This window comes from Halorubrum sp. Atlit-28R, assembly GCF_003665955.1.
GTDB lineage: Archaea > Halobacteriota > Halobacteria > Halobacteriales > Haloferacaceae > Halorubrum > Halorubrum tropicale.
This window is the reverse complement of record NZ_QPLS01000005.1, coordinates 1-54,385: the sequence shown is the minus strand read 5'-3', so window position 1 is coordinate 54,385 and position 54,385 is coordinate 1. Positions and strand designations below refer to the sequence as shown.

The following is a 54,385-nucleotide window of genomic DNA, read 5'->3' as shown; positions in this document are numbered from 1 at the left end:
TGCCGAGGCCGCCGATCTGCGCGCCGGCGGCGTCGGACATGTAGTCGCCGTTGAGGTTCATCGTCGCGATGACCCCGTACTCCTCGGTGCGGGTCAGGAGCTGCTGGAGCATGTTGTCCGCGATGCGGTCCTTGACGACGAGGGTGCCCTCGGGCTGCTCGCCGTCGTGGTCCTCCCACAGCTCGTCCTCGGTGATCACGTCGTCGCCGTACTCCTCCTCGGCGACCTCGTAGCCCCAGTCGCGGAAGGCGCCCTCGGTGAACTTCATGATGTTCCCCTTGTGGACGAGGGTGACCGAGTCGCGGTCGTTGGCGAGCGCGTAGTCGATGGCCTCGCGGACGAGGCGCTTCGAGCCGAACTCGGAGATGGGCTTGACGCCGATGCCGACCGGGCCGTCGTGGATGACGTCCGCGATGTCCATGTCGTCTTCGAGGAAGTCGCGTACCTCCTCGACCTCGTCGGTGCCGGCCTCCCACTCGACGCCGGCGTACACGTCCTCGGTGTTCTCGCGGAACGTGACCATGTCCATCTTCTCGGGGCTCTTGACGGGCGACGGGACGCCTTCGAGGTGATAGGTGGGACGGACGTTCGCGTACAGGTCGAGCGTCTGGCGAAGCGCGACGTTCAGCGAGCGGAACCCGGCGCCGACGGGGGTCGTCAGCGGGCCCTTGATCGCGACGCGGTGGTCGCGGATGGCCGAGACGGTGTCCTCGGGGAGGTTCTCGTCGTACTTCTCGCGGGCGCTGGCGCCGGCGTAGACGCGCATCCAGGCGATGGAGCGGCCCGTCGCCTCGGCGGCGGCGTCGAGCACCTGCTGTGCGGCCGGCCCGACGTCGGTGCCGATCCCGTCACCGTGAATGATCGGGATGATCGGGTTCGAGGGAACGTTCAGCTCGCCGGTCTCCTCGTCGGCGAGCGTGATGGCTTCGCCGTCGTCGGGGACGTCGACCTTGTCGTAGCTCATGAACGTTCGAGGATTTTTGTGCCCCCCTAAAGTGCCTGCCGTTTTCGGCGTGAGCGTCGCGCTCGCAGCGTTTGCCGGTTTTCGCCCACGGCGCCGCGCGCGGCGTTCTGCCGGCGCCCCGCGGCCGTTCGGGGGTCAGACCGGCTCGACCTCGACGTCGAACAGCGACCGCCACCGGTAGCGGCGACCGCCCCATACGAAGGTCCGCCGGGCGAACGCGTACGCCATCAGCGGCGGCGCGATCAGCACGCCGGGCGCCGCGAGCAGGAACGTCGCGCGAGCGATTCCGAAGCGGGCGTACGCGGCCCCCGCGAGCGCGGTGACGACCCCTACCCCAATGAACGGCGCAAACAGGCAGAGCGCGGCCATCGCGACGCCGAAAGCCGCGTTGAACGCGGTCGCCCTCGGCGCGTGGTAGCGGGTGATCGTCAGGAAGCGGACGAACCGCTCCAGCGAGCCCCGGAGCGACCCGCCGGCGCGGACGTACCGCGTTCGGTCGACCGCCGACACGTCGAGGTGCGCCGTGAGCGTCCCGTCGTCGCTGACGGTCCGCCGGAGGTCTCGGAGGAACGCCGCCTCGCCGTCGCGGAGGTCGTCGCGCTCGAAGATCACCGCGCCGCCCCACGCGACGCTGGCCGCGAACACCGCGAGCGTTCCGCCGATGACGTACGCGGGCTCGAACAGCCGACCGAGCGGGTCATCGCCGACGAACACCGGCACCTCCGTGGTCGGTCCGCGCCGCTCGTAGTCGGCGTCGAGCGTCGCCAGCCAGTCCGGCGGGTGCCGGAAGTCGTCGTCGGTCCACGCGATCCGGTCGTTCGCCGCCGCCTCCATCCCGGCCGCGATGGCGTTCGCCTTCCCGGAGCAGCCCTCCGGCTCGCCGGCGACGAGGACCCGGACGCGGTCCGGGAGGTCGCCGCGGCGCGACGCGACGGGGTCGTCCGGCGAGTCGCAGATCACGAGGAGCTCGTCGGCGGCGCGGTCGCCCCCGCGCGCGCCCCCGTCCCCGCCGGCGAACGCCGCCGGGCCGCGGAGCTGGTCCGCCACCTCGTCGCACGCCTCGGTCCAGCGGACGGTCGGGAGCAGGACCGACACCGGCGTCGGACGCTCCGGCCCCGCGGTCGGGTCCGAATCGGTCACGTCGGTCGCTTCGGGCGGCGGGGAGTAAACGCCGGCGGTCACGGGGTCGGGCGCGAGCGCGTCCCGCGCCCGTCAGCCTCGGCCTCCCGGTCCGCGGTGCGCGTGCGAACGCCCGAGCGGGCCGCCGCCTTCCGGGCGCTTATGTGGCCGCCGCGGGTGCCCCCGGTATGCGAGTCATCGTTCACGGCGGCGCCGGCGGCGCCCCGGACGACCCGGAGCCCAGACAGGCGGTCCTCGACGAGGCGGCCGCGCGCGGCGCCGCAGGCGCGACGCCGCTCGACGCGGTCGAGTCGGCGGTCGGCGTCCTCGAATCGGACCCGCGGTTCAACGCGGGCGTCGGCGGCGCGGTCCAGTCGGACGGCGTCGTCCGCACCGACGCCGGCGTGATGACCGCGGACCGCGAGGTCGGCGCGGCCTGCTCGATGCCGGGCGTCGAACACGCCGCGAGCGTCGCCCGCGTCGTCCACTCCGAGACGCCGCACGGCTTCGTCTCGGGCGAGCACGCCGTCGACCTCGCGGCCGACTTCGGGATCGAGACCGATGCCGACCTGCTCACCGACGAGACGCGCGAGCGGTACGAGGCCGAGGACCCGCCGCGGGGGTCGCCGCGCGACCACCTCGACTGGCTCGACTCGCGGTTCGGGTCGGGCGACGACCAAGCGGGCGGGGCGGGAGACGGCGAGGGCGGCCGCGGGAAGGCGGCGGGGAGAGGCGGCGAGGAAGCGGGGCCATCCGAGTCGGGCCGCGCCCCCGATCACGACACCGTCGGCGCCGTCGCGACCGACGGCGAGCGCGTCGCCGCGGTCACCTCGACCGGCGGGCGGTCGTTCGCGCTCGCGGGGCGCGTCGGCGACGTGCCGCAGGTCGGCTCGGGCTTCTTCTGTACCGAGGCCGGCGGCGCGAGCGCGACCGGCGCCGGCGAGGACATCGCGCGCGTCACGCTCTCGCGGCGCGCGGTCGACCTCCTCGACGAGGGGCTCGGCGCGCAGGCGGCCGCCGACCGAGCGATCGAGGAGTTCGAGGCGATCACCGGGTCGGGCGCGGGCGTCATCGTCCTCGACCCGGACGCGGGGGGCGCGGACGCCGCCGGGAGCGCGTACAACACCGAGGGGATGCAGACGAGCGTCGCGCTCGGCGAGTGAGGCGGGCGAGTCGGTCGCCGCCCGGCGCGGCTCACCGGCTCGGCCCGCCGGCGCCTACCCGCGGAAGAGGTTCAGTACCTCGTCGACGACGGATGGCTCGACGGCGACGAGGTACGACTCCCCCGCGTGAAGCACCGTCTCCGGACCCGCGAGGGTGTCGCCGGCGGCGTCGGAGACGATCAGGCTCCCGCGGGGCAGCGCCACCTCGTCGAGCGAGCGCCCGGCGACGGGCGCGCCGTCGGCGACGTGGACCTCCAGGATGTCGAGCGTCCCGGTGACGTCTTCGAGCGTGCTCACGTCGGGTTCGATCGCGTTCACCGCGGCGCGCGCGCCGGCGCGCTCCGGGAATATCACCTCGTCGACGAACCGGTCGAACTCCGCGCCCGGCTCGCTCTCGGTGCGGACGACCGTCTGCGTGTCGGGGGCGAGTTCGCGGGTCAGCAGGCAGACCGCCAGGTTCGTCCCGGTCTGACTCGTCAGCGCGGCGACCACGTCGGCGCGCTCTAACCCCGCCTGTTCGAGGACGCCCGGGCGCGTGGCGTCGCCCTCGATCACCGTGGCGACGTAGTCGTCCGAGAGCGCCTCCGCCCGCTCTGGGTCCCGCTCGACGACGGTCACGTCGTGGCCCCTGTCGTCGAGGATGTGGGCGACCCGGTTCCCGACGCGGCCGCCGCCGGCGATCACGATCCGGAAGTTCCCGTCCATGGGTCAGCCGTCGCCGGCCTCCGCATTAGAACTGTCCGTGCTCGCCGGCGCCGCGCCCTCGCCGCGGCCGCGCAGGGCGTAGTACGCGGCGACGCCCGCGAGGATCCAGCCGACGCTCAGCGCCAGCGCGAGGGGGTCGGTCCGGACGAGGTACACCACGAGGACGCCGGTGAGCAGGAGGTTCAACGCGATCCCGAGCACCGCCGGGATGGGGTAGTACGGCATCTCGTACGGGCGGCGCATGTTCGGGCGGTCGCGGCGGAGCTTGATCACGGCCGCGTTGACGACGATGAACGAGAGCAGGAAGAAGAGGCTGGAGACGTTGCCGGCGCTCTCGGTCGGCAGGACGACGGACCCGAGCATCACGACCGCGCTGAGGAGGATCGCGAAGAACGGGGTTCCGTACCGGTGGTGGATGCGACCGATCCGCGGGAGCAGCTGCCCCTCCCGCCCCATCGAGAAGGCGACCCGCGAGGAGGCGATGACGACCGCGTTCAGCGCCGTCAGCGTCGAGAAGACCGCGCCGAAGACGATGAGCGCGCCGCCGTTCCGGATGATCGGGAGCCCCTTCGGCATGAACGAGGTGGCGGCCTGCGCGATCCCCGCCTCGCCGGCGTCGGCGAGCCCCTGTGCGCCGAGGGTGCCGATGGCGACGACGACCACCAGCGCGTAGACGACCACGGTCGCCCCGAGGCTGTAGAAGATCGCTCGCGGGATGTTCTCGCGCGGGTTCTCGACCTCCTCGGTGACGGTCGTGATGAGGTCGTACCCCTCGAAGGCGATGAACGTCAGGCCCATCGCCGGGAGGATCGAGAACGCGGAGTTCCCGGCGGGGAACAGCGGGTCGAACTGCTGGAAGGTGAAGCTCGTCTCCCCGCCGCCGCCGGCCGAGAGGAACCCGAAGACGACGAAGACCACGAGGATAGCGACCTTGACGGCCGTGAACAGCGTCTCCGCGCTGCCGCTCGCGGCCGTCGAGAGGGCGTTGACGGTCACGAGGAGCGCGACCGCGACGAGCGCGAGCCCGACCGCGGCCGGAACCGACACCGGGAGGAGCGGCACGGCGACCGCGCCGACCTGTCCCGGGGCGGCCGCGAACCCGTAGACGTGGAGCAGCTCCAGGAAGTTCGGCGCGAACCCGAGCGCGTAGAGTCCGCCCGCGATCATGTACGCGAACCAGAGCATCCACCCCATCAGGAACGAGGGGAGGTCGTCGAACGTCTCGCGGACGAAGGCGTACCCCCCGCCGGACTTCGGGATCGAGGCGGCGAGCTCGGCGTACGAGAGCCCCGTGAACGCCGTGACGATCCCGTTGAACACGAAGACGAGGATCGCCGCGGGCCCGGCGATCTCGGCCGCGAGCCCGGTCAACACGAATATCCCGGCGCCGATCATCGCCCCCATCCCGATCATCGTCGCGTCCAGCAGCCCGAGTTCGGCGGCTGGCGCGCGCTCACCGGCACTCATCGTCGTGTCCCACCGTCCCCACGCGAATAGTTGTTTGGCCGTCGGGGCCGCCGCGAGGCGAGGATACAAATCCGGGCGTCGCCTTGCGCCGGTATGGTAACCTTCCTCGCCGGGGGAACGGGCACGCCGAAGCTCCTCGACGGCGCGGCCCGGGTGTGGGAGTCCGCCGAGACGGCGGTCGTCGCCAACACCGGCGACGACGTCGAGCTGGGCGGCCACCTCGTCTGCCCGGACGTCGACACCGTGCTGTTCGCGGGCGGCGGCGTCCTCGACCGCGAGACGTGGTGGGGGATCGGCGGCGACACGACCGCGACCCACGCGGAGCTCGGCCGGCTCGCCGAGGCGGCCGGACTCGAAGCGGGCCCACGGTACCTCGACGCCGACGCGCAGACCGCGGGCCGGGAGATCGCCCGGTGGCGGCGGTTCTCGGCGGTCGCCGAGTTCATGGAGATCGGCGACCGCGACCGCGCGGTCCACCTCACGCGGACGGGCCTGCTCGACGAGGGGCACACGCTCACGGCCGCGGTCCGGACGCTCGCGGACGCCTTCGGCCTCGACGTCGACCTCCTCCCGATGTCCGACGATCCGGTCGCGACGCTGGTCCACACCGAGGCCGGCGAGACGCTCCACTTCCAGGAGTACTGGGTCGCGCGGCGCGGCGAGCCAGCGGTCGCCGACGTGGAGTTCCGGGGGGCGGACGACGCCGAGCCGACCGACGCCGTGCTGGCGGCGCTCGACGACCCGGTCGTGATCGGCCCCTCGAACCCGGTGACGAGCATCGGGCCGATGCTGGCGCTGCCCGGGTTCGAGCGCGCGCTCCGGGAGACGCCCGTCGTCGCCGTCTCGCCGTTCGTCGGCGACGAGGTGTTCTCCGGGCCCGCGGCGGACCTGATGGCCGGCGTCGGCCGCGACCCCTCGACCGCGGGCGTGGCCGCTGCGTACCCGTTCGCGGACGCGTTCGTCCTCGACGACGCGGATCCGACCGAACTCGACCGGCATGTCGAGCGCACCGACACCGAAATCGACGACGCGGACGACGCCGAGCGCGTCGCCCGCGCCTGCGAGCGCGCGCTGGCGGCGGTCGACGACGACGCGGCGGACGCGTCGCCGCCGCGGGAGGGCGCCGAGTGACCCGGAGCGGGAGCGAGCGGGAGGCGTCCCGCGAGGGCGACGACGGCGACGCGCCCGTCGGCAAGAGCGAGGGCCCGTTCCTCGTCGCCGCGAGCCTCAGCGGCGCCGCCGACGCCGCGTGGGCCCGGGCCGCGGCCGAGCACGTCGACGCCGCGCTCCTCGGCGGGGTCGCGCTCGACCCGGCCAGCCGGGCGGCCGCCCGCGACCTCGTCGCGCGCGGCCGCTCCGAGTTCCTCCCCGCCGACCCGGTCGCGTTCGTCGCCGACCAGCTCGACGCGGTCGCCGACGCGCCGGTCCGCCCCGGGATCAACGTCCGGAGCGCGTCGCCGGGACCGGTCCGAGAGGTCGCGCGCGTCTGCGCCGACCGCGGCGCCATTTGCGAGGTCAACGCCCACTGCCGGCAGCCGGAGCTGCGCGCGGTCGGCTGCGGCGAGTCGCTGCTCCGCGAGCCGGACCGCCTCGCGCGGTACGTCGCCGCCGCGGCCGAGACGGGCGCGACGACGAGCGTGAAGGTCCGCGCCGAGGTGCCGGGCGTCGGCCTCGTCGCGGTCGCGGAGCGGGTCGCGGCCGCGGGCGCGGACTGGCTCCACGTCGACGCGATGGACTCGGAGGCGGTGATCGCCGACCTCGCGGCCGCGGTCGACGCGGCGGCGGCGCGCGGCGACGGGAGCGCGCTCGCCGACCTGACGCTCGTCGCCAACAACGGCGTCCGCGGCCGGGAGACGGTGGCCGAGTACGCGGGACACGGCGCCGACGCGGTGAGCGTCGGGCGCCCGACGGAGGACCCGCCGGTCCTCGCGCGCGTGGCGGACGCCGTCGAGGCGTGGCGGAGCGGGGGGCCCCCGCGCGAGGCCCGCGGGCCTGAGCCCGGGCCGGAGGCGTCGCCGTGACCGACCCCGTCGACGACGCGACGCTCGCGCTCCTCGTCGAGGTGGCCGGCACGCCGAAGCCCGGGAACGTCGACCGGCGCCGCAACCTCGACGACCTGCGGTTCGAGGCGTTCCTCGGCGGCGCCGTCGGCGCGCGTCCGGGGCTCGAACGGGCCGCGAGGGGGACCGCCGGGGGCGCGGGCCCCGCGGTCGGCAACGCCTTCGAGCGCGCCGTCCGGGGGATGGCCGACCGCGCCGGGACGAACACCCAGTTCGGCTGTCTGCTGCTCCTGGTCCCGCTGGTTCGGGCGGCCGCCGACCCGGACCGGGACCTCTCGCCCGCCGGCCTCGACGCGCTCTGTCGGGCGACGACGGTCGAGGACGCGGTCGCCTTCTACCGCGCGTTCGAGGCCGTCGACGTCGCGGTCGACGACCCGCCGCCGGGCGCGGACGACCTCGACGTGCGCCGCGGGAGCGACGCGGAACCCGCGATCCGCGACCGCGGCGCGACCCTGCGGGACGTGCTGGCGCTCTCGGCCGACCCGACGGGCGGCGCCGGCGACGGCGATGGGGCCGCCGACCGCGTCCCCGACCGCAACGCCGCCGAGTGGGCCGAGGGGTTCCCCCGGACGTTCCGCGCGGCCGAGTGGATCCTGAGCGACGAGGGGCCGCTCGCGGACCGGGCGGCGCGGGCGTTCCTGGGGCTGCTCGCCGCCGAGCCGGACACGCTCGTCGCGTCGACGCAGGGGGCGGCGACGGCGCGCGAGGCGAGCGGGCGGGCGGCGGCGCTACTCGGCGTCGACTCGGCGGGGCCGGGAGGCGTCGGCGGCGTCGACGCGGTCCCGACCGACGCCGTCCACGGCGCCGACCTCGACGCCGCGGAGTCGCTGGCGGACGAGTTCGTCGCGGCGGGGATCAACCCCGGGACGACCGCCGACCTCACGTGCGCGGCGCTGTTCGTCGCGCTCCGGCGCGGCGCGGAGGTGGCGCCGTGAGCGACGCCGGTCGGCGGGGTCGGGACGGCGTCGCCCCCGACGGCTGGCCGGTCACGCTCCGCGGCGTCACCGAGTCCGTGGTGACGACGCTGGGCCCGAACGACCGGTGGAACGTCGCGGCCCTGGGGCTCCACGCGCCGGACGAACCAGAGGATTCGGTCACCGCGCGCACCTACGGGCGCACCCGCACGTGGCGGAACTTCAGTGAGCGCGGCGGCGGCGTGGTCCAGTTCACGGTCGACCCGCGGACGTTCGTCGACGCGGCGCTCACGGTCCGCGAGGCCAACGACCCGGTCCTCCCGAGCGCCGACGCGTGGGTCGAAGTCGAGGCCGAGGCGGTCGCGGCCGAGAGCGAGGGCGACACGACGATACGGACCTGGGAGCTGGCGCCGGTCGAGTCGGCGGTCGTGAGCGAGCGCGTGCCGACGGTGAACCGCGGGTTCGGCGCGGTCGTCGACGCCACGGTGGCCGCCTCGCGGCTCGACGTGCCGGCGTTCGACACCGACGAACTGCTCGACAGGCTCCGGTACTTCGCCGACGTGGTCGAGCGCTGCGGCGGTCCCGCCGAGCGCGAGGCGTTCGCGCGGATCGACGAGGCGACCGGGTGGCGCGAGCGCGCGGGCGACGAGTGACCCGGAGGGGGCGCGACGAGACGAACCCCGCCGCGACTCCGGCTCGCGGCCGCTCGCGGCGGAACGAACCCTTTTAGTTCGCCCCTCCGGTACCGCTCGGTATGGCCATCAAACCCAAGTACATCAAACAGCTCGGGAACGCCCTCCTGGAGCGGTATCCCGACTCGTTCAACACGGACTTCGAGACGAACAAGGAGAGCGTCACGGCGCTGACGACCGTCGAGTCGAAGGGCGTCCGCAACCGGATCGCCGGCTACGTCACCCAGAAGAAGTCGCAGGCCGCGCAGAACGCGTAAGCGTTCGGTTCGAGTCGTCGCTGGTTCTCCCGACGGGATCGACTCACCAGTCCCATCGCCGGTTTTATTTTCGCCCCCTCGGCAGGGCGACGCCGATGGAGCGACTCACCACCCTCCTGCTCGCGACGAGTGTCCAGTTCACGCTGTTCGCGCTGTTCTTCAAACTGCCGCCGACGAACAGCTCCCTCTCGGTGTGGTTCGGGATCCTCGCCGGACTCTGCCTGCTCGCCGGCTGGGTGTACGCGGTCGCGGTTCCGAAACCGAGCGAGTGACGTAGTTGAGTCCGAACCGCCAGAGGGCAGGGGCACCGTTTGTAACGGGCGCGCTCGGAGAGCGAGTCGGACGCACCGCGTCGCGCCGCCCCACATTTTAAGCCCGGAGCCGCGGCCATCCCGCCTCGATGGACGCGCTCGTGCGGCCGGTGGTCGACCCGACGTTCGCGGCGGGCGCGCTCGCGTTCCTGCTCGGCGGCGTCGCGCTCGGGACCGCGAGCGGGCTGGTTCCGGGGCTTCACGCCAACAACTTCGCGCTGCTCCTGGCCGGCTTCGCCCCGTCGGTGCCGGCCGATCCGCTGTTCGTCGGCGTCGCGATGCTCGGCGCGGGCGTCGTCCACTCGTTCCTCGACATCGTCCCCGCGCTCGCGCTCGGCGTGCCCGACGCCGCGACGGCGGTGGCGGCGCTGCCGGGCCACCGGCTGGTGATCGCGGGGCGCGGCCGGGAGGCGGTCCGGCTCTCCGCGCTCGGCTCCGGGCTGGCGGTCGCGCTCGCGGTGCCGCTGGCGGTCCCGGTCACGTGGCTGATGGTGCGGTGGTACCCGGCGCTGCGCGCGCACCTGCCGCTGCTGCTCGGGGGCGTCGTCGCGCTGCTCGTCCTCACCGAGTCGTCGCGGCGGGCGGCGGTCGGCGGGCTCGTCGCCTTCCTCGCGAGCGCCGCGCTCGGGTTCGCGACGCTCGACGCCGACCCCGCCGCGCCGCTGTCGACCGGCGGGGTCCTCGCGCCGCTTTTCGCCGGACTCTTCGGCGTCCCGGTCCTCGTGGAGGCGCTCGGCGGCGAGGGGGTCCCGCCGCAGGCGGACCCGCGGATCGCGATGCGAGCGCGCGACCTCGGCACGAGCGCGGGGGCGGGGTCGCTCGCCGGCGCGGTGGTGGGGTACGTCCCGGGCGTGTCGGCCGCCATCGCCGCCGTGGCCGCGATGCCCGCGGTGCCGCGCGCGTCGGCGGACCGCGGGTTCGTCGTGGCGACGAGCGGCGCGAACACAGCGAACACCGTCTTCGCGCTGTTCGCGCTGGTAGCGCTCGGGACGCCGCGCACGGGCGTGACCGTCGCCATCGATCGGGCCGGCGTGCCGTTCGCGCTGCCGATGCTGCTCGTCGCCGCCGCGACCGCCGCGTGCTTCGGGTTCGCGCTCGTCGTGCTCGTCGGCGACCCGTACCTCCGGATCGTCGGCAACGCCGACTACACCCGGCTCTCGATCGGCGTGTTGGGACTCCTCGCCGTCGTCTCGTACGCGTTCGCCGGGGCGTACGGCGTCGGCGTTCTCCTCATCGCCGGCGCGCTCGGACTTGTCCCGCCGCGGGTCGGCGCCCGGCGTGTCCACCTGATGGGCGTCCTCATCGGCCCGCTGATCGTCGGGTGACGGCCGGGTTCGGTCCCCGCGACCCGCCGCCCCCGCGCTCCGTCGAGCGGGACGGTACCGGTCCGCACGGTCCGTTCCGGCGAAAAGAACAACGGTTAAAAGTCGCCGTCGGTAGGTACGTGTATGAGCCAGAGCGACTCTCAATCGACTCCGCAGTGCGTCTCCTGTGGAATTCAGGTGTCCGGCATGAACGCCGCGCAGTTCTCCTGTCCGGACTGCGGCGCCACCATCTACCGGTGCGCCAAGTGCCGGAAGCAGAGCAACCTCTACGAGTGCCACGACTGCGGGTTCCGGGGGCCGTAAGATGGGCGACGTCGCCGCCAAGATCAAGGTCATGCCGAACAGCCCCGAAGTCGACCTCGACGACCTCCAGGACCGGCTGGAGGAGGAGCTCCCCGAGGGCGCGAAGATCCGCGGCTTCGAGCGCGACGACGTCGCGTTCGGGCTGGTCGCGCTCCTCCCGACCGTCATCGTCCCCGACGGCGCGGGCGGCACCGAGGCCGTCGAAGAGGCGTTCTCGCAGGTCGAGGACGTCGAGTCCGTCACGGTCGAGAACGTCGGTCGCCTGTAAGGCGCCGACCCGTCCGCCGCGATCGCCGACACCGGCGCTCGCGGTTCGATTCTGCGGCTCCGCTCGTCTCGGAGAGCGGCCGCTCCGCGGTTCGCGACCGGCGTGTCGGCACCCGCCGCCGCGGTCGGCCTATCGGCCCGACTCGTAGAACTCCTCGCGATACACCCGCCCGAAGGCGTTGCGTCGGAGGGTGCTGGCGGCCGCGTCCGGCTCCTCCTGGTACGTCGCCGCGATCACCGCGTCCGCGAAGGGGATCGGGTGCCAGACGACGTTGTCGACGTTGTCGGAGCCGATCTGCGTCACGGCCGCGTCGTCGAACTCGCTGTCCGCGAGCCACGCGTCGAACTCGTCGCGGTCGCCGACGTGGACAGCGAGCAGCTCGGCGAACGTCGCGTCGCGGGCGGTCCGGATCACCTCGGGCGTGACGCGCTCGTCGTACTCGTCGGCGTCGAACGACATCGCCTTGGTCGCCTCGCGGACGACGACCTGCGCGACGGGGCCGGCCTCCTCGTACCGTTCGAGCGCCTCGGCGCGCGTCTCGGGGGCGAACGTGCCTCTGGTCTCCATACGCGCGGTTGGCCGGGGGCGGGGAAGGGCGTTCCGCTACGCGTCGGTTTCGTCGTCGGTCGAGGGGTGGTCGTCCTCGTCGGCGTCGGCCGCGGCCTTCCGAGTCATCTCGCGCGCCTCGCGCAGCGCCTCGGCGACCTCGGGGTCGTCGACCTGCTCGGGGGCGGGCGCGCCGGCGTCCGCGGGAGCGCCGTGTTCGTGGCCGGCGTGATCGTGGCCGGACGCGCTCCCGCCCGATCCCATCCCGACGTCCGGGCGTCCGCGGGGGACCGTGTCCTCGAACACCTCGTCGTACTCGGCGTCCTCGGCGTGCGGGGTCACCTCGGCGGCGAGTTCGGCCGGTTTCCGGTCGCTCCAGTCGTCGACGCGCTCGTCGAGCCACGACTCGTGGTCGCCGCCGTGGAGCATCGCCGTGAACGCGAGGTGGTGCGCGAGGTGTTCGCCGTCGCGCTGCGGCGTGTCGCAGACGGGGCACGCGTATCCCATTACACGTCCGCGTTACCGCGTGAGGCGTAAATCGGCGTCGAAGGACGCCGACGGCGCCCGTTCGCGACCCGGGTGTCGGGTCGCGTGGTGAGCGACGAGGCCGCGACCGCCGCGGCCCCGAACCGGACGGAGTCGGACGGTCGCCGTCGGCTCGCCCGCGGGCGTCTCTCGCACCTATAACAGCAACTTTATCACTCGCACGGGGCGAAATCCGCATAAGACTACTCCGTTAGGAGGTCCAACAGTGACTGAAGCCAACACACAACCGGAGGTGAACATCGGTCTCGTCGGTCACGTCGACCACGGGAAGACGACGCTGGTACAGGCGTTGTCCGGCTCGTGGACCGACCAGCACAGCGAGGAGATGAAACGCGGTATCTCGATCCGGCTGGGGTACGCGGACGCGACGTTCCGACGCTGCCCCGGTGTCGACGAGCCCGAGTGTTACACCGTCGACGAGGAGTGCGAGGACGGCTCCGAGAGCGAGCCGATCCGGACGGTGTCGTTCGTCGACGCCCCGGGCCACGAGACGCTGATGGCGACGATGCTCTCCGGCGCCTCGATCATGGACGGGGCGGTCCTCGTCGTGAGCGCGACGGAGGACGTCCCGCAGGCCCAGACGGAAGAGCACCTGATGGCGCTCGATCTCATCGGGATCGAGAACATCGTCATCGCGCAGAACAAGGTCGACCTGGTCGGCCGCGACCGCGCCGTCGACAACTACGAGCAGATCCGGGAGTTCGTCGAGGGAACCGTCGCGGAGGACGCGCCGATCGTCCCCGTCTCGGCCCAGCAGGAGGTCAACCTCGACCTCCTGATCGACGCCATCGAGTCCGAGATCCCGACGCCGGAGCGTGACCCCGCCGAGCACGCCCGGATGTACGCGGCCCGCTCGTTCGACATCAACCGACCGGGCGCGAGCGCCGGGGACCTCAAGGGCGGCGTCGTCGGCGGCTCGCTCGTCAGCGGCGAGCTGTCCGTCGGCGACGGCCTGGAGATCCGCCCGGGACGCGAGGTCGACGAGGAGGGCCAGACCGAGTGGCGACCGCTGGAGACGACCGTCCGGTCGCTTCAGGCCGGCAACCGCGACGTCGAGACCGCCCGGCCCGGCGGTCTCCTCGGCGTCGGCACCGGGCTCGACCCGAGCCTCACGAAGGGCGACGCCCTCGCCGGGCAGGTCGCCGGCGAGCCGGGGACGCTCCCGCCGACCCGCGAGGAGTTCGAGATGACGGTCGACCTCCTCGACCGCGTCGTCGGCAAGGAGGACGACGAGAGCGGTGAGAGCGACATCGAGGAGATCAGCACCGGCGAGCCGCTGATGCTCACGGTCGGCACGGCGACGACGGTCGGCGCCGTGACGAGCGCGCGCGACGGCGAGTGCGAGGTGAGCCTCAAGCGGCCCGTCTGCGCCGAGGAGGGCGCCCAGATCGCGATCAACCGGCGCGTCGGCGCGCGCTGGCGGCTCATCGGCGTCGGGACGCTGGCGTAGCGTGGCCGACGACGCCCGCGCGGACCGTCCGGAGACCCCGGCCGCGGGCGACGCCCGAACCGAGGCCCTCGGCGGCGCGCCCGTCGTCGCGCTCGACACGAGCGCGCTGATGGCGCCGGTCGAGGCCGACCTCCGGCTGTTCGAGGAGCTGGACCGGATCCTCGGCGGCTACGAGGCCGTGGTGCCGACGGCGGTGCTCGCGGAGCTCGACGGCCTCCAGGGCGGCAACGGCGCGGAGGCGACCGCCGCGAGCGTCGGGGCGGACCTCGCGGAGCGGGCGGAGGCGGTGGAGACTGACGAATCGTACGCCGACGACGCGCTCGTCGCCCTGGCCGCGGCCGGCCGGGTCGACGCCGTCGTCACGGTCGACGGGCCCCTCGCGAACCGGGTGCTGGCCGCGGACGCACCAGTAATCGGTTTAAGGGGTCGGAACACACTGGCGATAACGGAACCCTAGCGGCCGCGGACAACCAACAACATGTACAAACGAGTTCGACTCAAGGACACGGTCGAGGTCCCGCCGAAGCACCTGGCGGACGTCACCGACGAGCGGGTGAAGGCCCTGCTCCAGGACAAGCTGGAAGGACGGATGGATGAGGACGTCGGCAGCGTCGTGAGCGTCATCGAGGTTCACGACATCGGCGAGGGCGCGGTGTTACACAACCGCCCCGGCGTCTACTACGAGGCGGAGTTCGACGCGCTCACCTACGACCCCGACATGCAGGAGGTCGCCGACGGCACCGTCGTGGAGACGGTCGAGTTCGGCGCCTTCGTCGGGATCGGCCCGGTGGACGGGCTGCTCCACGTCTCGCAGATCACCGACGAGTACCTCACGTTCGACGGCGCGAACCAGCAGCTCGCCTCGTCGGACTCCGACAAGACGCTCGGCGTCGACGACGCCGTCCGCGTCCGCGTCGTGACGAAGAGCATCGACGAGCGCAACCCCCGCGACTCGAAGATCGGGCTCACCGCGAAACAGCCCGGCCTCGGCAAACACGAGTGGCTGGAGGGCCGGCGGAAACACCGCGAACAGACCGGTGAGGAGGCCGACTGATGGCCGAGGACCGCCTGGCGTGCCGAGAGTGCCACCACGTCAACGACCCGGACGCCCAGACCTGCGCGCTCTGCGGGTCCTCGTCGCTGACGGAGGACTGGGCGGGCTACGTCATCGTCACCGACCCCGCGGACAGCCAGATCGCGGAGGAGATGAACGTCTCCGACGCGGGCGCGTACGCGCTGAAGGTCCGGTAACCACCCGATCCGAGGCCGAAGGCCGATGAGCGACGCATCCGACCCGCTTCTCACGCTGCCCGAATCGCTGCGCGACGCGTTCAAGGAGCCGCTGGGGCCGGTGACGACGGACGCAGACGCCCTGATCGAGGCCGCCGACGAGACCCGCGAGCGACACGCGTCGCCAGCCGAGGGTCCCCCGCGGCTGATCGCGGTCGGCGACGTGGTCACCTATCACCTCCGCGAGGCGGGCCGCGTCCCGGACGCCGCGCTTGTCGACGGGAAGACGGAGCGGGAGGCCGTCCGCGAGGAGATAGCGGCCGCGCTCGCGGCCACGGACGAGCGGCGCGTGTCCGTCGAGAACCCGGCCGCGACGCTGTCGGCGGCGCTACTCGACGCGCTCGCAGAGGCGCTCGCGGCGGAGGAACCGGTGACGATCGAGGTGACCGGCGAGGAGGACCTGGCGGCGCTGCCGGCGATGCTCGCGGCGCCGCTCGGGTCGACCGTCGTCTACGGCCAGCCTGGCGAGGGGATGGTCCGCGTCGCGGTCACGCCCGAGGCGCGGCGGCGGGCCCGGGGGCTGTTCGAGGGCCTGAGCGGCGACGTCGCGACCGCGTACGAGATTCTCGGCGTCGACCCGGACGAGGCCCGCGAGTTCGACGCAGAGTGAGTCTGCGCCGTTCGATCTCGGCGTCACTCGGAGTCGACGGCGACGGTGGCCGCGAGGACGGCGAGACCGACCGCCAGCGCGACGGCGGTCACCAGTCGCGGCGTGACCGGGACCGTCGAGAGCCGGAGGTACGGCTCGACGCCGTTGCGTCGGAGCCCGGCGAGCGCCTCGACGCCCCAGTGACCGCTCGCCAGCAGCGAGAGGCCCACGCCGACACCGAGCCCGCCGGTGACGAACCCGACCCCGGTGAGTGCGTCCTCGAACGCGAGGAACGACCAGACCGCGTCGTCCGTGGGTTCGGGACCGCGAGCGAGGCGCCGCTGGAGCGCGACCAGGCCGAGGCCGGCCCCGCCGGCGGCGATGGTACCGGCCAGCGCGACGGCCGCGACGCCGAGGGAGGTCGCGGCTGGCGGACCCGCGAAGTTCGCCTCCCGAACGGCCGCGGGGAGGGTCGCGACGAGGGGGGCGGCGAGCGAGCCGAGGAGCGCCAGCGCGCCGCAGATCCGGGCCTTTCGAAGGGGCGGCATCGGGACGATGATGTTGGCCGATCTGGTGAGTTCGTACTCGGAGCGCTCGGTCGGGTCGAATCCGTCGTCGTTGGGCATTCGAGTGGTAACGATATCCACGGCCCGCAGGACTGAAACCTTGACGCCGAACGGGGCGCTCGGTCGACGGTCGGCGGGGAGTTCGGCGGCGACACCCCCGCTTCGAAATCCTTTTACAGCTTTCGAGGGGATATACGCCCAACTGAACCATGGACGTCGATATCATCTCCGAGGAGGAGAACCCGATGCTGCACCGCACGGACATCCGTTTCGAGACGACCCACGAGGAGGCCACCCCCTCGCGGCTGTCGGTCCGCGACTCGCTGGCCGCCAAGCTCGACAAGGGCTCCGAGGAGGTCGTCGTCCACGAACTCGACACCAAGTTCGGCATGCGCAAGACGATCGGCTACGCGAAGGTGTACGACTCCGCGGCCGACGCCCTGGAGGTCGAACAGGACCACATGCTCGAGCGCAACAAGATCGGCGGCGACGAGGCGGACGCCGAGGAAGCGTAACCCCGCCGGATGCGCGTTCTCGGCATCGAGGGTACCGCGTGGTGCGCGAGCGCCGCGCTGTACGACGCCGAGACCGACTCAGTTCTCATCGAGTCCGACCCCTACGAGCCCGACAGCGGCGGCATTCACCCGCGCGAGGCCGCCGAACACATGTCGGAGGCGATCCCCGAGGTCGTCGACCGGGTGTTGACCGCGGCCGAGGCGGAGTACGGTCCTGACGCGGTCGACGCCGTCGCCTTCTCTCGCGGGCCCGGGCTCGGCCCCTGCCTCCGGATCGTCGGGACCGCCGCGCGGTCGCTCGCCGGGACGCTCGGCGTGCCCCTCGTCGGCGCCAACCACATGGTGGCGCACCTGGAGATCGGTCGGCACCGCTCCGGGTTCGACAACCCCGTCTGTCTGAACGCCTCGGGCGCGAACGCGCACCTGCTCGGCTACCACGACGGGCGGTACCGGGTGCTCGGCGAGACGATGGACGCCGGCGTCGGCAACGCGATCGACAAGTTCACGCGCCACGTCGGCTGGAGCCATCCCGGCGGTCCGAAGGTGGAGGCGGCGGCCGCCGAGTTCGCGGCGGGCGCGGCGGGTGCGGGCGACGGAGAAGGGTCCGCGGGCGGCGAAGCGGCCGCCTCGGCCGCCGACCTCCTCGACCTGCCGTACGTCGTCAAGGGGATGGACTTCTCGTTTTCCGGGATCAGCTCGGCCGCCAACGACGCCGCCGACGGCGGGGTCTCGGTCGAGGAGATCTGCTTTTCGCTCCAGGAGCACGTGTTCGCGATGCTCACCGAGGTCTCCGAGCGCGCGCTGTCGCTGACCGGCGCCGACGAGCTCGTGCTGGGCGGCGGGGTCGCCCAGAACGACCGCCTCCGCGAGATGCTGGCCGCGATGTGCGAGGCGCGCGGCGCCGACTTCCACGCGCCCGAGCCCCGCTTCCTCCGCGACAACGCGGGGATGATCGCCGTGTTGGGCGCGAAGATGGCGGCCGCGGGTGACGCGATTCCCGTCCCGGAGTCCGCGGTCGACCCGAACTTCCGACCGGACCAGGTGCCGGTGACGTGGCGGGAGGGGGAGTCGGTCGCGCGGGGAGCCGCGGGCGGCGCGTCGGCCGAGACGGCGCGCGACCCGGACGCGGACCGCCGCGGCGCGGAGGCGACCGTCGCGGTCACCGGCGCGGGCGACGATCGTCGGGTCGTCAAGCGGCGGGTCGAGAAGTCGTACCGGCACCCCGACCTCGACCGAACGCTCAGGCGCGACCGGACCGTCGCGGAGGCGCGGCTGACGAGCGAGGCCCGCCGCGCGGGCGTCCCGACGCCGCTCGTGTACGACGTCGACCTCGCGGACGCGACGCTGACGCTCCAGTACGTCGGCGAGCGCGACCTCGCGACCGCCCTCGACGAGCGCTCGACAGAGGCGGTCGGGCGCCACCTCGCCCGGCTTCACGGCGCGGGGATCGTTCACGGCGACCCGACGACGCGGAACGTGCGCGTGTCGCCCGACGAGGCGGAGAGCGCGGCCGCGGACGACGAGCCCGCCCCGGCGCCGGCGACGTACCTCATCGACTTCGGGCTCGGCTTCCACACCGGCCACGTCGAGGACCACGCGATGGACCTCCACGTGTTCGAGGGGTCGATCCGGGCGACCGCGACCGATCCCGATCCGCTGATAGCGGCGTTCGAGGCGGGGTACGAGGCGGTCGGCGAGGGCGAGGTCCTCGACCGGCTCCGGGACGTGGCGGACCGCGGCCGTTACCGCTGAGCGTCGGGGCGCCGCCGCGGCGCCGCCGGCCGATGGCGCCACGATTTATAGTGCCAGCGGACAGACGGACTGGTATGGGAGACAAACCGTCGTCGGGAGAGATTCTCGGGATTCCGTACAACTTCGAGCGTCCGAGCCTCGGACGCCTGCTGTCGTCGTACTGGCAACCGGAGAAGGGGATGCTCGTCGAGAAGCCGTTCGGCATCGGTTACACCCTGAACCTCGCCAACTGGCGGTCGTGGATCGTCCTCGCGGTCGCCGGCGGGCTCTACTACCAGCAGCAGCAGTCGGCCGGCGTCGACGCGTCCGGCGGGTCCGACGAGGACGCCGCGGACGACGGCGACGGACCGGTCGAAGTGATCGTCGACGACGACTGAGGCCGACCGCCGTCCCCGCCCGTGCGGCGTGGTACCGCGATCGGTGATTTTCACCGTTGATTCCGCATCGGTTTCATTTAAATATCAGAAGGACAGTGATACGGTAATGAAAGTCCAGTTCGAGTGCTCGTGTTCGGAGGAGATCTCCGAGTTCACCCGCGGCGAGGCCAGCCGCGGCGTCCACGTCGAGTGCGGGAACTGCGGCGCCGTCTACGCCGTGACGATCACCGAACTGGAGTAGGGGGCGTCGCCGCGGACTCGAACCGGAGCCGGACCGTGGTCCCGTCGTCCGTCGCGTCGAACCGGACGGTGCCGCCCTGCGTCTCGCACATCCACTTGACGAGCCACAGCCCGATGCTGCTCGCGTGCGAGAGCGGCGTCTCCTCTTCGGCCTGTAACACCGCCCGCTCTTCGGGAGGGATCCCCGGGCCGTTGTCGGTGACCTCCAGACAGGTTGTCGTTCCGTTCTCGCGGATCGTGGCCGCGACGCGGCGCGTGGCCCCGTCGTTGTGGGTGACCGCGTTCTCGAACACCTCGCGGATCGGGAACGCGACCGAGTCGTCGGCGCGGATCCACGCCTCGGAGGGCGTCTCGACGGTGACGGCGGCGCCGTCGGCGTCGACGACCTCGACCGCCTCGTGGACCGCGTCGACGAGGTCGACGCGACCGTCCGGCGGCTCGGCGGACGCGTCCTCGACCACGCGGAGCTTCTCGCTGATGTCGACGACGTCGTCGGTCGTCTGTCGGATCGTCTCTAGGCACTCCCGGCTCCGCTCGTCGTCGATCCGGTCGGCGAGCAGGTCGGTGTACCCTTGGATCACGTTGAGGTCGTTGCGCACGTTGTGTCGGAACACGCGGCTCAGCACCTGTAGCTGCTGGTTGGAGGTTTCGAGGTCCCGGCGGGCGGTCTCCGCCCGGCGGCGGTGGTGCGTGACCGCGCCGTACAGGAGGCCGCCGGACCCGACGACGAGCAACAGGTCGCCGACGAGGTGCGCCGGCGTCCAGTCGGCGACGGATCCGACCGCGGACGCGGTCGCGAGGTCGACCGCGACCGCGAACGCCGCCGCGACGCAGAGGTACGCCGCCGTGAGCGCCGTCGCCGACCGCCCGTAGAGTAGTTCCGGATTATATTTCATTTATATTTAATTTTACTCTCAGTGAATTTTCCTCGCACGAGAGAACTCAACGGCCGGCGTCTTAAGCTTTGACGGCCCGGTAATCCCGTCACCAGGAGGCGCAGTCGGCACAGACGTAGGCGTCCGCTTCGCGCCACCGGCGTTCGACCCGCTCGCCGCACCGGTCGCACGCCGCGCCGTCGGCGTGCCACGTCGACGTGGCGACGGCGGGGTCGGCGTCGGTCGAGTCGGGCGCGTCGTCGGCGTCGGACGTGTCAGCGGAATCTGACACGTCGCCGGCGTCGGCGTCCGTATCGGCGAAGTCGTCGAGCGAGCGGTCCTCGGCCATCTACGCCTCCCGTCGGAGTCGGTCGACGACGTAGTCGCGCTCCAGTTCGCCGAGGAACTCGCCGAGCCGCGGCCCCTGCGTGTCGTCGAAGAAGAGGCGGTAGCCCGCCGCGAAGAACTCGCTGACCTCGACGCCGTGGTCGCGTGCGGTCTCGTACATCGCCCCCTGGATCGCCTCGCCGTCGTGGCCGGCGGCGACGAAGTCGGCGAGGTCGTCGAGCGCGGCCGCCACGTCCTCGTCGAACTCGACCGCGGGGAGGTCTGTCTGGAGCCGGTAGTCGTACTCGTTTCCGGTCCGTTCGGCCCAGTTCCGCGCCTGCTCCACGCGGGCAAGCGCGGCGTCGACCGCGTCGTCGTCGGCGTCGTCCGGGATGTGCCCCTCGTCGCGGGCGAGGCGCTCGCGGAAGTCCGGGTCGTCGACCATCCCGAGGACGGCCGCGAAGGTGTAGGGGAGCCGGATCGGTCGCTCCGCCGGCGGCTCGTCGGGTCGCCCGACGACGAACGGGTAGGCGCGCTCGGCGAAGGCGGTGAGGTCCTCGTCGTCCACCTCGCCGAAGTAGGCGCGCTCGAACCGGTCGAAGCGGTCGACCAGCTGGTCGAGCCGCTCGACGTCGAGGTCGCGGGCCTTCTTCGGGTGGAGCGCGAAGAAGAACCGGAGCACCTCGGGCTCGATCAGGTCGAGCAGCTCCTGGACCGTGACGACGTTCCCCTCCGAGGAGGAGAACGCCTCGCCGTTGAGCGTGAACCACTCGTACACCATCGGGACGGGCGGCTCCTCGCCGAAGACGTTCCGCGCGACGTCGACGCCGGAGGGCCACGACCCCTCCGCGTGGTCCTTTCCGAACGGCTCGAAGTCGGCGCCGAGGACGCCCCACTGGGCGGGCCACTCCAGCCGCCACGGGAGCTTCCCCTCGCGGAACGTCGCGGTGCCCTCGTGGCCGCACCCCTCGATGGTGTTGCCCCCGGCGTCCATGTCGGTACAGGCGTACTCGACGGTCTCCGCTTCGAGGTCGATTCCCGTCACCGTCTCCGTGACCTTCCCGCACGCCTCGCAGACGGGGTTGAACGGGACGTACTCGTCGTCGACCTTGTCCTGGTACGGCGAGAGCACCTCGCGGACGCGCTCGACGTCGCCGAGGACCGTCCGGACCGCGTCGTCGAACGTCCCGTCGGCGTACAGGTCGGTGTTCGACAGCATCTCGACGGGGACGTTCAGCCGGTCGGCGTCGGCCTTCAGCAGGCCCGCGAAGTGGGCCGCGTACGACTCGGCCTCCCCGAACGGGTCGGGGATCGAGGTGTACGGCTTCCCGAGGTTGCGGCCGAGCGCGCCCGCGTCGACCTCGCCGAGCCCGACGATGTCGCCGTCCGCGTTCGCCAGCTTGCGCGGCACCTTCCGCAGCGGGTCCTTGTCGTCGGACGTGAACACCTGCCGGACCTCGTGGCCGCGGTCGCGCAGCACCTCGGCGACGAAGTAGCCGCGCATGATCTCGTTGAAGTTGCCGAGGTGCGCGACGCCCGACGGCGAGACGCCGCCCTTGATCACGATGGGCTCGTCGGGGTCGCGCGCCTCGACCTCGTCCGCGACCACGTCGGCCCAGAACGCGTGGAAGGCCTCGCCGTCCCCCTCCGCCGCGCCGTCCCCCTCGTCGAGCGCGGCCCGCTCCGAGAGGATGTGCGGGGAGTCGTCGGGCGCGGCGCGTTCGGCGTCCGCCGCTCCGTCCGCTGCGTCGTCCCCGCTCATCGCTCCTCCGTCCAGGAGCTCGGTTCCTCGCCGCCGACGGGGACCACGTCGGTCCCGGTGTGGTCGCCGTACAGCGCGGCGTCGACGACGGCGCTCGGGTCGGTGCCGTCGAGCACGATCGACCGGATGCCGGCCCGGTCGATCAGCTTCGCGGCGAGCAGGTCGACGGGCGCGGAGGCGCCGGCGTCCCGGCTCATCGGGAGGACGACCTCCACGAGCTCCGCGGGCGACAGCTCCGCGAACTGGGCCGCGTCGGGGTCGGCGTTGGGGTCGGCGTCGTACACGCCGTCGGCGCTCGTGGCGTACACGAGCAGGTCGGCGTCGACCGACTCGGCGAAGCCGGCGGCGACCGCGTCGGTGGTCTGTCCCGGGGTGACGCCGCCCATCACCGCGACCTCGTCGCGGCGGAGGGCCGCGCCCGCCTCCTCGTAGTCGGTCGCGGGCGCGAGGCTCGCGCGGTCGCCGAGCGCGGCGATCAGCAGCCGGGCGTTGAGCCGGGTCGTCCCGATCCCGAGCCGGTCGAGCTCGACCTCGTTGGCCCCGATCTCGCGGGCCGTCTCGATGTACTCGCGGGCGACGCCGCCTCCGCCGACGACGACCCCGACCTCGCAGCCGTCGGCCACCAGCCGTTCGATCGCCTCGGCGTACGCGGCGACGCGCTCGGGGTCGAGGTCCGGCGCGAGCACGCTCCCGCCGACAGAAACGACGACTCTCATTGGCGACGAGTATCCCTGTCGCGGTCTTAAGGATTGCCAAGCCCGGACGCGTCGGAGGCGCCCCGCGGTCGCGGCTCCGGGCCGCCCGGGAAACGCCTAAGCCGGTCGCGGCCCGCTCTCGGGTATGCGACCGATATCGATCGTCGGCGACGGCGCCCCGGCGCTGGCGCGGCGGCTCGCGGCGCGGCTCGACGGACGGGTGGCCCTCGTGGAGCGCGACGACCCCGACGGAGACCGGCCGCACGAACCGGGCCCGAGCGACCGGACGGCCGACGGCGGAGCGGTCGAGGGCGAGGTCGTCGACCCCGCCGGGCGCCCCGACGCCGACACCGAGATCGCGCTCGACGCGGACGGGAACTGGAGCGGCCGGGGGCGCGTCGAGGGGTTCGACGACCTGCTCGACGGGCTCGCCCCCGACCACGACTACCTCGTGGCGGTCGGCGAGTCGCGGCTGCGCGTGCCCGCGGTCCTGCTCGGCGCCGACGCCGACCCCGAGGGCGTGCCGGGGACGGTCCTCGCGACCGCGGCGACGACCGAGGGCGTCGACCTCGACGGGCTCGTGGCCGCCCTCGACGAGGCCGAGCCGTGGATCACCCGCGAGACGCTGGTGGACCGCGTCGAGGCGTCCGCGGACGCCGAGCTATCGGGCGCGATCGCCACGTTCACCGGCCGCGTGCGGGCCCGCGACGCCCCGGGCGACGACCGGACGACGCACCTCGCGTTCGAGAAGTACGAGGGGGTCGCCGCGGAGCGGATGGACGCCATCGCGGCGGAGCTCGCGGAGCGGGACGGGGTCTTCGACGTGCGGATGCACCACCGAACCGGAGTGATCGAGGCGGGCGAGGACATCGTGTTCGTCGTCGTCCTCGCCGGGCACCGCCGGGAGGCGTTCCGGACGGTCGAGGACGGGATCGACCGCCTGAAAGACGAGGTGCCGATATTCAAGAAGGAGGCGACGGAGGCGGAGACGTTCTGGGTCCACCGGCGGGACTGAACGGCCCGCGAAGGGAGTTCGAGTCGGCGCGCCGAGGAGGTCCGGGCCCGGATCGCGGCCGCGGACGGCCCGATCGAGGGGCGCGCAGAGGCCGCACGGAGGGCGCGCGAGGGTCGCGTCCGTGCTCCGAGGCGGCGTTAATCGGCCCATTTTGCCGCTTATTCGTCCGACGAACGCGGAGGCAGAGGAGAATCGCTTACCGAGCGGCCGGCGGCCGAAACGCCCTCAAAATCGATTATAAAATTTCTGCGGCGTTCTGGAACCGTTGTAAAGAGTCCGTCAGACACGTTTTACCTCGGGGCGAGCGGTGAAACGCCCTGAAACCCCCTGAACGTCGCCCAACGGTGTCACCTTTATAACACCCTCCGGCGGCAAGCGTGGGATGTACCATGAGCGCGACAGCGAACCCCTCCACGAACGCGAGCGCAGACGACGACCGCAGCAAGGAAGAGCGGCTGAAACAGTACCTGCTCGACCGCGCCCAGGACGGCGAGATGTACTTCAAGGGGAAGTTCATCTCCGAGGACGTCGACCTCTCCCCGAAGGAGATCGGCGCCCTGATGGTGAAGCTCCGCGACTCCGCGACGGAGCTCACCGTCGAGAAGTGGTCGTACACGGGCGCGACGACCTGGCGCGTCGAGCCCGCCTGACGCCCCCGGTCCGCCGACCGACGCTCGCAGCACCGTCCCCGACGCACACCGCCGCACCGGATCCCGCGGCTCGGTCCCCGACTCGCGCTTTCTGACCCCGCACGCGTCCGCCGCCCCGGCGAGCGGACGACCGGCCCCGCTTCCGACTCGTTCGCCGACGCGGGGTTTATACTCGCAGACCAGTTACGACGTGACGATGCCAGAACACGAGGACGCGGCGGCGACCGGCGACGGCGCCCCGCGTCCGGAGCCCCTCCGGACGTTCTTTCGGATCGACGAGGTCCGCCGCGAGGACGGCCGCGTGCGGTACCGCGGCGAGTCGTACGTCCCGGAGCGGACGCTGTTGCGGAAGCTGACTCCCCACTTCCGGGAGGCGGGCTACGAGGTCGACGTGGAGGCCGTCGACGACGGGCACGTCGTCGTGGCGACCCCGTTCGACCGCGGCCGCGACGGGATACCCTGGGTGAACGTCGCCATGTTCGCGGCCACCGTGCTGTCGACGCTGTTCGTCGGCGCCTACGGCTGGTACTACGTCCCGCTCGCCGAGATACAGTCGAACCCCCTCACCCTGCTCCAGGCGTGGCCGTTCACCGCCGCCGTCCTCGGCGTCCTGATGACCCACGAGCTCGGCCACTACGCCGCCGGCCGATACCACGGCGTCCCCGTCTCGCTTCCGTACGTGATCCCCTTCATCTTCCCCTTCGGGACCCTCGGCGCGGTGATCCGGATCCGCGGGCGGATGCCCTCGCGGAAGGTCCTCTTCGACATCGGCGCCGCCGGACCGATCGCGGGGCTGGTCGCGACGGTCGCCGTGACCGCCGTCGGGCTCTCGCTCGACCCGATCGGGGTGCCGGCGGAGCTCGCGAACTCCTCGGGGCCGGTGATCCGATTCAACAACCCGCCGCTTCTGGACCTCATCGCCGGCGTCCTCGGCCAGCCGACGAGCTACGGCGACCCGCGGCTGAGCGCCCACCCGGTCGTGATCGGCGGCTGGGTCGGGATGTTCTTCACGCTCCTGAACCTCCTCCCGGTGGGCCAGCTCGACGGCGGCCACATGGTCCGAGCGATGCTCGGGCCGCGACAGGAGACGGTGGCGGCGCTCGTCCCCGGCGCGCTGTTCGCCGTCGCCGCCTACCTCCACTTCTGGCGTGGCCTCGGACTGAACGAGTCGGTCGGGCTCTGGGCGTTCTGGGGAGTGTTCGCGGCCGTGATCGCGTTCAACGGTCCGGCAAACCCGGCCGACGAGGACGGCGTGGGACTGCCGCGGCTCGCGGTCGGCCTCGCCACGTTCGCCGTCGGCGCGCTCTGTTTCCTCCTCGTCCCGATCCAGGTCGTCGGGGCGTGACGCCGCGATGAGCCGGCCCCTCTCGTCGCTGCGCGCCCGGGTCGAGCGGCGCGGCTTCCGGACGCTGTACCGCCTCGCGGACCTCACCTACGCGCTCGGCGTCGCGACGCCGAAGCGTACGGTCGCGGGGCGGTACTGGAGCTACGAGCCGACGAACCCCCACGGCGACGACCCCGGGCTCGACGCGCTCGACCGACTGCCCGACGACGCGGTGGTCCTCGACGTGGGCGCGCACGTCGGCGAACACGCCGTCCCGCTGGCGCTGGGCACCGACCGCCGGGTGGTCGCGTTCGAACCGAACGGCGAGAGCGCGGACCGGCTGGCGCGGAACGCCGACCGGAACGGGCTGGGCGGCGGAGGCGGGGCCGGCGGCGTGATCGACCTCAGACGCGCCGGCCTCGGCGACGCGAACGCGACGCTCACCTTCTACCGCTCGACGTACTCGAAGTGCTCCGCGTTCGACCGCGAGTCGGCGACCAGGTGGGGCGCGAGCGTCGCGGGCACGGAGTCGGTCCCCGTCCGCCGGCTCGACGACCTCGTCGACGGCGTCGGCGGCGAGGGGACGGACGGGGTCGGCACCGTCCCCCCGCCGGACGCGATCAAGGTCGACGTCGAGGGGCACGAGGCCGCGGTCCTCCGGGGCGCGACGGCGACGCTCGCGACCCACCGCCCGCTGCTCGTCGTGGAGGTCCACGAGGCCGCCGAGGCGGCGGCCGAGGACGCGAAGGGGGGTTCGGAGGAGACCGCGGCCGGGTCCGGCTCCGCCGCCCTCCGCGAGTGGCTGGCGGCGCGGGACTACGCGGTCGAGGAAGCGGAAGACGTGTGGATCTGTCGGCCGGAAGAGGCCTGAAGCGGCCCGTTTCCGGGAGGGAGCGGGTCAGTCGTCGCGCCGCTGCTTCATCCCTTGACGGGTGAACTGCGGGGTGGCACGGAGCCCGCGCTGCTTGCGGAACGAGCGGTACAGGGCGATCGCGAGCGGCGCCGCCAGCGCGAGGACGACGGCGGCGAGCCGCCAGTTCTCGGCGAACGAGTAGAGGATCGTCGCGGAGAGGACGCCGACGGCGAGCAGCACGGAGTAGGCGATCCGCATCGCCAGTTTCTCTAACACCTTCGTGTCGTCCTCCAACACGACGTTAACAGTCAGGTCGTCGCGGTTGGCGCGGGCGAGGAACTCGTCGGCCTTCGGGGGCACCGTGAACAGCGCCTCGGTGGTGCGCTGGACCTGCCGCCCGGCGTCCTCGGCGAGGTCGCGGGCGGTCTGCTCGTAGTACCCCTCCTCGCGGAGGTAGTCGGTCGCCGTCGAGATGAAGTCGAACTCGGGGTCGAGCGTGACGCAGACGCCCTCGACGACGGTGGCGACCCGGAGGACCAAAGCGAGGTTCGGCGGGAGCCGCAGCGGGAACTCGTAGATGGTCGACTCCACCTGCTCGATGATCTGGTTCACCTGGTACTGCTCGATGTCCTCGCCGCTGGCGTCCGCGATGGCCAACTCCATCACGTTGCCCATCACCTCGCGGTCGGCCTCCGGCGAGAGCGTCCCCATCGAGATGAGCGTGTCGAGGATGGCGTCGATGTCCTGTCGCGCGACCGCGACGTAGAAGTCGACGATCTTCTCTTGGATGAACGGGTCGACCCGGCCGGCCATCCCGAAGTCGTAGAAGATCACGGCGCCGTCGTCCGCGACCGCGAGGTTCCCAGGGTGCGGGTCGGCGTGGAACACCCCGTCCTCGATGATCATCTGGAGGTACACCTCCTGAAGCGTCTCCGCGACCTCCGTCCGGTCGTGTCCCGCCTCGTCGAGCGCGTCGATGTCGCTGATCTTCGTGCCCGGGACGTACTCCATCGTGAGCACGCGCGGGCCGGAGACCGGCTCGTACGTCTCCGGGATCCGGATCCGGTCCTCGTCGGCGAAGTTGCTCCGGATCTCTTCGAGCATCGTCCGCTCGCGGGCGTAGTCCATCTCCTCGCGGATCGTCTTGGCGAACTCGTCGGCGAGGTTCTCCAAGGAGAACGCCCGGCCAGCGCCGGTGAACCGCTTGATCAGGGGGATCGACCAGCGGATCGTTCGGAGGTCGGCCTCGACGAGGGACTCGATACCCGGTCGGCGGACCTTCACGGCGACGTCGTCGCCGTCGTAGGTGGCGGTGTACACCTGTCCGAGGCTGGCGCCGCTTATCGGGTCGCGGTCGAACTCGTCGAAGACGTCGTCGACCGGGCCGAATTCGTCTTCGAGGACGACCTTCGACTCCTCCCACGGCGCGGGCGGCACGTCGTCCTGGAGCCCCTCCAGCACCTCGATGTACGCCGGCGGGAGGATGTCCGGCCGCGTCGAGAGGATCTGGCCGAGCTTGATGAACGTCGGGCCGAGGGTGAGCAGGATGTCGAGCAGCACCGCGGCGCGCTCGCGCTGGATCTCGGCGTCGACCTCGCGGCTCCCGCCGAACAGGAAGTACCGGCGGCGGTCACGCCAGTAGGCGATGATGAGCGGCGAGAACTGCCGCAGAACGACGACGAACCGCCAGTAGGCGCGAAGGTTGACCAGCGTGACCACCCGTCAGGCGTCGCCCTCGTCGTCGGCGTCGTCGACGGGGATGGTCCGGGAGACGTCCCGCTCCCGCTTGGGGACCGATATTTCGAGGACGCCGCGGTCGATCTCGGCGTCGGCGCCGGCGCCGTCGGCGTCGGTCGGGAGGGGGAGTTCCGCGTCGAGGAACAGCGGGCGGTCCTCGCGGACGTACTCGAACCCGTCGGGGACGGTCTTCTCGCGCCGGCCCTCGATCTCGATGCGCCCGTCCTCGACGAGCACCTCTGTCGTCTCGGCGGCCGCGCCTGGGAGGTCGACGACGAGGACGTACCCGTCGTCCGACTCGAGTAGGTCCGCAAACACCGCGTCCGGGAGGTCCCGGAGCGCGTCGCGTAGCGCTGACATGAACGCGGGTAGGGTCGCCGCGGCGAAAAAGCTGTGGAAAACCGGGAGTCCCCGGACCGGATCGGGCAGACTGCTCGGATCGCGTGCGGCGACCGCGGACCGCTCCGGCGCGATCGACCGCGTCGAGTCACTCGGTGTCGCCGATGTCGAGGTCGAACTTCCCGAGGTCCTCGCCGTGGGACTCGCCGGGGAGGATGTCGCCGAGCCCCGCGCCGAACGCGGCGGCGGCCCAGACGACGGCGATCCGCCCGGCCCGTTCGAGCGCGGTCGGGTCGCCCTCGTGGAGCCGGCCCCAGAACAGCAGCATGCTGGCCGACGTGGCCAGCGAGACGACGAGGACGCCGGCGTACCGGCGGGGGACGAGTCCGAAGATCGGGTGCCGGATCGTGATCTGCCGGAAGTCGGCGAAGTAGAGGAGGCCGGCGACCGCGACGAGGATGAACCCCACGTGACCGATCAGGAGGACCGGGACGCCCGCGACGGTCGTCGCCGCGAACCAGGCCGCGATCTCGAAGACGCCGCCCTCGACGAGCAGGGGGAGCGCGAAGAGCACCGCGCCGACGAACGACTCGGCGAGGTCGCGGGAGGTGTACTTGGTGATCCGCCCGGCGAGCGCGCCGGTCCCGGGCATCCGCTCGACGAGCGAGATGGTCTGCCTGACCTTCTCGCGCTCGTGGTCCTCGTCGACGGTGTCGCTCAGGGCGTCGAGCTTCGCGAGCAGGTCCTCGATGTCGGGCTCGGCGGGGGCGCCCGCGGCGTCCGCCCGGTCCCCGGATCCGTCCGCGCGACCCGTGTCCGGCTCCCGTTCGTCGCTGTCGACCATGTGGCCCCGCGACGCGCGGGCGACCTAAAAGGGTGCCTCCGAGCCTCGGGCGTGGAGGGTGCCTCCGAGCTACGGACGGCGCGCGGTGACCGGTGACTGCGGTCCGCACGGCCGCGGCAACTACAGTCGGCCGAGGAACTCCGCGAGCGCGTCGTTGAACGCCGTCGGCCGTTCGAGCATCGCGAGGTGGGCGGCGTCGGGAATCTCGGTCCGCTCCCCCTCGGGGATCTCCGCCGCGAGGTACTCGTGGTACGCCGGCGGGGTGAGCCCGTCGTGCGCGCCGACGACCGCGAGCGCCGGGACCGCGACCTCGCCGAGCCGGTCCCGAACGTCGAACCGGTGGCACGTCAGGAAGTCGCGTTCGGTGACGGCGCGCCCGCAGGCGCGCATGGCCGCCTCGGAGAGCTCGACGTACTCCGCGGGCGCGTCGTGGAAGAGCCGGTCCGGCTCGTGGAGCAGCGAGACCGCCCGCTCGAAGTCGTCGGCGAGCGCGTCGCGGAGCGGTTCGGCCACCGCGAGCTTCGCGCCCGTGCCGGCGAGCACGAGGCCGTCGAGCGCGAGGTCCCGCTCTAAGGCGACCCACAGCGCGACCGCGCCCCCGAGCGAGTTCCCGCAGAGGACCGTCGCGTCCGTCGCCTCGGCGACCGCGACGACGTCGTCCGCGTACGCCTCGAGCGCCTCGCGGCCGGCGGACGCCGTCGCGTCGCCGCTGTCGCCGTGGCCGGAGAGGTCGACCGCGACCGCGGGGAAGCGGTCCGCGAGCCGCGCTTGCGACTTCCAGACGTCCTTCGTGCCGCCGCTGCCGTGGACGAGACAGACCGTCGGTCCGTCGCCGCCGCGGTCGAACCGGCGGTACGCAGTCTCGCGGCCGTCGTGGGTGACCCGTTCCATGTCCGGGCGGTTCGGCGCCGAGCGGTATAAACGCCGGAGGGATCCGGCCCGCGGACCGGCGATCCGCACCGGCCCCGAATCCGATCGCTCGACGGCGCCCGATCGCCGGGTGATCCAGTCCGAACCGCTACACTACCGATGCGATCGAAAACACTCACGTCATGCGATTTTGAGCGACAAGTTTATATGTCTTTGCGACTAACTCGTAGTTAGGATGAATCACATACAGACCCGATCGACCGGCGAGGGCGCGCTGCTGCGCCGGTACGAGTACGACGACCGGTGGATCGTCGCCGCCGACCTCGGGGCCGACGACGATTCGGTCACCGTCGACACCGTCGGCGAGACGGCGATCGTCGTCGTGGAGGGACCGGACGGTCCGGTCGAATCGGAGTTCGAGCTGCCGGGGACGGCCGTCGACGCGGCCGTGAACAACGGCGTGCTCACCGTGGAGGGCGAGCGATGAAGCTGACCGTCAAGCCGCTGAAACAGAAGGACGCCGGTCGCCGCCTCGCGGCGATCGACCGCGTCGCGGCCGAGGAGCTCGGGCTCTCCGGCGGGGACATCGTCCGCGTCGAGGGCGGCGACGGGGCCGCGATCGCCCGCGTCTGGCCCGGCTACCCCGAGGACGACGGCACCGGCGTGATCCGCATCGACGGCCGCCTCCGCCAGGAGGCCGACGTGGGGATCGACGACCGCGTCACCGTCGAGGACGTCGACGTCTCGCGGGCGGACGCGGTGACGATCGCCTTCCCGAGCCAGCTGCGGGTGCGGGGACAGATCGCCCCGTTCATCCGCGACAAGCTCTCCGGACAGCCCGTCACCGAGGGACAGACGATCCGGACCTCCCTCGGCTTCGGGCTGATGGGCGGCCAGTCGCAGGCGGTCCCGATGAAGATCGCCGAGACGAGCCCCGGCGGCACGGTCGTCATCACCGACGAGACCGACATCTCGATCTCGGAGATATCCGCCGAGGAGATCGCCGACCGCGGCGACACCGCCGGCGGCACCGGCGAGGGCCCCGACGTCACCTACGAGGACATCGGCGGGCTCGACGACGAGCTCGAACAGGTCCGCGAGATGATCGAGCTGCCCATGCGGCACCCGGAGCTGTTCAAGCGCCTCGGCATCGACCCGCCGAAGGGCGTCCTGCTCCACGGCCCGCCGGGCACTGGGAAGACGCTGATCGCGAAGGCGGTCGCCAACGAGATCGACGCGGACTTCCACACGATCTCCGGCCCGGAGATCATGTCGAAGTACTACGGCGAGAGCGAAGAGCAGCTCCGCGAGGTGTTCGAGGAGGCGTCCGAGGAGTCGCCGGCGATCATCTTCATGGACGAGCTGGACTCCATCGCGCCCAAGCGCGAGGAGGCCGGCGGCGACGTGGAGCGCCGCGTCGTGGCCCAGCTGCTGTCGCTGATGGACGGGCTCGAGGAGCGCGGCGAGGTCGTCGTCATCGGGGCGACGAACCGCGTCGACGCCATCGACCAGGCGCTCCGCCGGGGCGGCCGCTTCGACCGCGAGATCGAGGTCGGCGTCCCCGACCGCGACGGCCGCAAGGAGATCCTCCAGGTCCACACGCGGAACATGCCGCTGACCGACGGGGTCGACCTAGACGAGTACGCCGAGAACACCCACGGGTTCGTCGGGGCCGACCTGGAGTCGCTCGCGAAGGAGTCCGCGATGCACGCGCTGCGGCGCATCCGGCCGGAGATCGACCTCGAAAGCGACGAGATCGACGCCGACGTGCTGAACAGCATCCAGGTGACCGAGGCGGACTTCAAGGAGGCGATGAAGGGCATCGAGCCCTCCGCGCTCCGCGAGGTGTTCGTCGAGGTCCCGGACGTCAGCTGGGACCAGGTCGGCGGCCTCGAAGACACCAAAGAGCGGCTCCGCGAGACGATCCAGTGGCCGCTCGAGTACCCCGAAGTGTTCGAGGAGCTGGACATGGAAGCCGCCAAGGGCGTCCTGATGTACGGCCCGCCGGGCACGGGGAAGACCCTGCTCGCGAAGGCGGTCGCCAACGAGAGCGAGTCGAACTTCATCTCGATCAAGGGGCCGGAGCTGCTGAACAAGTACGTGGGCGAGTCCGAGAAGGGCGTCCGCGAGGTGTTCAGCAAGGCCCGCGAGAACGCGCCGACGATCGTGTTCTTCGACGAGATCGACTCGATCGCCACCGAGCGCGGGCAGAACTCCGGCGACTCCGGCGTGGGAGAGCGCGTCGTCTCCCAGCTGCTGACGGAGCTCGACGGGCTCGAATCGCTGGAGGACGTGGTCGTCATCGCGACGACGAACCGCCCGGACCTCATCGACTCGGCGCTGCTGCGCCCCGGACGGCTGGACCGGCACGTCCACGTGCCCGTCCCCGACGAGGCGGCGCGCCGCCGGATCTTCGAGGTCCACACGCGGGACAAGCCGCTGGCGGACGACGTCGACCTCGACGCGCTGGCGCGCAAGACCGAGGGGTACGTGGGCGCCGACATCGAGGCGGTCGCCCGCGAGGCGTCGATGAACGCCTCACGGGAGTTCATCGGCAGCGTCACCCCGGAGGAGGTCGGCGAGTCCGTCGGTAACGTCCGCGTGACGATGGCCCACTTCGAGGACGCGCTGCGCGAGGTGAACCCGAGCGTCACCCCCGAGACGCGCGAGCGCTACGAGGAGATAGAACAGCGGTTCAAGCGGTCGGAGGTCGACCGCGACGAGGCCGAGCCGGGCGCCGCGTTCCAGTAAGCCGAGCGCCCGTCCCGTTGGCGGGGCGGCTCCCCCGTCGGTTCGTTATACGACGCCCAGCGTCGACAGCAGGTAGAACGCGGCCACGACGACGATACCGATCGTGACGAGCCGCCACGCGAGCTTCAGCACGAACTTGCCGACGACGATGATCAGCGCGACGGCGACCAGGGCGACCAGCAGCTGGCCGATCTGACTGCCGAGCAGCGCGGCCTGTGCCGACGCGACGAGTCCCGCGAGCGCGAGCGACGGTGCGGTCATGTCCGGGGTCACGGCGAGGCCGGGGATAAGCTTGTGGGACGAGGGCGGACCCAGTTGTCGATCGTTGATATATCGGCGGCGAGAACTGCGTCGAGTCCGACGCGCGATCCGCCCGAGGACGGACACAGAGAGACGAGCGGCCGTCGTTACCGGGGAAATCTCCGGCCGACAACCCCCCTTTTGTTCCGGTGGGAGGCCGCTTCCGTCGCTCGGTTTGGTCGTTCGACGACCAGTTTCACTCCGGTCTACCCATGCTTATGTGTACGGAGTCCGTCCTTTACCGACGTACCGTAGTCAGCGTCAGACGCGCCGGACCGACGTTACATACCGAATCGGACATGTAGATGCCGGGCAGGTCCGAACATCCGAACCTACAAGGGCCCGCCTCGCCAGTACACCAACACTACAGATGACCCATATCCCACGCCAAGCCAGCGGGGTGGCCGCCGAATGAGCAGCGACGGCGTCACCGCGGACGGAGTCGAGCTACCGATCAAACGCACCACGGGCGACACCATGGAGGAGCGGCTCACGGGCAACGCCTACCACAACATCCTGCCCGCGCGCTACCTCCGGAAGAACGCGGACGGCGAGCCGGCGGAGGACCAGGAGGAGCTGTTCGACCGCGTCGCGCGCAACGTCGCGCTCGCGGAGGCCGTCTTCGAGGCCGAGAAGCAGGGCGTCGAGGTCACCGTCACGCCCGACCAGCTGAAGCCCGACCACCCGCGACGCGACGAGCTCGCCGAGGAGGTCTTCGGCGCGGGCACGACCGCGGCGGACGACGCGGAGACGACGCTCACCGCCCACAACGTCAACAAGTTCGCGTACGAGACGGTCGTCCCCGAGCTGCCCGAGAGCGTGCGCGACCACGTCGAGGCGACGGCGGAGACGTTCCGGCAGGGGATGGAGTCGCTCTCGTTCATGCCGAACTCCCCCACCCTGATGAACGCGGGCGACGAGCTCCAGCAGCTCTCCGCCTGCTTCGTCGACTCGCCCGGCGACGACATCACCGACATCCACCAGACCGCCAAGGAGGCGGCCGAGGTGTTCCAGTCCGGCGGCGGCATGGGGTACGCGTTCTGGCAGCTCCGCCCGTACGGCGACTCCGTCGGCTCCACCGGCGGCATCGCGTCCGGTCCGATCACGTTCATGCGGACGTTCGACCAGATGTGCGAGACCATCGCGCAGGGCGGCGCGCGCCGCGGCGCCCAGATGGGCGTCATGCGGGTCTCGCACCCCGACGTCATCCAGTTCATCCACGCGAAGAACAAGGACGTCTCCCTGGCCCACTCGCTGCGCCTGAACGACCCCGACGACTTCACGCACAACTCCTTCGCGGACGCCTTAGAGGAGGCCCGCGACCTCATCGACGAGGACGGGAAGGTGCCCGAGCACCTCCGGAACGCCGTCGAGGGACACCTCTCGAACTTCAACATCAGCGTCGGCGTCACGGACGACTTCATGGAGGCGCTGGAGAACGACGAGGAGTTCACCTTCACCAACCCGCGCACGGAGGAGCCCCACGTCGCGACGCCGGAGACGAAGGAGCTGTACGACATGTTCGGCCTCGGCGAGCACGTCGAGGTGGGCGAGGAGCTCTCCGTCCCGGCGGCCGAGATCTGGGACCACATGATCGAGGGCGCCCACGAGAACGGGGAGCCGGGCGTCGTCTACCTCGAGCGGATCAACAAGGAGCACTCCTTCGACGTCGAGGAGCATCCGGAACACCGGATCCTCGCGACGAACCCCTGCGGCGAGCAGCCCCTCGAGGAGTACGAGGCCTGTAACCTCGGCCACATCAACCTCTCGACGCTCGCCGACCTCGACGCGCCGGACTGGCGCGTCTGGTCCGACGAGCACGCCGACGAGTACGACTCCGAGGCGGCCGCCGTCGAGGCGTTCCTGGACGAGGCGATCGACTTCGAGGCGTTCGACGAGCGGATCGCGTACGGCACCCGCTTCCTCGAGAACGTCGTCACGATGTCCGACTTCCCCGTCCCGGAGATCGAACAGAAGGTCCGGGACATGCGGAAGATCGGGCTGGGGATCATGGGGCTCGCGCAGCTGTACGTCCAGCTCGGCGTCCGCTACGGCTCCGAGTCGGGCAACGAGATCGCCCGCCAGCTGATGACCCACATCAACCACGAGTCGAAGCTCGCCTCCCACGAGCTCGCCGAGGAGCGCGGGACGTTCAACGACTGGGCGGACTCGAAGTACGCGAACCCGACCGAACACCGCGACTGGTTCGAGCACTACACCGGGCTCGACGCCGACGAGTGGGCGGACGGCTTCCCGATCCGCAACCACAACACGACGACGATCGCCCCGACGGGCACGACGTCGATGATCGGCAACACGACCGGCGGCTGCGAGCCCATCTACAACGTCGCCTACTACAAGAACGTCTCCGACGACGTCCAGGGCGACGAGATGCTCGTCGAGTTCGACGACTACTTCCTGCGCACCCTGGAGGCCAACGACGTCGACGTCGACGCGGTCAAACAGGAGGCCCAAGAGCAGATGGCCGAGAACGCGTTCGACGGCGTCGAGGGGTTAGAGACGGTGCCGGACGCGATCGGCGAGCTGTTCGTCGTCACCGGCGACCTCTCCGCGAAGGACCACGCCGGCGTCCAGGTCGCCTGTCAGAAGGGCGTCGACTCCGCCATCTCGAAGACGGTGAACGCGCCGAACGACTCCACGCTCGACGACGCCAAGGAGGTCTTCGAGTACATCTACGAGAACGGCGGGAAGGGCGTCACCTACTACCGCGACGGCACCCGCTCGAAGCAGGTGCTCACGACCCGCGCGCAGAACACCGAGTTCGCCGACGAGACCGAGGCCGCCGAGACCATCGTCGAGCAGATCAACGACGTGTTCGGCGGCGTCGAGGCGTTCCTCGACAACGAGGACGTCCGCGCGGCGATCGACGCCGAGGTCGCGGACCTCCTCGAAGCGACGGAGCAGCCCCGGATCGACTACAGCGAGCGCAGCCCGCGCCCCGACTCCCTGAACGGCGTCACGCAGCGCGTCGAGACGGGCTACGGCAAGCTGTACGTCACCATCAACGAGGACGAGAACGGGCTGCCGTTCGAGCTGTTCGCGAACATCGGCCACTCCGGCGGCTACACCAACTCCTTCACGGAGGCGCTGGCGAAGGTCATCTCGACGGCGCTGCGCTCCGGCGTCGACCCCGAAGAGATCGTCGACGAGCTTCAGGGCACCCGGAGCCCGAAGGTCGCCTGGGACAAAGGCGAGCAGATCCAGTCGATCCCGGACGCCATCGGCACCGCACTGCGGCGCTACCTCGACGACGACGTCGACAAGGGGATCCCCCAGCAACAGAGCCTCGACGACGTCGAGGAGGCCGCCTCCGGCGCGGGTCGTCCGAGCCAGACCGACGGCGGCGCGGTCGACGCCGGCACGGCGACCGACGCTCCGAGCGGGCCCGGGCCGGCGGCGGACGACGACGACGCGGGCGCGGACGACTCGACGCAGGAGCTCATCGCGGCGGGCGAGTCGCCCGAGTGCCCCGAGTGCGGCGGCATGAACCTCTACTACTCCGAGGGCTGCAAGACGTGCGAGTCGTGCGGCTGGTCGGAGTGTTAGACGGGCAGCGGCGGTAACGAGCGGTCGGCGACGCGGATTTTTTGCGGGACGCGGATGTCCTCGGGCACACCGCTACTGTCCGAAAGACCGACGGACGGGTCGCTGTTCGGGAGCGGAAAACGGAGGAAGACGGCGCGGGGAGCTGCCGGCGGCTCAGTCGTCTTCGAGCGCCTGCGCGATGCGCTGGAGCTGGCGGGTCGCGTCGCGGACCTCGTCGCGGAGCTGGCGCACCTCGCGGACGAGCTCCTCGTTGCCGCCGTCGTCGCCGCGGGGGCCCTGCTCGCCCTGCGCGCCGGGGCCGCCGCCCATGCCGGGCGGGCCGCCCGCGCCGCCGGGACCGCCGCCGCCCATCATGCCGGACATCATCTGCGCGAAGGGGTTCCCGCCGCCGCCACCGCCCATCCCCGGCGGGCCGCCGCCGCCCATCATCTCCTCGGGGTCGGGGCGGTCGCCCTCCTCCCGCTCCTGCTCGCGTCGCTCGCGGATCTCCTCGACGCGCTCGCGGAAGGACTTCTCCTCGCCGTCGTCGCCGTCGGCGGCGTCGCCCTGTTCACCGGCCTCGCCGTTCTCGGGGTCGGTGGCGTCGTCGTCTGCCATGCGCCACGGTTCGGCGGCGCCGCCGAAAAGGGTTGCCGTGGCGTCCGCGACGGTGCGTTTATAACCCGGGGCGGCCGGTCGGCCCCTCACTCGTGGCCGGAGACGCGGACCGGCTCGTACGGCGCTTCGAGCCAGTCGAGGTCGGAGTCGGAGAGGTCGACGTCGAGCGCCTCGACCGCGTCTTCGAGGTGTTCGACGCTGGTCGTCCCGACGATGGGCGTGTCGACCCACTCCTTGTGGAACAGCCACGCCAGGGCGATCTGCGCCATCTTCACGCCCTTCTCGGCGGCGAGCTCCTCGACGCGCTCGTTGACCTCGCGGCCGCCGCCCTCGCGGTACGGGTGCGCGTAGAGGTGGTCTTCGGTCTCGCCGCGGAGGGTGGCGTCCACCTCCTCGTGGGGGCGCGCCAGGTAGCCGCGCGCGAGCGGGCTCCACGGCATCACGCCGACGCTCTCCTTCTCGCAGAGCGGGAGCATCTCGCGTTCCTCCTCCCGGTACGCGAGGTTGTAGTGGTTCTGCATCGTGGCGAACCGCTCGTACCCCTCGCGCTCGCTGACGCGGAGCGACTCCGCGAACTGGTGGGCCCACATCGAGGAGGCCCCGACGTACCGCACGTCGCCGCGCCGCACCGCGTCGTCGAGCGCGGCCAGCGTCTCCTCGATCGGGGTGTCGTCGTCCCAGCGATGGATCTGATAGAGGTCGATCGTGTCGGTGTCGAGCCGGTCGAGGGAGTTCGACAGCTCCTGTTCGATCGCCTTCCGCGAGAGCCCGCCCGAGTTCGGGTTCGACTCGTCCATCTGGAAGTACCCCTTCGTCGCCACGACGAACTCGTCGCGGTCGTGGCCGTCGAGCGCCTCGCCGAGGACGCGCTCGCTCGCGCCGTTCGAGTACATGTTGGCGGTGTCGAAGAAGTTCACGCCGAGGTCGATCGCGCGCTCGACCAGCTCTTTCCCGTCTTCCTCGTCGAGGACCCACTCGCGCCAGTCGGGGTCGCCGAAGCTCATACAGCCGAGACAGATCTTCGAGACGGTCGTCCCCGTGTTCCCGAGCGTCGTGTACTCCATGCCTCGATCAGTGCGAGGCGCGGCAAAAAGCTACGCGCGGCGGCGGAGGGGGCCGGGAACCGATCGGATCGCCGGCGGGCGTCGGCGCGCCAGTTACGGAACGACGCGGTGTACACGAGGAACGCGCCGGTGAGGATGACGAAGGCGAGGAACGTCACGAGCGCGAGCACGTTCGCGATCGGCGAGAGGGGGTCGAGGAACGACTGGCCGGTCGAGTCGAGTACCAGGACGGCGAGGAGGGCGGCGATCAGACCGAGCAGCCAGTTCGTGAGAATGTCGTTCATGGGTCGCCCGACACGCGGGGGCGACAAAAAGCCGCGGATGCCGCGGCGGTGCTGGACGCTCGGCGATCGGGGAAATCCGCGGCGCCGCCGGAGCTATGTCGGTGGCGCCCGTGGATCGGGTACCGTGAGCGACCGGACGACCTGCTGGCTGCTCGGCGACCAGCTCAACCCCGACCTCGACGTCCTCGACGCCGCCGACGACGTGCTGCTGATCGAGGCACACGGCTTCGCCGACCGGAAGCCGTACCACGCCCACAAGCTGACGCTCGTGTTCTCGGCGATGCGGCACTTCCGCGACGAGCTCCGCGAGCGCGGCCACGACGTGACCTACGTGCGGGCCGAGTCGTTCGGCGAGGGGCTCGACGAGTTCTTCGCGGAGCGGGACGCGAGCGGAGGAGACGGCCCGCGCCTGCGGCTCATGCGCCCCGCGAGCCACGGCGCCGGCGAGCGGCTCCGCGGGCTGGTCGCCGAGCGCGGCGGGACCCTCGACCTCGTCGACAACGAGCTGTTCTGGACGACGCCGGCCGACTGGCGCGAGTGGGCGGGCGACGGCGACGGACCGCTCGTCGGCGACGACGGCGCCGCCGAGCGCACCTTCCGGCAGGAGAACTGGTACCGGCACGTCCGCCGCGAGACGGGGGTGTTGATGGACGACGGCGACCCGGTCGGCGGGGAGTGGAACTACGACGACCTGAACCAGGAGACGCCGCCCGACGGCTGGGAGCCGCCGGCGCGACCGGCGTTCGAGCCGGACGGGCTGACCCGCGAGACCTACGCGTGGGTCCGCGAGCGGTTCGACACGTGGGGGAACGACTCGCTCGACGAGTTCGCGTGGCCGGTGACGCGCGAGGCGGCCCTGGAGGCGCTCGACCGCTTCGTCAGCGACGGGCTCCCCGCGTTCGGTCGGTATCAGGACGCGATGGTCGGCGGCGAGCCGTTCTGCTCGCACTCGCTGCTCTCGCCGGCGATCAACCTCGGCCTGCTCGACCCGCGCGAGCCGGTCCGGGCGGTCGAGCGCGCCTACGCGGAGCGCGGCGTCGACCCCGGCGGGTACGACCCGGCGGAGCACGGCGCGTCGGGCGGGGCGACGGCGTCGCTCGACGACTTCGGCGACGGCGCGGAGTCGGCGGAGTCAACGGAGCCGGCGCCCGTCCCGCTCAACGCCGCGGAGGGGTTCGTCAGGCAGGTGATCGGCTGGCGAGAGTTCGTGCGTCACGTCTACCGCGAGGCGATGCCGGAACTGGCCGACGCGAATCAGTTGGGACAGGACCGGGACCTCCCGCCCGCCTACTGGGACGGCGACACCGACATGCGGTGTCTCTCCGAGGCGGTCGACCACGTCCGCGAGTACGGCTACGCCCACCACATCGAGCGCCTGATGGTGCTGTCGAACTTCGCGCTGGTGTACGGCGCCGACCCGGCCGAACTGAACGAGTGGTTCCACCTCGGGTTCGTCGACGCGTACCACTGGGTGACGACGCCGAACGTCGTCGCGATGGGGTCGTTCGGCACGGACGTGCTCTCCTCGAAGCCGTACGCCTCCTCCGGGAGCTACGTCAACCGCATGAGCGACCACTGCGCGGACTGCCCGTACGCCGTCTCGCGGACCACCGGCGAGGGCGCCTGCCCGTTCAACGCGCTCTACTGGGACTTCCTGAAGGAGAACGAGGAGGCGCTGCGCGGCACCGGGCGGATGGGGCTGATGTACTCGCACGTCGACGGCAAGGACGACGCCGAGTGGGAGTCGATCCGCGAGCGCGCGGCCCGGGTGCGCGAGCTGGCGGCCGACGGAGAGCTGTGAGCGTTCGGGGAGCGTGCGGGACCGAGGGGAGAAGTAGGTCCTACTCGCCGCTCGCGAGCCGGCGCAGCCGCGGGAGCGCCTGCTCGTAGCCGAGGCCGACGAGTCCGACGTACAGCGCGATCAGTCCCATGCCGACGGCCCACGCGCCGAGCACGAGGTCGCCGCCCGAGACCGCGGAGAGCCCGAACCGTTCGAGCACGACGCCGACCGCGGCGGCCGCGCCGGCGCCGACGGTGACGGCGAGGAGTTCGACGAGTTCGACCGCGACGGCGGGTACTTCGACCATACCGGAGGGGAACGGTCGGTGATTATGACTCTTTCGGGACGCCGGGATTCCGCGCTCGGGGCGACCGCGGCGGCGTCACTTCAGTCCGAACGACCGCATGGCGGTGTCGACGAGCCCCTTCGCGATCAGCGCGAGGCCGGCGAGCAGCACCATCACGGCGCCGGCGATGACCGGGTCGCGGACGGCGATGATCCCGACGGCGGCGACGACGACGACGAGGCCGGCGATGCCTTCGAGTCCGAGCGTGTCACGCATATCGTCGGGTGGTCGTCGGTCGTGCTTAAAAGGGGCGGATGCGCGCTCCGGCGGAGAGCGGCCCTTTTATTTCGACGAGCGCGTATCACCGCGTACGCATGAGCAACGGAGACGGCGGCGGTCGGAACGACCTCCGGATGCCCGACGACGACGAGGTGTTCGCGGAGGTCGTCGAGATGCTCGGCGCGAACCGGGTCAAGGTGCGCTGCGCGGACGGGAAACAGCGAACCGCCCGCATCCCCGGTCGCATGCAGAAGCGCGTGTGGATCCGCGAAGACGACATCGTCCTCGTCGAGCCGTGGGACTGGCAGGACGAGAAGGCCGACATCTCGTGGCGCTACGAGAAGAGCGAGGCGGAACAGCTCCGCGAGGAAGGCCACCTACAGTAGATCGGTAGACGTAGACCGGTTGAGAACATCGTCAAGTACCTGGTCGGTTGTTTATAAAGCACTGATACCGGGTAGACCGCGATCGCCTCCAAAGCCCCAGCCTCGTCGCTGGCACCCTCCGCTTCGCTCCGGGAGCCAGCGACCCCAGCGAGAATCGGAGATTCTCTGGCAGCCGGCGGCTCCGCCGCCGGCGACCTCGCGCGTGCTGTCTCGCGACCGCCTTCGGCGGCCGCTCGCAGGCACGCGCCACCGCGTACCGTGTCGGTGTCGCCGTCGTCGCGCTCGCACCGCGCTTAAGTCCGAACGGACCCCAGCGAGCGTATGCTCAGGCTCGCGATGACCACCGACGCGGAGACGTTCGAGCGCGTGCGCGGGCCGCTCGCGGACCGCGGCATCGACGTGGGCCACGTTCAGGCGAAAGAGCGGACGCTGCGGGTCTCGGAGGGCGAGGCCGGCGAGGGAGTCCCGGCCGACCCCGACGAGTTCGAGGGGGTCGACGTGGGACTCGTCTACCCCACCCGCCTGATGGAGGGCGCGGTCGTCGACGAGCGCCTCGGCGTCCCGTGGGTGAACGGCCGGGACGCGGTGGTGACCTCGCGGAACAAGGCGGGCGTGCTGGCCGCGCTGTCGGCCGCGGGGCTGCCCACGCCGAAGACGACGCTCGTGTCGAACCCCGTCGACGAGTCGGCCGTCGTCGACGCCGCCGCGGGGTTCTCCTATCCCGTCGTCGTGAAGCCGAACTCCGCGACCCGGGGCGTCGGCGTCGCGACCGCGACCGACCTCGACTCCCTGCTCGGCGTCGTCGACTACCTGAACCTGATCCACGACTACCGCGCCACCGGCGACAAGTCGTTCCTGATCCAGGAGTACCTCCCCGACGCGCGCGACTACCGCGCGATGGTCGTCGACGGCGCGTACGCCGGGGCGGTCGAGCGCGTCCTCGACGACGACGCGCTCGCGGCCGGCCGGTGGAAGCACAACGTTCACCGCGGCGCGACCGCCCGCGGCGTCGACCTCGACCCCGAGGCGCGCGACCTCGCCGAGCGCGCGGCCGCGGCGCTCGGGATCGACTACCTCGGCGTCGACCTGCTCGCGACGGGCGACCGGCTCGTGGTCAACGAGACGAACGCGCGGCCGACCGTCGACGCCGCGACGAAGTACGAGGACGGCTTCTACGACCGGTTCGCGGCGCTGATCCGACGGACCGCCGAGGACGGGTGAAGAGCGGGGGCGCCGGGCGATCGGGGGCCCGACCGACTCAGGCCAGGTCGATCGACGCGCTGTCGTCGTCGCGGTCGAACGAGACCTCGAGGACGCCGTTGTTGAACGTCGCATCCGCGGAGTGCTCGTCGACGGGGGCGGGGAGCTCGACCGTCTCGTCGTACTCGCGCCGGTCGGAGACCGCGGAGATGGTGAGCGCCTCGCCGTCGCAGCGCAGCGAGAGGTCGTCCTTCGAGACGGCTGGGAGGTCGGCGACGAGACGCACCGACTCCTCGGTGGTGTACGCGTCGACGTGGGTGTCGGAGCCGAACCCGGCGTCGTCGGCCGACGGGGCGTCCGCGTTGGCCATCTCGTTCATCATCCGCTCGATCTCCTCGAAGAAGTCTCCGAACGGATCGTCGCGGTCGTCTCTGTCCATACCTTCCGTGAAGTCGGTGACCCCGATAAGCCTTCTGTCGGTCGCCGTATCGGCCCCTATCCGCCTCGCGCCGGGGGGCGACGGCCGACGTCGGGCGACGGCGCTCGGTCGACCGCGCCGGCGATAGGCGATACCGGGCGTAACAAATTCTAACGATTATGACGGTCTCGGCGCGACTGGGCCGGATTTAAGTAGTTGCGTCTCGGCTTTTTCGAACATGAGTAAATCGTATCTGTCTGCCGGTGACGACGTGAGCGACGACGAGGTCGTGCGGGTGGGGCTCAACGGCTTCGGTCGCATCGGGCGCAACGTGTTCCGCGCGGTGGTGGAGCACCCGCGGATCGAGCTCGTCGGGATCAACGACGTGATGGACTTCGACGACATGGGGTACCTCGCGAAGTACGACACCGTCATGGGCCGGCTCGACGGCGTCGAGCGCGACGGCGACGAGCTGACCGTCGGCGGCACGTCGGTCTCGCTGTTCAACGTCCAGGACCCCGCGGACCTCCCCTGGGACGAGCTCGACGTCGACGTCGCCTTGGAGTGTACGGGGGTCTTCCGCACCCGCGACGACGCGAGCGCGCACCTCGACGGCGGCGCGGACACCGTGATCATCTCGGCGCCCCCGAAGGGCGAGAAGCCGGTCAAACAGCTCGTCTACGGCGTCAACCACGACGAGTACGACGGCGACGACGTGATCTCGAACGCCTCCTGTACCACGAACTCCATCACGCCGGTCGCAAAGGTGCTCGACGCGGAGTTCGGCATCGACGCCGGCACCCTCACCACCGTCCACGCCTACACCGGCTCCCAGAGCCTCATCGACGGCCCGATGAGCAAGCGGCGCCGCGGGCGCGCCGCCGCGGAGAACATCGTCCCAACGTCGACGGGCGCCGCGGGCGCCGCCCAGAAGGTCCTCCCGCAGTTGGAGGGGAAGATCGACGGGATGGCGATGCGCGTCCCGGTCCCGACCGGCTCGATCACCGAGTTCGTCGTCAGCCTCGACGAGACGGTCACCGAGGAGGAGGTCAACGCCGCCTTCCGCGACGCCGCGGACTCCGGCCCGCTCGCGGGCGTCCTCGGCTACACCGACGAGGAGGTCGTCTCCTCCGACATCGTCGGCCTCCCCTTCTCCAGCTACGTCGACCTCCAGTCGACGAACGTCGTCGCCGGCGGGAAGCTGCTGAAGATCCTCACCTGGTACGACAACGAGTACGGCTTCTCGAACCGGATGCTCGACATGGCCGCGTACGTGCGCGACGAGGCGTAAGCGCGGCCTCCCGTCCGACCCCGAACCGCTTCCCGACGGCACCGCAACCCCGGAGCGCCACCGCTTAAGTGACTCATCGACGACCGTTCACCCATGCCAGCCTTCGACACCATCGACGACCTCCCGGCAGACAGTCGCGTCCTCGTCCGACTGGACCTCAACTCCCCCATCGAGGACGGCGACCCGCAGGACAACCGCCGCTTCGAGCGCCACGCGGAGACCGTCCGCGAACTGGCCGACGCCGGTCACCGCGTCGTCCTCATGGCCCACCAGGGGCGGCCCGGCCGCGACGACTTCACGTCGCTCGCCGGTCACGCCGACATCCTCGCCGACCACGTCGGCCGCGACGTGGCGTTCGTGGCCGACACGTACGGCGAGGCGGCGCTGGACGCCATCGACGCGCTCGAACCGGGCGAAGTCCTCCTGCTGGAGAACACCCGGATGTGCGACGACGAGCTCCCGGAGGCGTCGCCCGAGGAGAAGGCGGAGACGGAGCTCGTGGAGACGCTGGCTCCGCGCTTCGACGCGTACGTCAACGACGCCTACTCGGCGGCGCATCGGTCGCACGCCTCGCTGGTCGGCTTCCCGCTCGCCCTCCCCGCGTACGCGGGCCGCGTGATGGAGACCGAGTACGAGGCTAACACCGCCATCGCGACCCGTGAGTTCGACGGCCCGGTCACGATGGTCGTCGGGGGGACGAAGGCGACGGACGTGATCGGCGTGATGGACGCCTTGGACGACCGCGTCGACCGCTTCCTCCTCGGCGGCGTCGCCGGCGAGCTCTTCTTACGCGCCGCGGGGCACCCCGTCGGGCGCGACGTGGGAGAGATGGACCTGTTCGACGAGCAGTGGGAGGGGAACCGCGAGCTGATCGAGTCGGTCCTCGACGAGCGCGGCGACGCGGTTCGGCTGGCGAGCGACCTCGCGTACGAGGGGGCCGACGGCGACCGCGCCGAGGTCGCCGTCGACGACATCGAGGAGAAGCGGGAGGCGTTCCTCGACGTGGGCGCCGCGACGGTCGCCGACTACGAGCCGGCGATCCGCGAGTCCGACGCCGTCTTCGTGAAGGGCGCGCTCGGCGTCTTCGAGGACGAGCGGTTCGCCGACGGCACCGTCGGCGTCCTCGAGGCCATCGCCGAGACTGACTGCTTCTCGGTCGTCGGCGGCGGCGACACCTCGCGGGCCATCGAGATGTACGGCCTGAGCGAGGACGACTTCTCGCACGTCTCCATCGCGGGCGGCGCGTACATCCGCGCGCTGACGGGCGAGCCGCTCCCGGCGGTGGAGGTCCTGGAGGCGGCGGCGGACCGGTAGGCGGGAATCGGTCCGGAGACGGGGCGAATTACTCCTCGACGTCGAGGTCGAACTGCTCGTTTTCCGTGACCGCGTTGAGGACGACGCTCGTGTTCGACTCGCGGATGTCCGCGTCCGTGAGGATCGACTTGATCTGGTCGTTCATGCCGTCCGTGTCGGTGAACTTCCCGATGGCGATCACGTCGTAGTCGCCCGTGACCTCGTAGACGCTCACCATCTGCTTCTCCTGGCGCAGCTTCTCGGTGACGTCCGGCAGCGCGCTCCCCTCGACTTTGAGCTGGAGCACCGCGGTCACGTCGTAGCCGAGCTTGTCGTAGTCGACGACGGGCGTGTACCCGCGGATCACGCCTTCCTCTTCGAGGTCGCGGAGGTGGTTCGAGACGGTCGTCACGGACACGTCGAGCTCGTCGCCCAGGCTCCGGAGGCTCGCGCGGCCGTTGCTGAGCAGCGAGTTGATGAGCTTCGCGTCGAGGTTTTCGTACGTCATCACACCCAACCACGCTTTCGGGGGTTTAGAATTTTACGAACGTCCAGCAGTTTTGCCTGTCCGGCGGTTCATGCGCCAAGCGATAAGGCCTTTATACTGGCAGATAACGAATCAGACGTCCAGAACATGACGGACGAACAAGCGAAACCGGACGGCGGCCTCACGGCCGAGGAACAGGCTGTACTCGACGAGATCGAAGAGAGGAACGTCGACTTTCTGCGGCTACAGTTCACCGACATCCTCGGCGTCGTGAAGAACGTCTCCGTGCCCGCCCACCAGGCGGAGAAGGCGTTCACCGAAGGCATCTACTTCGACGGCTCCTCCATAGAGGGGTTCGTGCGTATCCAGGAGTCGGACATGCGGCTCGTCCCCGACCCCGACACGTTCGCGGTGCTCCCGTGGCGCAGCGACGGCGACGGCGACAGCGGCGCCGCGCGGCTCATCTGTGACATCGTCGACACCGACGGGGAGCCGTTCGCCGGCGGTCCGCGGCAGGTGCTGAAAAGCGTCCTCGCCGAGGCCGAGGAGATGGGCTACTCCGTCTCGATCGGTCCGGAGCCGGAGTTCTTCCTGTTCGAGAAGGACGAGGACGGCAACGCGACCACGATCCCGCACGACAACGGCGGTTACTTCGACCTCGCCCCGAAGGACCTCGCGTCCGACGTGCGCAAGGAGATCATCTTCACGCTAGAGGAGATGGGCTTCGAGATCGAGGCCTCGCACCACGAGGTCGCCGAGGGCCAACACGAGATCAACTTCAAGTACGACGACGCGCTCTCGACCGCGGACAACATCGCGACGTTCCGCGCCGTCGTCCGCGCCGTCGCCGAGCAGCACGACCTCCACGCGACGTTCATGCCCAAGCCCATCGCCGACATCAACGGCTCGGGCATGCACAGCCACATCTCGCTGTTCGACGAGGACGGCAACGCGTTCGCCGACGACGACGACGAGTTCAACCTGAGCGAGACCGCGTACCAGTTCATGGGCGGCATCCTGAACCACGCGCCCGCGTTCACGGCCGTGACGAACCCGACCGTGAACTCCTACAAGCGACTGGTGCCCGGCTACGAGGCGCCGATCTACGTCGCCTGGTCCGACACGAACCGCTCGGCGCTCGTCCGCGTCCCCGACGCCGCGGGCGTCTCCGCGCGCTTCGAGGTCCGCAGCCCCGACCCGTCCTGTAACCCCTACCTCGGGATGGCGTCGCTCATCGCCGCCGGCCTCGACGGGATCAAGACCGGCGCCGACCCCGGCGACCCGGTCCGCGAGGACATCTACGAGTTCGACGACGAGAAGCGCCAGGAGTACGGCATCGAGACGCTGCCGCCGAACCTCGGCGCCGCCGTCGAGGAGCTGGAGGCCGACGAGGTGCTCCAAGAGGCGCTCGGCCCCCACACCTCCGAGAAGTTCGCCGAGGCGAAGTCCCAGGAGTTCAGCGAGTACCTCACCCAGGTGTCGCAGTGGGAGGAGGACCGCTACCTGGAGACCTTCTGAGGCGACGGCGCGGCCGCTCGGCGCACGGCACTCGTTCGACTCGCCCTCGATTTTTTGCGGTTCACCGCCACGCTCCCCGACAGGTCTCTGTACGTCCGGTCGGGCCGTCGGGACGCGTGAGAGAACGTTCGCGACCGCTCAGGCCGTCCGCCCCGCGTATCGGGGCAGCGCCGGTAGCGCGACGACGGCGACCACGGCGGCGGTGGTCGCGACCAGCGTCACGGGGAGGGTCCCCGCGAGCGCGTCGGCGCCGACCCAGAGCCCGCCCGTGACCGCCAGCGCCGGGACCGCGACCCGGACCGGGACCGCGGGCTCGTCGCCCTCGACGAGCCGCCAGCCGACCGCGCCGCCGGCGCCGGTGGCGATCCCGACCCCCGCCTCGACGACCTTGCCGGTGTACCCGCCGGCGACGGCGACGGCCAGCGCGCCGGCCGAGACGACCGCCGCGAGGAGGAACGCCGGGGCGGGGTTCAGGTCGGCGGTGGGGCCGGCGGCCGTCTCCGCGCTCGCCGAGCGGCGGACCCGCGGGTCGCCGGCCAGCCACAGCGCGACGGCGACCGTCCCCGCGCCGACGGCGAGCCCGGCGAGCACGTCGACGAGGAAGTGTACCTCGATGACCACCCGCGAGGCCGCGACGGCGACCGCGACCGCCCCGGCGGCGAAGTAGCGGGCGCGGTCCGTCCAGAGCCGGTCGTACAGCAGCGCCAGCGCGAGGTACGCGGCCGCGCCGCCGGTGGCGTGGCCGCTCGGGAATCCGAACCCGTCGGAGAGCACCTGCGCCTCGTACCACCCGGTCAGCAGCGCGGGGAGCCACGTCGGCACGTCGGCGGGCGGCATCGCGCCGGGCGGCCGGGGGACCGCGAACCACGCCTTGCCGAGCGCCGTCGCGGCGTACGCGCAGGTGACGGCCGCGATGGCGGTCGCGCCGGCGCGGCGCGGCGACCCCGCGACCCCCTCGCTCGCGAACCAGTAGCCGACCGCGAGCAGCGCGAAGAGGAACCACGGGTCCGCCAGGTGGGTGACGGCCGCGAAGAGGACGACGACGAACTCGGGGAGGGCGTCGACGACCGCGATCTCGCCGAGCCCGCGGTCGGGGGCGACGATCCCCGTCACGGGTCGGTCACTCCGGGAGGCGTCGCCGGCGCGGCGGTCGCCGCGTCAGTCATCCCCGCGGCGGCGGGCGTAGTCGAGCGCCTTGCCGGGCGTCTCGATCAGGTTGAGGCCGATGCCGACGACGACGAATATCGTGTACAGCCCGAGCGTCGACAGCCCGAGGACGACGATGGCGCCGACCGCGTAGATCCCCTGTAGCGATGTCAGCGCCGCGAGCGTCAGCACCGTCCCGTACAGCAGCACAAGGTACGGCCCCCAGCCGCGGGCGTGACCGCGCCGCATCCGCGAGCGAACGTACCGCTTCAGCTCCGACTCGACCTCCGGTTTGTCGACCGTGCGGCGTTCCACGTCGTCCTCGAACTCGTCGAGCTGCGACCGCAGCTCGCGGACCTCCGCTTCGAGGGCGGCGACGTCCGGCGCGCCGCGCGGCCGTTCGCCGTCGTCCCCGTCGGGGTCCGACTCGCCGTTCATACCCGTGGGTCGGTCGCGGTCCTGTTGTAACTGCCGGTCCGCGGCGTCGTTCGGGAGGCCGGCGGGCCCGGCGTCCCGGTCGGGCGGGCGGCCCTCGCCGCCGTCGCCGCGGTCTGCGAGCACGACGTTGACCACGCCGCCGAGGACGACGACGACCGCCGCGAGGTACAGCCAGGTGACGAGGAGGAGGATCCCGCCGATGACGCCGTACGCCTGATACTGCGCGGCGCCCGCGGCGTACACCTGGAACCCGGCCTGAAGCAGCGTCCAGCCGACGGCCGCGAACGCCGCGCCCGGCAGCGCCTCGCGGACGCCGACCGCCGGCTGCGGGAGGAGGTAGTACATCGGGAGGAACACGACCGCGAGGAGGACGGGCAACGCGAGGACGCTCGCGACCTCGACCAGCGGGAGCGCGTTCGCGGCCGCGACGAACGCGCCGACGGCGACCATCGCGCCGAGGCCGAGGCCGACGCCGACGACGACCGAGGCGGCGTCGGCGACCTGTTTGAGGAACCCGGGCGTCTGGTCGCCGCCGTACAGCGAGACGAACGCCGTGTCGAGCCCGCGGAACACCTTCAGCGTCGACCAGAGCAGCACGCCGACGCCGAGCAGGCTCGCGCCGGTCCGGCCGCCGGCCGAGGAGACCGCGAGGACGACCGCCTCCTCCCCGGCCGGCGTGAGGAAGTCACCGGTCGCCGCGACCAGCTGCGCGGCGATGGTCTCGCCGAAGACCGCGGTGGCGACGACGACGAGCAGCAGGAGCGCGGGGACGAGCGAGACGAACGCGTAGTAGGCGATGGCCGCGGCGAGGAACGTCACCTGGCGGTCAACCGCGAGGTCGGCGACGCGCCGGACCGTGCCGAACGCGCTGCGCGAGTGTCGGGACACGCCCGGCAGTTCGACCGAGGGCGACAAAAACCAGCGGGTGCCGGCCGCGCGACGGGGTCCCCGCCGAGGCCGGCGTCGTCAGTCCGCGTCCTCGCCGAGGACCGCCTCGCGCATCTCGGGGATCGAGGCCGTGCTCTTGACCGCCGTGCCGCGGTAGTGCGCGCGGCTCGCCTCGTGGCCGGCCCCGCGCAGGCGCTCGACGAACTCGTCCATCCCGATGGCGGGCTCGCCCCACTGCTTGTACAGCCGGTGCTGGTCGTAGTGCGTGGGGGTGTCGAGCTCGCGCGCGACGGTGCCCAAGAGCTTACGCGCGCGTTTCGCCTCGCCCATGTCGTCGGTCACCTCGCGGCGGACGGCGCGCGCGAAGTCGGGGTCGGCGACCGGCCCGAGCCAGATCGGGCCGGCCGTGAGGACGCGGTCGCCCCCGCACTCCGGACAGGCGTCGACCGGGTCGGCGACGTGCCCCGGCGTCGCCGCGCGCCAGAGGCAGTCCTCGCAGTGGTCGACGTACCCGACGCCATCGAGGCAGTCGTCCGCCGCGCGGGCCCCCGACTCCAGTTCGAGGTATGTCCGCGCGTAGTGGCGGGAGACGTGCGAGAGGACCGGCGTCGCCGCCTTGTCGTAGCGCGCGGCGGTCCGGACGAGCGCCGAGACCAGCGTCCGGAGCCCCATCTCCGGGTGGTAGTCGGTGTTCCGCGGGACCGCGCCGTACTTGCGGATCCCGCTCTGGAGGTGGGCCCCGCACAGCGGCGCGGTGTCGGTGGCGGTGACGCAGACCAGGTTGCGGCCGTTCGCGAACGCCGCGTCCGCGAAGGGGATCGGCGTGCCGTACGGGTCGAGGTCGACGACGTCGAACGGGCCCTCGTCGTACAGCAGGGCGTTGACGTCGCGGTGGACCGCCTCGCCGTCGAGGTCGTTGGCGTCGAGGTTCGCGGCGGCGAGTTCGACCGCCTCCTCGTCGACGTCGGCGCAGGTGACCCGGTACCCCTCGGCGGCCGCGCGGACGCCTCGGATCCCCGAGGCGGCCATCGCGTCGAGGTACGAGGCCGCGCGCGGCTCGCGGTCGCGGTAGGCGCGCAGCGTCGCGACCGTCACGTCGCGGTTCAGCTCCTGGGTCGGGTTGAAGAAGACGCCGCCGCCGGTGCCCTCGCTGGCGCCGTCGCGGGCCTCCGGGACGGAGACAGTGAGTCCGCCCTCTTCGATGTCCATACCGTCGATTCGGCCAGCCCGGGCTAAAAGGACCCCGCTCCGGGACCGGCGGGCCGCCGAAGCGCCGAACGGCGCCCGGGGACGGAGACAATGAGTGGCTTTTACGCCGTCGGCGCGGAAGGTAAACGTATGAACGGAGACGCCGCACGGGGACGGCCCGCCGCAATCAACGACGGAACGGAGGGGCGAGGATGGTAAGTCCGGCGCGAGTGGACGCGATAACCGACATCGCGTACGGCGCCCTGATCGTCTTGTCGATCGTGTTGATCGCGACGACGCAGATGAACAACGTCGCGATCGCGTTCGGGATCGGGGTGTTCGCCTCCTACGTGATCCACGTGGTCTGGAAGATGGCGCGGTTCGACCCAGACTGGATGACCCGCGAGGTGGCGGACCAAGTCGGCAAGAAGGTCGAGGAGAGCGTCGGCGAGACCGTCGACAAGGAGGTCGAGAAGACCGTCGGTGAGACCGTCGAGAAGACCGTCGGCGAAACGGTCAACAAGGAGGTCGAGAAGACCGTCGGCGAAACGGTGAGCAAAGAAGTCGAGAAGACCGTCGAGGAGACCGTCGGCGAGAAGGTCGAGGAGACGGTGAGCAAGGAGGTCGAGAAGAGCGTCGGGGAAACCGTCGAGAAGACCGTCGGCGAGACCGTCAACAAGGAGGTCAGCGAGGTCGCCGACGACGTGAGCGACACCGTCAGCGAGGAGGTCACGGGCAAAGTCGAGGAGACCGTCGGCGAGACGGTTGAGAAGACCGTCGAGGAGAAGGTCGGCGAGGCCGTCGAGGAGAAAGTCGGCGAGACCGTCGAGGAGAAAGTCGGCGAGACCGTCGAGGAGAAAGTCGGCGAGACGGTGGAGAAGACCGTCGAGGAAACGGTCGGCGAAAAGGTCGAAGAGACGGTAGAGGAGACCGTCGAGGAAACGGTCGAAGAGACGGTGGAGGAGACCGTCGAGAAGACCGTCGGCGAAACGGTGGAAGAGAACGACGACGAGGAATCCGAGCGGCGCGGCGAGTCGTAGCTCCTCTCGGGCGGCGACGTCCGACTTCCGTGTCGGTGGCGTAGCGCGACCCGGTTCCCCGTCGGCCGCGTATCAGAGCGACTGACGCGACGGCGTCGGCGGGCGTCAGTAGTCGCGGTCGACGACGATCACCGGGTCGTCGGTCTCGTTCGCGATGCGGTCGGCGAGCGTCCCGAAGACGTGATCGCCGAGGGTGGACTCGGGTTCGTACATCACGACCGCGTCGTAGTCGGCCGCCACGCGGAGGATCTCCTCGTCGTGCTCGTCCCCCTCGACGACCAGCGTGTCGAGCGCCGCGGCGTCGAACCCGTCTTCGATCAGGCGGTCGCGCGTCTCGGAGACGATCTCCTCGCCACGCTCGCGGGGCTGCTCGCCCTCGACGACGTGGAACAGCGTGATCCGCTGGGTCGAGTCCTCGCTCAACACGCGGATGAACCGCGGGAGCCGTTCGAACTCCGCCACGTCCGGGAGCGGCACGAGGATGCGCCGCACGCCGTCGGTCGGCGCGGGGTCGAGTTCGGCGGCGCACCCCTCGTCGGCCGCGACCTGCTGGATCGCGGCGGCCCGGTCCTTCCCGAACACCAGCCGCGTCCGGACTGACGCCCCCGCGTCGGCGAAGGCGTCGGCGACCTCGTCGAGCGTCGCCCGCGCCGCCTCGCCGAACTGCTCGCGGGCGGAGCTGGCCGGCGTCTGCTCCGGGAGGGCGTAGTGCCCGAGCACCACGACGTCAAGCGACGAGAGGTCCTCGATCAGCAGCGGCGACAGCGGCTCGGGGTCCGGGAGTTCGAGCGGCACGAGGATCGTGTCTGCCATGCGGCACGATTGGTCGGCGGGGACAATAAACGCGGAGATCCCGGGTCGAACGGACGAACCGGCGGCTGGGAGGGGCGGTACTCGACGCGAAAAGGATGTGTCGCGGAGCGCTACTCGTTGCCGAACATCTGGCGCATCATCGGGTGCATCTCCATCAGCTGCTCTTCCGCGATCTCCTCGTACAGCTTGTACGTGATAGAGACCGCCAGCAGCAGCCCCGTTCCGGAGACCTGACCGATGGTGCCGAGCAGGTTCGCCATCACGGCGAGCAGCCCGACGAGGGCGCCGCCGATGACCGTCACCTGCGGGATGTACCGCTCCATGACCTTCTCGACGACCTGCGGGTTCCGACGGAACCCGGGGATCTGCATCCCGGAGTTCTGGATCTGCTTCGCGGTCGCCTCCGGCCCCATGCCGGTGGTCTCGACCCAGAAGATCGCGAAGATGGCGCCGCCGACGATCATGAACGTGAGGTCGACGGCGAGCCGGACCGCGATCATCCACGGTTCGACCGACGCCGGGATCTCGCCGAGGAACCACATCCACTGGCCGCGGCTCTGGATGGGGTTCAGGTAGTAGAACAGCCCGGAGATGGGCTGTCCGGCGTCGCTGTACTCGCCGAGGAACGCCGGCATCCCCGCCCACTGCGAGGAGAGGATCT

The 54,385-nt window shown here is 71.4% G+C and carries 59 protein-coding genes and 2 pseudogenes (1 of these 61 cut by a window edge); 33 read left to right on the top strand and 28 right to left on the bottom strand.

The genetic code is table 11. The annotated features are described in order from the left end of the window. Both icd and DVK06_RS09360 read right to left on the bottom strand, forming a co-directional pair. Positions 1-964: the 5' portion of an isocitrate dehydrogenase (NADP(+)) gene (gene icd / locus DVK06_RS09365; protein WP_053770585.1), read on the bottom strand. It extends 299 nt beyond the left edge of the window; only the first 964 of its 1,263 coding nucleotides appear in the window; the start codon lies at positions 962-964; its stop codon lies off the left edge, out of view. A gap of 135 nt (positions 965-1,099) precedes the next feature. Next, complete coding sequence (locus tag DVK06_RS09360; RefSeq protein WP_121600088.1) at positions 1,100-2,104, bottom strand: glycosyltransferase; 1,005 nt, start codon at positions 2,102-2,104, stop codon at positions 1,100-1,102. Between the two features lie 167 nt (positions 2,105-2,271). On the opposite strand from DVK06_RS09360, the gene DVK06_RS09355 reads away from it, so the two are divergent. Further along, positions 2,272-3,246 (top strand): isoaspartyl peptidase/L-asparaginase, encoded by a 975-nt coding sequence (locus DVK06_RS09355; RefSeq protein ID WP_121600087.1) that lies wholly within the window; start codon positions 2,272-2,274, stop codon positions 3,244-3,246. Positions 3,247-3,300: 54 nt separating this feature from the next. Here DVK06_RS09355 and DVK06_RS09350 read toward each other — a convergent pair whose 3' ends face one another. Further along, positions 3,301-3,951 (bottom strand): TrkA family potassium uptake protein, encoded by a 651-nt coding sequence (locus tag DVK06_RS09350; protein WP_053770582.1) that lies wholly within the window; start codon positions 3,949-3,951, stop codon positions 3,301-3,303. 3 nt (positions 3,952-3,954) lie between these two features. Further along, the gene (locus DVK06_RS09345; RefSeq protein WP_121600086.1) at positions 3,955-5,418 is read right to left on the bottom strand and encodes an APC family permease; all 1,464 of its coding nucleotides are present in this window, start codon (positions 5,416-5,418) and stop codon (positions 3,955-3,957) included. A gap of 93 nt (positions 5,419-5,511) precedes the next feature. On the opposite strand from DVK06_RS09345, the gene cofD reads away from it, so the two are divergent. From cofD to DVK06_RS09305, 9 genes are all read left to right on the top strand, one after another. Then, positions 5,512-6,549 (top strand): 2-phospho-L-lactate transferase, encoded by a 1,038-nt coding sequence (cofD, locus tag DVK06_RS09340; protein WP_121600085.1) that lies wholly within the window; start codon positions 5,512-5,514, stop codon positions 6,547-6,549. Beyond that, entirely contained in the window at positions 6,546-7,439 is an 894-nt protein-coding gene (locus DVK06_RS09335) for a tRNA-dihydrouridine synthase (protein WP_233561652.1), read from the top strand. Before cofD ends, DVK06_RS09335 begins: the two co-directional genes overlap by 4 nt. Further along, positions 7,436-8,413, top strand: coding sequence for a triphosphoribosyl-dephospho-CoA synthase (locus DVK06_RS09330; RefSeq protein WP_121600084.1), 978 nt, complete (start codon positions 7,436-7,438; stop codon positions 8,411-8,413). The genes DVK06_RS09335 and DVK06_RS09330 overlap by 4 nt, the downstream gene beginning before the upstream one ends. Beyond that, entirely contained in the window at positions 8,410-9,045 is a 636-nt protein-coding gene (locus DVK06_RS09325) for a DUF447 domain-containing protein (protein ID WP_121600083.1), read from the top strand. The genes DVK06_RS09330 and DVK06_RS09325 overlap by 4 nt, the downstream gene beginning before the upstream one ends. Before the next feature lie 101 nt (positions 9,046-9,146). Beyond that, positions 9,147-9,341, top strand: coding sequence for a 30S ribosomal protein S17e (locus DVK06_RS09320; protein ID WP_053770576.1), 195 nt, complete (start codon positions 9,147-9,149; stop codon positions 9,339-9,341). A 95-nt stretch (positions 9,342-9,436) separates the two neighbouring features. Beyond that, positions 9,437-9,613, top strand: a complete 177-nt coding sequence (locus tag DVK06_RS18670; RefSeq protein WP_158600070.1) for a hypothetical protein — start codon at positions 9,437-9,439, stop codon at positions 9,611-9,613. A 128-nt stretch (positions 9,614-9,741) separates the two neighbouring features. Further along, complete coding sequence (locus DVK06_RS09315; RefSeq protein WP_121600082.1) at positions 9,742-10,977, top strand: tripartite tricarboxylate transporter permease; 1,236 nt, start codon at positions 9,742-9,744, stop codon at positions 10,975-10,977. A gap of 123 nt (positions 10,978-11,100) precedes the next feature. Further along, a complete protein-coding gene (locus tag DVK06_RS09310; RefSeq protein WP_053770574.1) occupies positions 11,101-11,280 on the top strand; it encodes an HVO_2753 family zinc finger protein in 180 nt (59 codons plus the stop codon). A gap of 1 nt (position 11,281) precedes the next feature. Next, a complete protein-coding gene (locus tag DVK06_RS09305) occupies positions 11,282-11,548 on the top strand; it encodes an elongation factor 1-beta (protein WP_053770573.1) in 267 nt (88 codons plus the stop codon). A gap of 129 nt (positions 11,549-11,677) precedes the next feature. On the opposite strand, the gene DVK06_RS09300 is transcribed toward DVK06_RS09305, so the two are convergent. Together DVK06_RS09300 and DVK06_RS09295 are read right to left on the bottom strand one after the other, a co-directional pair. Beyond that, positions 11,678-12,115, bottom strand: a complete 438-nt coding sequence (locus DVK06_RS09300; RefSeq protein WP_053770572.1) for a DUF5809 family protein — start codon at positions 12,113-12,115, stop codon at positions 11,678-11,680. A 36-nt stretch (positions 12,116-12,151) separates the two neighbouring features. Further along, the gene (locus DVK06_RS09295) at positions 12,152-12,601 is read right to left on the bottom strand and encodes a DUF5810 domain-containing protein (protein WP_121600081.1); all 450 of its coding nucleotides are present in this window, start codon (positions 12,599-12,601) and stop codon (positions 12,152-12,154) included. Between the two features lie 244 nt (positions 12,602-12,845). On the opposite strand from DVK06_RS09295, the gene DVK06_RS09290 reads away from it, so the two are divergent. Genes DVK06_RS09290 through DVK06_RS09270 form a run of 5 tightly spaced genes read left to right on the top strand, consistent with a single transcriptional unit; the run spans position 12,846 to position 15,990 of the window. Beyond that, on the top strand, positions 12,846-14,090 hold the full coding sequence (locus DVK06_RS09290; protein ID WP_121600080.1) for a translation initiation factor IF-2 subunit gamma: 1,245 nt from the start codon (positions 12,846-12,848) through the stop codon (positions 14,088-14,090). A gap of 1 nt (position 14,091) precedes the next feature. Further along, positions 14,092-14,547 carry a PIN domain-containing protein gene (locus DVK06_RS09285; RefSeq protein WP_121600079.1) on the top strand — a complete coding sequence of 152 codons (456 nt, stop codon included), beginning with the start codon at positions 14,092-14,094 and terminating at the stop codon, positions 14,545-14,547. A 21-nt stretch (positions 14,548-14,568) separates the two neighbouring features. Further along, a complete protein-coding gene (locus DVK06_RS09280; RefSeq protein ID WP_121600078.1) occupies positions 14,569-15,144 on the top strand; it encodes a DNA-directed RNA polymerase in 576 nt (191 codons plus the stop codon). Next, positions 15,144-15,341, top strand: a complete 198-nt coding sequence (spt4, locus tag DVK06_RS09275) for a transcription elongation factor subunit Spt4 (protein ID WP_053770568.1) — start codon at positions 15,144-15,146, stop codon at positions 15,339-15,341. The genes DVK06_RS09280 and spt4 overlap by 1 nt, the downstream gene beginning before the upstream one ends. Before the next feature lie 25 nt (positions 15,342-15,366). Further along, positions 15,367-15,990: a GTP-dependent dephospho-CoA kinase family protein gene (locus tag DVK06_RS09270; protein ID WP_121600077.1), complete on the top strand. Its 624-nt coding sequence runs from the start codon at positions 15,367-15,369 to the stop codon at positions 15,988-15,990. 23 nt (positions 15,991-16,013) lie between these two features. Here the strand turns inward: DVK06_RS09270 and DVK06_RS09265 are convergent, their stop codons facing one another. Beyond that, complete coding sequence (locus tag DVK06_RS09265) at positions 16,014-16,595, bottom strand: hypothetical protein (RefSeq protein WP_121600076.1); 582 nt, start codon at positions 16,593-16,595, stop codon at positions 16,014-16,016. A 149-nt stretch (positions 16,596-16,744) separates the two neighbouring features. Here DVK06_RS09265 and DVK06_RS09260 point away from each other — a divergent pair, with 149 nt between their 5' ends. The 4 genes from DVK06_RS09260 (at position 16,745) to DVK06_RS19590 (ending at position 19,420) form a co-directional block, all read left to right on the top strand. Then, on the top strand, positions 16,745-17,050 hold the full coding sequence (locus DVK06_RS09260) for a 30S ribosomal protein S24e (RefSeq protein ID WP_121600075.1): 306 nt from the start codon (positions 16,745-16,747) through the stop codon (positions 17,048-17,050). Positions 17,051-17,059: 9 nt separating this feature from the next. Beyond that, positions 17,060-18,802 carry a bifunctional N(6)-L-threonylcarbamoyladenine synthase/serine/threonine protein kinase gene (locus DVK06_RS09255; RefSeq protein ID WP_121600074.1) on the top strand — a complete coding sequence of 581 codons (1,743 nt, stop codon included), beginning with the start codon at positions 17,060-17,062 and terminating at the stop codon, positions 18,800-18,802. Positions 18,803-18,876: 74 nt separating this feature from the next. Continuing rightward, a complete protein-coding gene (locus DVK06_RS09250; RefSeq protein WP_053770564.1) occupies positions 18,877-19,179 on the top strand; it encodes a DUF5808 domain-containing protein in 303 nt (100 codons plus the stop codon). Positions 19,180-19,285: 106 nt separating this feature from the next. Further along, positions 19,286-19,420 (top strand): hypothetical protein, encoded by a 135-nt coding sequence (locus DVK06_RS19590; RefSeq protein ID WP_017343858.1) that lies wholly within the window; start codon positions 19,286-19,288, stop codon positions 19,418-19,420. Here the strand turns inward: DVK06_RS19590 and DVK06_RS09245 are convergent. The 4 genes from DVK06_RS09245 to pyrH form a co-directional block, all read right to left on the bottom strand. Next, positions 19,404-20,315 carry a sensor histidine kinase KdpD gene (locus tag DVK06_RS09245; protein WP_121600073.1) on the bottom strand — a complete coding sequence of 304 codons (912 nt, stop codon included), beginning with the start codon at positions 20,313-20,315 and terminating at the stop codon, positions 19,404-19,406. The genes DVK06_RS19590 and DVK06_RS09245 overlap by 17 nt on opposite strands. An 88-nt stretch (positions 20,316-20,403) precedes the next feature. Further along, entirely contained in the window at positions 20,404-20,643 is a 240-nt protein-coding gene (locus DVK06_RS09240; protein ID WP_053770562.1) for a hypothetical protein, read from the bottom strand. Then, on the bottom strand, positions 20,644-22,383 hold the full coding sequence (lysS, locus tag DVK06_RS09235; RefSeq protein WP_121600072.1) for a lysine--tRNA ligase: 1,740 nt from the start codon (positions 22,381-22,383) through the stop codon (positions 20,644-20,646). It lies immediately after the preceding gene. Beyond that, the gene (gene pyrH, locus DVK06_RS09230; RefSeq protein WP_121600071.1) at positions 22,380-23,099 is read right to left on the bottom strand and encodes a UMP kinase; all 720 of its coding nucleotides are present in this window, start codon (positions 23,097-23,099) and stop codon (positions 22,380-22,382) included. The genes lysS and pyrH overlap by 4 nt, the downstream gene beginning before the upstream one ends. A 124-nt stretch (positions 23,100-23,223) precedes the next feature. Between pyrH and DVK06_RS09225 the strand changes: the two genes are divergently transcribed. The 4 genes from DVK06_RS09225 (at position 23,224) to DVK06_RS09210 (ending at position 26,938) form a co-directional block, all read left to right on the top strand. After that, the gene (locus DVK06_RS09225; protein WP_121600070.1) at positions 23,224-24,093 is read left to right on the top strand and encodes a molybdopterin synthase; all 870 of its coding nucleotides are present in this window, start codon (positions 23,224-23,226) and stop codon (positions 24,091-24,093) included. Between the two features lie 389 nt (positions 24,094-24,482). Then, positions 24,483-24,743, top strand: coding sequence for a hypothetical protein (locus DVK06_RS09220; protein ID WP_053770558.1), 261 nt, complete (start codon positions 24,483-24,485; stop codon positions 24,741-24,743). Between the two features lie 196 nt (positions 24,744-24,939). After that, positions 24,940-26,088 carry a site-2 protease family protein gene (locus DVK06_RS09215; protein WP_053770557.1) on the top strand — a complete coding sequence of 383 codons (1,149 nt, stop codon included), beginning with the start codon at positions 24,940-24,942 and terminating at the stop codon, positions 26,086-26,088. A 7-nt stretch (positions 26,089-26,095) separates the two neighbouring features. Further along, positions 26,096-26,938, top strand: a complete 843-nt coding sequence (locus DVK06_RS09210) for an FkbM family methyltransferase (protein ID WP_053770556.1) — start codon at positions 26,096-26,098, stop codon at positions 26,936-26,938. Between the two features lie 27 nt (positions 26,939-26,965). Here the strand turns inward: DVK06_RS09210 and DVK06_RS09205 are convergent, their stop codons facing one another. The 4 genes from DVK06_RS09205 to DVK06_RS09190 all read right to left on the bottom strand — a co-directional run bounded on the left by DVK06_RS09205 (position 26,966) and on the right by DVK06_RS09190 (position 30,731). Beyond that, positions 26,966-28,639 (bottom strand): AarF/ABC1/UbiB kinase family protein, encoded by a 1,674-nt coding sequence (locus tag DVK06_RS09205; RefSeq protein WP_121600069.1) that lies wholly within the window; start codon positions 28,637-28,639, stop codon positions 26,966-26,968. 3 nt (positions 28,640-28,642) lie between these two features. Then, positions 28,643-29,017, bottom strand: coding sequence for an Hsp20/alpha crystallin family protein (locus tag DVK06_RS09200; protein WP_053770554.1), 375 nt, complete (start codon positions 29,015-29,017; stop codon positions 28,643-28,645). 127 nt (positions 29,018-29,144) lie between these two features. Continuing rightward, entirely contained in the window at positions 29,145-29,840 is a 696-nt protein-coding gene (locus DVK06_RS09195) for a DUF2391 domain-containing protein (RefSeq protein ID WP_121600068.1), read from the bottom strand. A 120-nt stretch (positions 29,841-29,960) separates the two neighbouring features. Next, entirely contained in the window at positions 29,961-30,731 is a 771-nt protein-coding gene (locus tag DVK06_RS09190) for an alpha/beta fold hydrolase (protein ID WP_053770552.1), read from the bottom strand. 214 nt (positions 30,732-30,945) lie between these two features. Between DVK06_RS09190 and DVK06_RS09185 the strand changes: the two genes are divergently transcribed. Together DVK06_RS09185 and DVK06_RS09180 are read left to right on the top strand one after the other, a co-directional pair. Next, positions 30,946-31,197, top strand: a complete 252-nt coding sequence (locus DVK06_RS09185) for an Hsp20/alpha crystallin family protein (protein ID WP_053770551.1) — start codon at positions 30,946-30,948, stop codon at positions 31,195-31,197. Beyond that, positions 31,194-33,461 (top strand): CDC48 family AAA ATPase, encoded by a 2,268-nt coding sequence (locus tag DVK06_RS09180; protein ID WP_121600067.1) that lies wholly within the window; start codon positions 31,194-31,196, stop codon positions 33,459-33,461. The genes DVK06_RS09185 and DVK06_RS09180 overlap by 4 nt, the downstream gene beginning before the upstream one ends. A gap of 45 nt (positions 33,462-33,506) precedes the next feature. On the opposite strand, the gene DVK06_RS09175 is transcribed toward DVK06_RS09180, so the two are convergent. Continuing rightward, positions 33,507-33,749, bottom strand: coding sequence for a hypothetical protein (locus tag DVK06_RS09175; protein ID WP_121600245.1), 243 nt, complete (start codon positions 33,747-33,749; stop codon positions 33,507-33,509). A 423-nt stretch (positions 33,750-34,172) separates the two neighbouring features. Here DVK06_RS09175 and DVK06_RS09170 point away from each other — a divergent pair, with 423 nt between their 5' ends. Continuing rightward, complete coding sequence (locus DVK06_RS09170) at positions 34,173-37,328, top strand: adenosylcobalamin-dependent ribonucleoside-diphosphate reductase (protein WP_121600066.1); 3,156 nt, start codon at positions 34,173-34,175, stop codon at positions 37,326-37,328. 153 nt (positions 37,329-37,481) lie between these two features. On the opposite strand, the gene DVK06_RS09165 is transcribed toward DVK06_RS09170, so the two are convergent. The 3 genes and pseudogenes from DVK06_RS09165 to DVK06_RS09155 all read right to left on the bottom strand — a co-directional run. Then, on the bottom strand, positions 37,482-37,925 hold the full coding sequence (locus DVK06_RS09165) for a hypothetical protein (RefSeq protein ID WP_053770547.1): 444 nt from the start codon (positions 37,923-37,925) through the stop codon (positions 37,482-37,484). 86 nt (positions 37,926-38,011) lie between these two features. Beyond that, complete coding sequence (locus DVK06_RS09160; RefSeq protein WP_121600065.1) at positions 38,012-38,989, bottom strand: aldo/keto reductase; 978 nt, start codon at positions 38,987-38,989, stop codon at positions 38,012-38,014. A 92-nt stretch (positions 38,990-39,081) separates the two neighbouring features. After that, a pseudogene (locus DVK06_RS09155) lies at positions 39,082-39,273 on the bottom strand (hypothetical protein); the annotation flags it as partial. 124 nt (positions 39,274-39,397) lie between these two features. On the opposite strand from DVK06_RS09155, the gene DVK06_RS09150 reads away from it, so the two are divergent. Then, entirely contained in the window at positions 39,398-41,074 is a 1,677-nt protein-coding gene (locus tag DVK06_RS09150) for a cryptochrome/photolyase family protein (protein WP_121600064.1), read from the top strand. Positions 41,075-41,114: 40 nt separating this feature from the next. Here DVK06_RS09150 and DVK06_RS09145 read toward each other — a convergent pair whose 3' ends face one another. Both DVK06_RS09145 and DVK06_RS09140 read right to left on the bottom strand, forming a co-directional pair. Continuing rightward, complete coding sequence (locus DVK06_RS09145) at positions 41,115-41,360, bottom strand: hypothetical protein (RefSeq protein WP_053770543.1); 246 nt, start codon at positions 41,358-41,360, stop codon at positions 41,115-41,117. Positions 41,361-41,435: 75 nt separating this feature from the next. Then, the gene (locus DVK06_RS09140) at positions 41,436-41,615 is read right to left on the bottom strand and encodes a hypothetical protein (protein ID WP_053770542.1); all 180 of its coding nucleotides are present in this window, start codon (positions 41,613-41,615) and stop codon (positions 41,436-41,438) included. Positions 41,616-41,713: 98 nt separating this feature from the next. Between DVK06_RS09140 and eif1A the strand changes: the two genes are divergently transcribed. Then, positions 41,714-42,004 carry a translation initiation factor eIF-1A gene (gene eif1A / locus DVK06_RS09135; protein ID WP_004597376.1) on the top strand — a complete coding sequence of 97 codons (291 nt, stop codon included), beginning with the start codon at positions 41,714-41,716 and terminating at the stop codon, positions 42,002-42,004. A 321-nt stretch (positions 42,005-42,325) separates the two neighbouring features. Next, a complete protein-coding gene (locus DVK06_RS09130; RefSeq protein WP_121600063.1) occupies positions 42,326-43,225 on the top strand; it encodes a RimK family alpha-L-glutamate ligase in 900 nt (299 codons plus the stop codon). Positions 43,226-43,262: 37 nt separating this feature from the next. Here the strand turns inward: DVK06_RS09130 and DVK06_RS09125 are convergent, their stop codons facing one another. Continuing rightward, positions 43,263-43,643, bottom strand: coding sequence for an Hsp20/alpha crystallin family protein (locus tag DVK06_RS09125; protein WP_053770540.1), 381 nt, complete (start codon positions 43,641-43,643; stop codon positions 43,263-43,265). 217 nt (positions 43,644-43,860) lie between these two features. Between DVK06_RS09125 and gap the strand changes: the two genes are divergently transcribed. Both gap and DVK06_RS09115 read left to right on the top strand, forming a co-directional pair. Continuing rightward, positions 43,861-44,913 (top strand): type I glyceraldehyde-3-phosphate dehydrogenase, encoded by a 1,053-nt coding sequence (gene gap, locus DVK06_RS09120; protein WP_121600062.1) that lies wholly within the window; start codon positions 43,861-43,863, stop codon positions 44,911-44,913. A gap of 93 nt (positions 44,914-45,006) precedes the next feature. After that, positions 45,007-46,227 carry a phosphoglycerate kinase gene (locus DVK06_RS09115; protein WP_121600061.1) on the top strand — a complete coding sequence of 407 codons (1,221 nt, stop codon included), beginning with the start codon at positions 45,007-45,009 and terminating at the stop codon, positions 46,225-46,227. A 28-nt stretch (positions 46,228-46,255) separates the two neighbouring features. Here DVK06_RS09115 and lrp read toward each other — a convergent pair whose 3' ends face one another. Further along, positions 46,256-46,714: an HTH-type transcriptional regulator Lrp gene (gene lrp, locus DVK06_RS09110; RefSeq protein WP_004597351.1), complete on the bottom strand. Its 459-nt coding sequence runs from the start codon at positions 46,712-46,714 to the stop codon at positions 46,256-46,258. 126 nt (positions 46,715-46,840) lie between these two features. Between lrp and glnA the strand changes: the two genes are divergently transcribed. Further along, entirely contained in the window at positions 46,841-48,211 is a 1,371-nt protein-coding gene (gene glnA, locus DVK06_RS09105) for a type I glutamate--ammonia ligase (protein WP_121600060.1), read from the top strand. Between the two features lie 138 nt (positions 48,212-48,349). Here the strand turns inward: glnA and DVK06_RS09100 are convergent, their stop codons facing one another. From DVK06_RS09100 to DVK06_RS09090, 3 genes are all read right to left on the bottom strand, one after another. Further along, the gene (locus DVK06_RS09100; RefSeq protein ID WP_053770536.1) at positions 48,350-49,324 is read right to left on the bottom strand and encodes a phosphatase PAP2 family protein; all 975 of its coding nucleotides are present in this window, start codon (positions 49,322-49,324) and stop codon (positions 48,350-48,352) included. Positions 49,325-49,369: 45 nt separating this feature from the next. After that, a complete protein-coding gene (locus tag DVK06_RS09095; RefSeq protein ID WP_121600059.1) occupies positions 49,370-50,683 on the bottom strand; it encodes a YihY/virulence factor BrkB family protein in 1,314 nt (437 codons plus the stop codon). Positions 50,684-50,761: 78 nt separating this feature from the next. After that, a complete protein-coding gene (locus tag DVK06_RS09090; protein ID WP_121600058.1) occupies positions 50,762-51,892 on the bottom strand; it encodes a tRNA (guanine(26)-N(2))-dimethyltransferase in 1,131 nt (376 codons plus the stop codon). Between the two features lie 191 nt (positions 51,893-52,083). Here DVK06_RS09090 and DVK06_RS09085 point away from each other — a divergent pair, with 191 nt between their 5' ends. After that, a complete protein-coding gene (locus DVK06_RS09085; RefSeq protein WP_121600057.1) occupies positions 52,084-52,911 on the top strand; it encodes a hypothetical protein in 828 nt (275 codons plus the stop codon). A gap of 105 nt (positions 52,912-53,016) precedes the next feature. On the opposite strand, the gene DVK06_RS09080 is transcribed toward DVK06_RS09085, so the two are convergent. Both DVK06_RS09080 and DVK06_RS09075 read right to left on the bottom strand, forming a co-directional pair. Next, positions 53,017-53,724 carry a universal stress protein gene (locus DVK06_RS09080; protein ID WP_121600056.1) on the bottom strand — a complete coding sequence of 236 codons (708 nt, stop codon included), beginning with the start codon at positions 53,722-53,724 and terminating at the stop codon, positions 53,017-53,019. Between the two features lie 110 nt (positions 53,725-53,834). Next, positions 53,835-54,385 (bottom strand): annotated as a pseudogene (locus tag DVK06_RS09075) (preprotein translocase subunit SecY); the annotation flags it as partial.

Excerpts from the sequence above, each read along its gene's own strand:
- DVK06_RS09080 (WP_121600056.1), bottom strand. The coding sequence starts at position 53,724 with ATGGCAGACACGATCCTCGTGCCGCTCGAACTCCCGGACCCCGAGCCG.
- DVK06_RS09250 (WP_053770564.1), top strand. The coding sequence starts at position 18,877 with ATGGGAGACAAACCGTCGTCGGGAGAGATTCTCGGGATTCCGTACAAC.
- lrp (WP_004597351.1), bottom strand. The coding sequence starts at position 46,714 with ATGACGTACGAAAACCTCGACGCGAAGCTCATCAACTCGCTGCTCAGC.
- DVK06_RS09260 (WP_121600075.1), top strand. The coding sequence starts at position 16,745 with ATGGACGTCGATATCATCTCCGAGGAGGAGAACCCGATGCTGCACCGC.
- gap (WP_121600062.1), top strand. The coding sequence starts at position 43,861 with ATGAGTAAATCGTATCTGTCTGCCGGTGACGACGTGAGCGACGACGAG.
- DVK06_RS09130 (WP_121600063.1), top strand. The coding sequence starts at position 42,326 with ATGCTCAGGCTCGCGATGACCACCGACGCGGAGACGTTCGAGCGCGTG.
- pyrH (WP_121600071.1), bottom strand. The coding sequence starts at position 23,099 with ATGAGAGTCGTCGTTTCTGTCGGCGGGAGCGTGCTCGCGCCGGACCTC.
- DVK06_RS09245 (WP_121600073.1), bottom strand. The coding sequence starts at position 20,315 with ATGAAATATAATCCGGAACTACTCTACGGGCGGTCGGCGACGGCGCTC.
- DVK06_RS09165 (WP_053770547.1), bottom strand. The coding sequence starts at position 37,925 with ATGGCAGACGACGACGCCACCGACCCCGAGAACGGCGAGGCCGGTGAA.
- DVK06_RS09170 (WP_121600066.1), top strand. The coding sequence starts at position 34,173 with ATGAGCAGCGACGGCGTCACCGCGGACGGAGTCGAGCTACCGATCAAA.
- cofD (WP_121600085.1), top strand. The coding sequence starts at position 5,512 with ATGGTAACCTTCCTCGCCGGGGGAACGGGCACGCCGAAGCTCCTCGAC.
- DVK06_RS09270 (WP_121600077.1), top strand. The coding sequence starts at position 15,367 with ATGAGCGACGCATCCGACCCGCTTCTCACGCTGCCCGAATCGCTGCGC.
- DVK06_RS09350 (WP_053770582.1), bottom strand. The coding sequence starts at position 3,951 with ATGGACGGGAACTTCCGGATCGTGATCGCCGGCGGCGGCCGCGTCGGG.
- DVK06_RS09115 (WP_121600061.1), top strand. The coding sequence starts at position 45,007 with ATGCCAGCCTTCGACACCATCGACGACCTCCCGGCAGACAGTCGCGTC.
- DVK06_RS09295 (WP_121600081.1), bottom strand. The coding sequence starts at position 12,601 with ATGGGATACGCGTGCCCCGTCTGCGACACGCCGCAGCGCGACGGCGAA.
- DVK06_RS09125 (WP_053770540.1), bottom strand. The coding sequence starts at position 43,643 with ATGGACAGAGACGACCGCGACGATCCGTTCGGAGACTTCTTCGAGGAG.
- DVK06_RS09345 (WP_121600086.1), bottom strand. The coding sequence starts at position 5,418 with ATGAGTGCCGGTGAGCGCGCGCCAGCCGCCGAACTCGGGCTGCTGGAC.
- DVK06_RS09300 (WP_053770572.1), bottom strand. The coding sequence starts at position 12,115 with ATGGAGACCAGAGGCACGTTCGCCCCCGAGACGCGCGCCGAGGCGCTC.
- glnA (WP_121600060.1), top strand. The coding sequence starts at position 46,841 with ATGACGGACGAACAAGCGAAACCGGACGGCGGCCTCACGGCCGAGGAA.
- DVK06_RS09090 (WP_121600058.1), bottom strand. The coding sequence starts at position 51,892 with ATGGACATCGAAGAGGGCGGACTCACTGTCTCCGTCCCGGAGGCCCGC.
- DVK06_RS18670 (WP_158600070.1), top strand. The coding sequence starts at position 9,437 with ATGGAGCGACTCACCACCCTCCTGCTCGCGACGAGTGTCCAGTTCACG.
- DVK06_RS09200 (WP_053770554.1), bottom strand. The coding sequence starts at position 29,017 with ATGTCAGCGCTACGCGACGCGCTCCGGGACCTCCCGGACGCGGTGTTT.
- DVK06_RS09315 (WP_121600082.1), top strand. The coding sequence starts at position 9,742 with ATGGACGCGCTCGTGCGGCCGGTGGTCGACCCGACGTTCGCGGCGGGC.
- DVK06_RS09320 (WP_053770576.1), top strand. The coding sequence starts at position 9,147 with ATGGCCATCAAACCCAAGTACATCAAACAGCTCGGGAACGCCCTCCTG.
- DVK06_RS09305 (WP_053770573.1), top strand. The coding sequence starts at position 11,282 with ATGGGCGACGTCGCCGCCAAGATCAAGGTCATGCCGAACAGCCCCGAA.
- DVK06_RS09085 (WP_121600057.1), top strand. The coding sequence starts at position 52,084 with ATGGTAAGTCCGGCGCGAGTGGACGCGATAACCGACATCGCGTACGGC.
- DVK06_RS09215 (WP_053770557.1), top strand. The coding sequence starts at position 24,940 with ATGCCAGAACACGAGGACGCGGCGGCGACCGGCGACGGCGCCCCGCGT.
- DVK06_RS09190 (WP_053770552.1), bottom strand. The coding sequence starts at position 30,731 with ATGGAACGGGTCACCCACGACGGCCGCGAGACTGCGTACCGCCGGTTC.
- spt4 (WP_053770568.1), top strand. The coding sequence starts at position 15,144 with ATGGCCGAGGACCGCCTGGCGTGCCGAGAGTGCCACCACGTCAACGAC.
- DVK06_RS09145 (WP_053770543.1), bottom strand. The coding sequence starts at position 41,360 with ATGGTCGAAGTACCCGCCGTCGCGGTCGAACTCGTCGAACTCCTCGCC.
- DVK06_RS09310 (WP_053770574.1), top strand. The coding sequence starts at position 11,101 with ATGAGCCAGAGCGACTCTCAATCGACTCCGCAGTGCGTCTCCTGTGGA.
- lysS (WP_121600072.1), bottom strand. The coding sequence starts at position 22,383 with ATGAGCGGGGACGACGCAGCGGACGGAGCGGCGGACGCCGAACGCGCC.
- DVK06_RS09195 (WP_121600068.1), bottom strand. The coding sequence starts at position 29,840 with ATGGTCGACAGCGACGAACGGGAGCCGGACACGGGTCGCGCGGACGGA.
- DVK06_RS09280 (WP_121600078.1), top strand. The coding sequence starts at position 14,569 with ATGTACAAACGAGTTCGACTCAAGGACACGGTCGAGGTCCCGCCGAAG.
- DVK06_RS09210 (WP_053770556.1), top strand. The coding sequence starts at position 26,096 with ATGAGCCGGCCCCTCTCGTCGCTGCGCGCCCGGGTCGAGCGGCGCGGC.
- DVK06_RS09180 (WP_121600067.1), top strand. The coding sequence starts at position 31,194 with ATGAAGCTGACCGTCAAGCCGCTGAAACAGAAGGACGCCGGTCGCCGC.
- DVK06_RS09140 (WP_053770542.1), bottom strand. The coding sequence starts at position 41,615 with ATGCGTGACACGCTCGGACTCGAAGGCATCGCCGGCCTCGTCGTCGTC.
- DVK06_RS09355 (WP_121600087.1), top strand. The coding sequence starts at position 2,272 with ATGCGAGTCATCGTTCACGGCGGCGCCGGCGGCGCCCCGGACGACCCG.
- DVK06_RS09160 (WP_121600065.1), bottom strand. The coding sequence starts at position 38,989 with ATGGAGTACACGACGCTCGGGAACACGGGGACGACCGTCTCGAAGATC.
- DVK06_RS19590 (WP_017343858.1), top strand. The coding sequence starts at position 19,286 with ATGAAAGTCCAGTTCGAGTGCTCGTGTTCGGAGGAGATCTCCGAGTTC.
- DVK06_RS09240 (WP_053770562.1), bottom strand. The coding sequence starts at position 20,643 with ATGGCCGAGGACCGCTCGCTCGACGACTTCGCCGATACGGACGCCGAC.
- DVK06_RS09255 (WP_121600074.1), top strand. The coding sequence starts at position 17,060 with ATGCGCGTTCTCGGCATCGAGGGTACCGCGTGGTGCGCGAGCGCCGCG.
- DVK06_RS09220 (WP_053770558.1), top strand. The coding sequence starts at position 24,483 with ATGAGCGCGACAGCGAACCCCTCCACGAACGCGAGCGCAGACGACGAC.
- DVK06_RS09225 (WP_121600070.1), top strand. The coding sequence starts at position 23,224 with ATGCGACCGATATCGATCGTCGGCGACGGCGCCCCGGCGCTGGCGCGG.
- eif1A (WP_004597376.1), top strand. The coding sequence starts at position 41,714 with ATGAGCAACGGAGACGGCGGCGGTCGGAACGACCTCCGGATGCCCGAC.
- DVK06_RS09185 (WP_053770551.1), top strand. The coding sequence starts at position 30,946 with ATGAATCACATACAGACCCGATCGACCGGCGAGGGCGCGCTGCTGCGC.
- DVK06_RS09265 (WP_121600076.1), bottom strand. The coding sequence starts at position 16,595 with ATGCCCAACGACGACGGATTCGACCCGACCGAGCGCTCCGAGTACGAA.